Source organism: Demequina maris (genome assembly GCF_000971155.1).
Classification (GTDB): Bacteria; Actinomycetota; Actinomycetes; order Actinomycetales; family Demequinaceae; genus Demequina; species Demequina maris.
In genome coordinates this window covers 55866-111479 of record NZ_BBLX01000006.1, presented here as the reverse complement: position 1 = coordinate 111479, position 55614 = coordinate 55866, and the positions used below count along the sequence as shown (strand labels likewise).

The following is a 55614-nucleotide window of genomic DNA, read 5'->3' as shown; positions in this document are numbered from 1 at the left end:
GCGATGACGCGGCAGGTCTGCGGGGAGCGTCGCCACGTGTGGCGAACTTCGCGAGAGATAACGATAACGGACGTATCCGACATCTCCGAATCCGGATCCCATGCGCCGCCGTCCGCCACATCGCGCACGGCTCACGCGCCTGCGCCGTCCCGCACCGCCGCGACATGACGTGGCGCCGTGAAGCCCGGACGTAGACCCCAGGCCTCGTCCTCGCCCGCGTCGAGCATCCACACGTACTCGTTCTTGAGCTTCGCGCCGTCGTTCGCGAACGGCCCCGTGCGGTACGGGTAGATCGCGATGGTGGGCAGGGTGCCCTCCGGCGACGTGCGGATCGCGTTCGAGAAGTCGCCGTTGGCGCGGCGCATCGCCGCGAAGAGCAGCGCCCCCACCGCGGCCTCGTCGAGCTGCGGCCCGCGCTCGATCCGCTGCAGCGCGATGTGCAGCTGGCGGTCGCCGCGCGCGTCCTCGTAGCTCACCAGGCGATGGTTCTCGATCGCGTCCGCCAGCCCGGGCGCGTCGTAGATCGCGTCGCGGACCGTGTCGGGCGCCACGACGGCCCCGTTGAAGTCGACCGACATGTCGGAGCGGCCGTAGAGGAACAGCAGCGGCAGGTCGGTGATGCGCGAGCGCTTCACCTCTGACAGCCCGAGCTCCTCGAGGACCGGGTCGAGGTCGCGCAGCCGCAGCGTGTGCCCTCGGTCGTGGATGTTGTACCGGATGCGTGGGTTGATGTTGCTGCCGCGCGTGATCGTGACGAGCAGCTCGCCCGCCTCGTTCGACTCCATGAGGTAGTCGAAGGGGTTGAACTGGAACACCATGGGCAGCACGCCGTACTCGTCGCGCTTCGTGATGCGCGCCGCGAGCTCCGGCGACGCCGCGATCGCCTGCCGCAGCTGCACCGAGAAGTCCGTCTCGATCGCGATGTTGATCTCGAGGTCGGAGGCGCCGTACGAGCCGAACACCGCAGCGGCGTTCTTGCCGATGATCGCGCGCATCCGCTCGCTGATGCCCTCGCCGCCGAACGCGGTGACGATGTCGTACGCGGTCCAGTCGAGACGGTCGTCCTCGAACAGTGCCTTGAGGAAGGGCGGGTACCCGAGGATCACGTACGTGAAGCCCGGGCCGAACTCGCGCATCGTCTGGACCACCTTGTCGCGGTCGGGCCCGATGGACTTCATCATCGTGATCTCGGTGAGCGAGGCGGAGATGTTCATGCCCGTCGCCCACGCGCCCAGCGAGAAGCAGTTGAGCACGAACGGCTGCTTCGTGAGCGTGCGGGACGTCCGCGAGTAGCCCATCTGCAGCAGCTGGCGGGTCGCCATGCGCTCGTCCGGTCCCCGCACCCAGCTGGTGGGCACGCCCGAGGAGCCGGAGGACTCGTCGACCACCACCCCGCGTCGCGGCAGGCGGCCGTCGAGGCTCCGGTCCATCACGGACCAGCGGGCGATGTAGCCCGCCTTGTCCATCTCGGGGAGCCGCGCGAGCGCCTCCGCGAGCGAGCCGTCCTTCCCCAGGTCCGGACCGTGGCCCGCCTCCTCGAGGAACGCGCGGTACGCGGGGACGCGCCGCGACGCCACGTGGAACGTGCGCCACGCCCTCCCCCGCCCGAGCCACCAGCGCAGCGGCTCGATGCCCGGCCCCAGCAGGAGGCGATGCGTCGTGGGCTTGCGCGCGAGCACGCGGATGACCGCGTCGAGCACCTCGATGCCGGCGAACGCGGGGTACCTCAGCAGGCCTCTCATGCGACGAGCATCTCCTCGAGCGGGCGCCGGTGGGCGACGGGTGGGGTCTTGGCGTAGCCGAGCCGGACGAGCATCCAGGCCATCCGGCCGTCGGACTCGTCCGCGCCCGCGATGTCGACGAACCGCGCATGCGACCGTGGGTTCGTGATCACCGTCCCGAACGGATGAAGCGAGACGCCCCGCGCCGTCAGCTCGAGCCAGCAGCGCATGAAGACGCGCCCGGCCTCGACGTAGTCGCGCGGGCAGGCGAAGGGCCCCTCGAACCAGGCGAGCTGCCGCACGCCACGCATCGTCCTGAGGTACATGCCGCGGATCGCGGCGCCGATCACCGGCGCCTGCCACAGCCCGCGGTGGCCCATCGCGAAGCGCAGCAGCGGCCCCGGCATCAGCATGGCCGCGGCGCTGAGCCCGTCGCCGCGCTCGGCGGCGTCGTGCTCGCTGAAGCGCAGCCACTCCATGATCTCGGCGTAGACGGCGTCGTTGCGGAGGTCGTCGAACAGGGTCTCCTGGTTGATGCGGATGATCGGCGCCACGACCCGCGCGTCGCCCGACCACGAGAAGCGCTGCCCGTGGCCGGCGGCGAGCTCCTGGACCTCCTCCAGGTCCACGCGGGGCACGACGCGGTCGTCGTACGGGCGGCGGTTGGTGCGGCGCACGCGGAACGCATCTGCGGCCCGCGGGTCCTCCGCGCCCGGCGCCTGCGGCTCCAGCGTCACCGCGCCGAGCCGGTGCAGTCGGTCCGTCGCGTCGAAGTCCATCTCCTCGAGCTCGAGCGCCTCGTCGACGCGGTACCCGGCCGCCGCGGCGACCACGCGCAGCGACTCGAGGAACACCCCCGCGCACACGTGGCCGAACGGGATGCCGAAGTTCTCCGCCGGCAGCCCCCGGTCGAGGTCGTAGAACACCTCGGCACGCGCCGCGTCGATCACCCGCACCCGGATAGGCTGCGAGTTGTGCGGGGACGGGTACCGGCGGACGTTCTCGAGGAGCGGGAGCCATGGCCCCGACGATGCGGTCATGGCCGCGAGCGTAGGCGCCGCCGCGCGCGAGGGGTAGCCCCCATGTGGGGGCTTCACAGGCGACGTCTCGCCTGGTAAGAGCGGGCGCTACTCGACCGGCACGCCCACCGCGAGCACGTGCTGCTCGGCGATCGACCCGTCCTTGCGCGCCCGCACCTGCAGGATCGACGTCGAGGCCGGCGAGGGCCAGATCGAGCCCCAGTGCGAGGCGGGCATCCCGAGCGCGACGCCCACGATCGACTTGATCGCGACCGCGTGCGACACGAGCGCGACGCCGCGGGGCAGGTCCCGGCCGGACATGCAATGGTGCGCGTGCTCGCGCGCGAGCTCCTCGATGACGGCGTAGCCGCGCGCACCCACCTCGGCGATGGACTCGCCGCCGGGCGCGGACGTCTCGGCCCGCCGCCAGGCGTGGATGGCGTCGCCGTCGCGCTCGATGATCTCGGCGACCGTGAGGCCCTCCCACGCGCCGAAGTCGACCTCCTTGATGCGCGCCTCGGTCTCGACGTGCGCGCCGATGCGGCGGCCCACCGAGGCCGCCGTCTCCTGCGTGCGCACCATCGGCGAGGCGAGGATCCGCGTCACGTGGGGCAGGTGCATCCAGGTGCGCCGGCCCATGCCGTAGACGAGGTCCGCGGCCTTCGCGGCCTGCACGCGTCCCTGTCCGCTGAGGGCCGGCCCGGGCACGCCGGAGCCGGACATGCGTCGCGACGTCGTCATCTCGGTGACGCCGTGGCGCACGAGGACGAGCGTGAGCGGCGCGACGAGGTCCTCCTCGTCGGGCGAGAAGGGCGACTGCACGCGCGGCGCGGGGGACGATGCGGCGGGCACGTCGGACGCCGCCTCGCCGCCGAGGTCGGTGCCGTCGTCGAAGCGGTGCGCGTGGTGCGGGACCGCGGGCTCGACCTGGGTCTCCTCGGCCGGGTCGGGCATCGTCCCGTCGCTCACTTCTTGGCGCCGCGCACGAGGATGCGGCTGCACTCCTCGCAGCGAACGATCGTGTCCGCGGCCTTGGCCTCGATGTCGCGCAGGTCGCCCGGGTTGAGGACCGTGCGGCAGCCCAGGCACTGGCCCTGGGCGAGCGCGGCCGCGCCGATGCCGCCGTGGCTGGCGCGCAGCTTCTCGTACAGCGCGACGAGGCCGGCGTCGAGGCCGACCGCCGCGGCGGTGCGCTCCGACGCGAGCGTCTCGAGCTCGGCGTCGAGGTCGCGCCACGCGGCGTCGCGCTCGGCGGTGAGCTCGGCGAGCTGCGCCTCGATGGCCTCGACCTGCTCCTTGGCGGACGCGTGCTCCTTCTCGGCGGCGTCGAGCGCCTCCATGGCCTCGAGCTCGACCTCCTCGAGCGCCTCCTGGCGGCGTGCGAGCACCGCGAGCTCGGCCTGCAGCGCCTGGAGGTCCTTGGGCGTGCCCTGACCGGCCTCGAGGCGCGCGTTGTCGCGCGCCGCGCGATCGCGGACCACCTGGACGTCATCCTCGGCCTTCTGCACGGCGCGTCGCAGGTCGGAGGCCTTGGTGGCGGTCGCGACGCGGGCCTCGTCGAGGTCCGTCACGCGCGCGGTGAGCTCGTTGATCTGCTCGAGCACGGGCAGGTGGTCGCGGCGGTGACGGGCCTGCTGGGCGCGCAGGTCGATGTCCTGCACGTCGAGGAGGCGGATCTGGTCGGCTGCGGGGGCGGTGGGCACGGGTGGTTCTCCTTCGCGCTAGAAGCGCGCGGTCCAGGGGTCGGTGGTGAGGGTCGAGACGAGGGTGTCGATGCCGGTGGCGTCGCCGAGGTACTCGGCAGCCGCCTCCAGCCACGTCCACTCGGACGCGTAGTGGGCGACGTCGACGAGGTACGGGCGGCCGTCGCCGAGCAGCGCGGCCTCGCGGGCGTCGGACGCGGGGTGGTGGCGCAGGTCCGCGGTGAGGTAGACGTCCGCGCCCGCCTCGCTCGCGGCGGCGAGGAACGAGTCCCCCGAGCCGCCCACGACGGCGATGGTCTGCACGGTGCCGTCGAGGTCGCCCGCGACGCGCACGCCGTGCGACGTCTCGGGCAGCACGGTGGCGGCGCGCTGGGCGAACTCGCGCAGGCTGATGGGCGCGTCGAGCCGGCCGATGCGGCCGGTCCCCTGCTCCGCATCGTCCTTGAGCGGGACGAGCGGGAGCGCGCCGGAGACGCCGAGGACCTCCGCGAGCGCCTCGGCGACGCCGGTGCCGGCGTGGTCGGCGTTGGTGTGGGCGTTGTACAGCGCGATGCCGTTCTCGATGAGCGCGTGGATGACCGCGCCCTTCGGGGTGCCGGCGTGCACGGTGGTGACGCCGCGCAGGAGCAGCGGGTGGTGGGTGACGATGAGGTCGCAGCCGGCCTCGACGGCCTCCTGCACGACCGCCATGGTCGGGTCGACCGCGAACAGCGCGCGCGTGACCTCAGCGCCGGGCCGGCCGACGCAGAGCCCGTTGACGTCCCAGTCCTCCGCGAGATCGAGGGGGAAGCGCTTCTCGAGTGCGTCCATCACATCGGCCACGGAGGTCATGGGGCAAGGCTACTCGGCGCCGGTCCCGGCCGCGCCGCCCGGGCCGTGGATAGGCTGGCCGGGTGCCCGCGCCCGCCGACCGCCCCGCGTCCGGCCGCGCGCGTGTGTGGCGCCGGGTTGTCACCCTCGTCGTCGTCGCGGCGGTCCTGTGGGCGCTGTTCTCCCTCGGATCCCAGGTCGACTGGCCGGCCGTCGGCGACGCCCTCGGCACCCTCCCGTGGTGGAGCCCGCCGATCCTCGTCGCCCTCCTGCTGCTCCGTCAGCTCCTCAGCTCGGCGCCGCTGGCCCGCGTGGTCGAGGGCCTGGGATGGAAGCGCGCGCTGCACAACGAGATGGCCGCCAACCTGGTCGCGACCCTCGCGCCGCCGCCGTCGGACCTCGTGCTGCGCGTCGGGATGTTCCGCTCGTGGGGCATCGACCCGGTCGAGGGCATGGCGGGCGTCACCCTCACCACCGTCGTGTTCTGGGGCGTGCGCTTCCTCGCGCCGGTGCTCGGGCTCGGCGTCGTCGCGATCCGCGGCGTGGAGCGGCACGAGTGGTGGTTCGCCGTCGGCTCGCTCGCCATCGCGGCGGCCATCCTGGTCGCGCTCACGGTGGTGGTGCGGTCCGAGCGCTGGGCCCATACGCTCGGCCACCTGGGCGCGCGCATCGTCACCCGGTTCGGGCGCCCGGCGGACGGCGCCGTGTGGGCCGCGGCGGTCGGCGACTTCCGGTCGCGGGTCTCGGAGTCCTACCGACGCCACCTCATGCCCTCGATCGCGCTCGGCCTGGGCGGCGTGGTCGCGGAGGCGCTGATCCTGTTGGCGAGCCTGCGCCTCGTCGGCGTCGGCGCGAGCCTGTCCGCGGTCGAGATCGTGGGCGTGTTCCTGCTGCTCTACCCCCTCACGATTCTGCCGTTCCTGGGCTTCGGCGTGCTCGATGCGGCGCTCATCGCCGCGTGGCTCACCGACACTCCCGCGGTGCCGGAGGCGACGCTCGTCGCGGGCACGCTGGTGTGGCGCGCCGTGTCGCTGGGCGGCACCCTCGTCATCGGCGCGCTGTCGCTCGCGTGGTGGCGGTGGTCGACCCGTCGCACGGAGGCCGGGCCCCGCGGGTGAGCGGCTAGCTCGAGCGCGGGTCCGCGTCCGTGGGCGGCTTCGGGGTGAGGTGCGGCAACCCGGACGCACCGGGGCCGCCCCGGCTCGCGATCTCATCGAGCTTGGTCTCGAGATCGTTGATGCGCGAGAGGAGCTGCTGGCGGGTGACCTCCTCGCGCGCCTCCTCGCGCGCGTTGTCGCGCTCCTCCTCCGCCCCCTGGGTGAGGCTGACGAACCACGCGGCCACGGAGGCGGTGACGATACCGATGAGGGCGATGCCGATGAGCATGAGGATGGTCGCGACGACGCGACCCTCGATCGTCACCGGCGCATAGTCGCCGTACCCCACGGTGGTGACCGTCACCAGCGCCCACCACACCGCGTCGCCGATGTTGACGATCTGCGCGCCCTGGTGCCCGCGCTCGGCGTCGAGCATCGCGACCGACGCGATCCACAGGAGCAGCAGCACGGCGATGAGGATGGCCTGGGTCGACTTCACGACGCCCTTGCGGCTGGCGAGCATCGTCCCGGAGGTGAAGACCGACAGGATCTTGAGCGGGCGTGCGGCGGGGATCAGGACCGCGATGACGTCGAGCGGGTGCGTGAGCAGGAAGCGCCAGCGCCGCTCGTGCAGCGCGACGCGGATCACCAGGTCGACGATGAAGATCAGCCACACGAGGCTCTGGATCGTGAGCAGCGTCGCGCGCACGCTGCTCGGCAGCTCGTCGCGGAAGGCGATGCGCGCCGACCACACCACCAGGAAGACGAGGGCGAGCGCCGCCATCGTCCCGTCGGCGCGCTTGGCGAAGGCCTCGTACTTCGCGCCCTTCTTCAGCCCGCCCTCGTCCTCGTGGAGCTCGAACGACACGACCGCCTCCTCCTGGATCTGCCTGCGTGGTTCGAGGCTAGCGCGGCAGGCGCATCGTCCCGCCGTACGTCGCCGCGAGGCGGCCAGAACCGTTGTCGGGACCTCCGTCCCGCGCGCGACCCGCTGAGATAGGTAACGTGTTGCCTATCGACGCCGCACGGCGCCCGCCCCGAGGAGGGCAGCATCATGGCCACGATCCCCCGCACCCCGCTCGCGATGTCCGTCCCGCTGGCGATCCTCGCCGCGGTCGCCGCCGGCGCGGGCGCCCTCGACCCCGACCTCTACTCGCGGGACCTCGAGCACTTCGGCGTCCAGGCGGCCGCGCAGGACTGGGTCACGCTGCTGGTCGCGGTGCCGGCGCTGCTGGCCCTCGGCTTCACCGCCTGGCGCGGCTCGCGCGCCGCCTGGCTGCTGTGGCACGGTGCGGTCCTGTACCTCGCATACACGTACGCGATCGCATCGTTCATGGTGCAGTTCAACGGCCTCTTCCTCGTCTACACCACCACGTTCGGCCTCGCGTTCCTCACGCTCGCCGCGAGCCTCGCGACCGCGATCCGCAACACCCCGGCCGAGGCGTTCGGACCGCGCTGGCCCCGCCGCACCGTCGCGGGCACGCTGTGGGCGATCGTCGCGATGTTCGCGTTCCTGTGGCTGTCCGACATCGTCCCGGCGCTCCTGGACGGCACGGCTCCCGGATCGCTCGCCGAGTCCGGCACCCCCACCAACGGCATCGAGGTGCTCGACCTCGCGATCCTGCTGCCGACGCTCGCGCTCACCGGAGCCTGGATGCTGCGTCGCCTGGTCCGCGGCTACGTGCTGGCGATGGCGGCGCTCGCCTTCGCGGCGCTGCTCGCGCTGGCGCTCGTCGCGATGGTGGCCGGGCTGGTGGCCGCCGGCCTCGCGGAGAGCGCCGCACCGGCCGCGGTCTTCGCGCTGCTCGCGGCGGGTGCAGGCGTGCTCGCGGTCCTCGCCGCGCGGGCGACAGCGAGCGAGCCGGCGCGCGAGCGGACGGAGGCGATCGCCGCATGACCGGCCGGGACGATGCGGCGCGCACCCTGTTCGCGACGGTGTTCCTGCTGAGCCAGTCGTGGAAGAACCTGCTGGACGACATGCTCGCACCGGCGGGGCTGTCGGCCAAGCAGTGGATGCTTCTCGTGGCGATCGAGACTTTCGGCGACGAGGCGCCCACGCTCGGCGAGGCCGCCGACCGCTACGGGACCTCCCGGCAGGCGGCGAAGCAGCTCGCGCTGCGGCTCGAGCGCGCGGGGTTCCTGCGGATCGCGTCCGATCCGTCCGACGCGCGCACACTGCGCCTGCACCTCACCGCGCGGCACCGCGAGTTCTGGGACCGGCACGCCGCCGCGCACCTCGAGGGTCTAGCAGCGTTGTTCGCCGGGGTGGACGATGCGCCGCTGGTCACGGCGGCCGATGTTGCCACGGCGCTGCTCGCGACCGCGCGTGCGGCCGAGGGGCGGGGCGACGCGCGGTAGTGGGCCCTGCCGGACTCGAACCGACGACACCTGCGGTGTAAACGCAGTGCTCTAACCAACTGAGCTAAGGGCCCGCGGACCATTGTGGCAGGCCGACCGGGGCGCGCAGGACCCCTCAGGGACGCAGCACGGCGATCAGCAGCGCCGCAGCCCCGGCGAGAGCCCAGCTCACCAACGAGCCCACGAGGAACTCCTCCGCGGTCGACCCGCGCCCGCGGTCGCCCGAGATCTCCGGGAACCGGCCGATGCCCTTGGCCGCCATCAGCCCGACCACCACGCCCTCCGCACCCACCAGCGCCAACGCGGCGATGAGCCACCGCTCGAGCGGGCCGATGAAGCGCCCGCCCCGGAGGTGAGGCCTGGGCTCGGGCGCGGAAGGCGGCCCGTCGTCCGGCGCGGTGCGGGCGCGCGCGATCACGTCCCGACAGACGTCGTTCGAGGTGTGCGCGAGCAGGACCACGGCACCGATGCCGGCGATGACGGCGGCGACGCGGTCCGGCTCCCCGTCGATGACGAGCAGCAGCCCGCCGCCGATGATGAGCGCCGCCATCGCGAGATCCGCCGCGAACCGCCACCGCAGCACCAGCCAGGCGGCCGACCCGAGACCGAGCGCGGCCGCGCCCCACGCCCCGACGGCACCCGTGAGACCCGCCGCGACGATCGCGCCCACCAGCCACGCCGCGGACGCGATCAGGCGCGCGCGGTCCGGGCGCACCCAGCGCAGCAGCTCCGTGCCCGCGACCATCGCGACCAGGATCGCGGCGGTCATCGCGGCGCCCCGCCGACCGCCTCGAGCGCCTCGCGCAGCGCGATCGCGCCCGACCGGTGCGCCGCCTGCGACACCGCCGCCTGGCTGATCGACTCGACAGCCGCGAGCTGCGCCTGGGTCCGCCCCTCGATGAGCCCGGCGGCGATGCGCCGCTCGCGCGACTTCATGCGGCTGAGGACGTGATCGCGAAGGAGCAGGACTGCGGAGGCCATGATCGCATCGTCCCCCGAGGCTCCGACACACCAGGCGCGCACCGCCGCCTGACCCGCATCCTCGCGACGGTGCGCCTCGTCGATCGCCTCCCGCGCGCGCCACCACGCGCTGCCGTCGGAGATGTCGCCGTCGACGTCGACCACCTCGCCGAGGCCGATGCCGGCGCGGACCTCGATGCCGTCGGGCAGGATGAGAGCGGCGAGCGTGGTGACGCGGAGCGCGGCCGCGAGGTCGACGTAGACACCCTGGAACTCATCGCCCACGGTCGCGCCGAGGGGCCGCAGCGGCGCGGCGTCGCGCTCCGCACGCACGAACGCCTCGAGCACCGCCGCCTGCGCGCCGGCCCTGTCGTGGAGCTCGCGTGAGCGCACGATGTCGACGATGACTGCGGCAACCCTGTCCATGCAGGCCACAGTAACACTTATATATCCAAAATATAAGTGATTTAGCGGTCGCGTACACAGGGGCCCGGGACGGTCCGCCCTAGCCTGTGCGCATGACCGACCCCTCGCCCGTGCGCCGCCGCCGTGCGGACGTCACCACGACCGAGCTCGTCGGCGGCGTGGAACGCCGCACGATCGCGATCGCCGATCCCGACGCGGCGTGGTCGGCGACCTTCGCCGAGCATCGTGACCGCGTCGCGGCGGCGCTCGGACCGGTCGCGCGGTCGATCGAGCACATCGGCTCGACGTCGGTCCCCGGGCTGGCGGCCAAGCCGATCATCGACGTGCTCGTCACGGTCGAGGACATCACCGCCGAGGAGGACTACCTCCCTCCCCTGCTCGACGCGGGATACGTCCTGCGGGTGCGCGAGCCCGGGCATCGGCTGGTGCGGACGTCCCGGCTCGACGTGCACGTCCACCTCCTCGAGGTCGGGGCGCAGGCGGCCGACGACTACCTCGTCCTCCGCGACCGGCTGCGCCGGAGTCCCGAGGACCGGGAGTTGTACGAGGGCGTGAAGCGTGCGCTCGCGGCGCGTGACTGGCCCGACATAAACGCCTACGCGGACGCCAAGACGGCGGTGATCGAGGAGATCAAGTCGCGCGGACGCGGCACCTGACGGGCGCCGATGCGTCCGCAAGGACACTTATACACGCGCGATATCAGCAGATTCGCGGTGCCGGCGCGAGCCTCAGCCGAGCAGCGTCTCCACGGCCCCGCGGTACTCGGCGACGTCGCGCGCCTCGCCCTCGGGGTTGACGATCGCCCACCGCACCGTGCCTGCGGCGTCGACCAGGAACGAGCCGCGCGTCGCGAGGCCCTTGCGCGGGTTGAAGACGCCGTACTGGCGCGAGACCTCGCCGTGGGGCCAGAAGTCGGACAGCAGGTCCGCCTTGTACGAGTGCGTGTCCGCCCACGCCTTGAGCGTGTAGACCGAGTCGCAGCTCACCACGATCACCTTGAGCCCGTCGCGCGTGAGGAGGTCGTCCGCGGCGCGCAGGTCGATGAGCTCGTTGGTGCACGTGTCCGAGAACGCGAACGGCACGAAGACGAGCAGGTACGCGGTCCCGCTGAGGTCCTCGGACGTCACCGTGCGGCCGTGGGTGTCCGTCATGCGGAACTCGGGGGCCGGGTGGCCCACCAGGGGGTGGGTCACTTGGAGCGGCCCTTCTCGACCAGGTAGGTCGCGGTCCACCGGTTCCCGAGGACGAACGTGGAGGTGGCGTGCAGGCCGGCGACCGAGGCGGCCTCCTGCACGTCACGGGGCTGCACGTGGCCGGGCAGGCCCGCCTTGGGCGTGCACACGCACACCGCGGCGCCGTCGTCGAGCAACGTCTGGGCGTCCATGAGGAGGTCGGCGAGGTCGTCGTCCCCGTCTCGGAACCACACGAGCGAGCCGTCGGTCACGTCGCCGAAGTCCTCGTCGACGAGGTCCTCGCCCGTGACGGCCTCGATCGAGGAACGGAAGTCGGGATCCGTGTCCTCGTCGTAGCCGAACTCCTGGATGATCTGGCCGGCCTTCAATCCGAGCCTCGCGACCACGGCGTCGACCGCCGCCTGCGCGTCCTCCTGCGTCGCCACGGTGGCGGGACCCCCTTCGTCGGTGACTCACGTGCCTGAACACGTGCCTGGCGTCCACAGTAGAGGTACCGCGCTTCCCGGTGCAATCAGCCCGTGCGCGGCAGTCCCCGCGTGACGTTAACCTGTTCTGTGGCAAGCAATGTGGGGAACGCGGGCGAAACACGCCGCGCGAGCGCCCCAGATCATCCGGCGCGCCACCGCGCGCCCGACAGGAAGGTCACCTGTGGCACATCACGGCGAGGTCGACAAGGACCCGAGCGAGACCGATGAGTGGCTCGAGTCCCTCGATGGGCTGATCGAGTCCGGCGGCGAGAGCCGCGCCGAGTACATCGTGGACCAGCTGGTCGACCACGCGGCGAAGAAGCAGCTGAGCGTGCCGCTCAGCCTCAACACGCCGTACGTCAACACGATCCACGCCGACGACGAGCCCGAGTTCCCCGGCGACGAGGAGATCGAGCGCCGCTACCGCGGTTGGATCCGCTGGAACGCGGCCGTCATGGTGACCCGCGCGCAGGCGGCGGGCAAGGGCGTCGGCGGTCACATCTCGTCGTACGCGTCCGTCGCGACGCTGTACGAGGTGGGCATGAACCACTTCTTCCGCGGCAAGGACCACCCGGGCGGCGGCGACCAGGTCTACTTCCAGGGCCATGCGGCCCCCGGCGTGTACGCGCGCGGCTTCGTCGAGGGGCGCTTCGGCGCCGAGGACCTCGACTCCTTCCGCCAGGAGAAGTCCGGCCCCGGCCGCGGCCTCTCGTCGTACCCGCACCCGCGCCTCATGCCCGACACGTGGGAGTTCCCCACCGTGTCGATGGGCCTGGGCCCCGCCTCGGCGATCTACCAGGCGTGGACCAACCGCTACCTGCACATGCGCGGCATCAAGGACACGTCCGAGCAGCACGTGTGGGCGTTCCTCGGCGACGGCGAGATGGACGAGCCGGAGAGCCGCGGCATGCTGCAGCTCGCCGCGACCCAGAACCTCGACAACCTCACGTTCGTGGTCAACGCGAACCTGCAGCGCCTCGACGGCCCGGTGCGAGGCAACGGCAAGATCATCCAGGAGCTCGAGGCGTACTTCCGCGGCGCGGGCTGGAACGTCATCAAGGTCGTCTGGGGCCGTGGCTGGGATCCGCTGCTCAAGCGCGACAGCGACGGCGCCCTCGTCAACCTGATGAACACCGTCCCGGACGGCGACTTCCAGACGTTCCGTGCCGAGTCTGGCGCGTTCATCCGCGACCAGTTCTTCGGCGGCGACCCGCGCGCCAAGGAGCTCGTCAAGGACATGACGGACGACGAGATCTGGGCCCTCAAGCGCGGCGGTCACGACTACCGCAAGCTGTTCGCCGCCTACCAGCGCGCGACCACCATGAAGAACGGCAAGCCCACGGTCATCATCGCGAAGACCATCAAGGGCTACGGCCTGGGCTCGAACTTCGCGGCCCGCAACGCCACGCACCAGATGAAGAAGCTCGCCTCCGCGGACCTCAAGGTCCTGCGCGACACCTTCGACATCCCGTTCACGGACGAGCAGCTCGACGCCGACCCGTACAACCCGCCGTACTACCACCCCGGCTTCGAAGACCCGGCGGTGCAGTACATGCTGGAGCGCCGCCGCGCGCTCGGCGGCTTCGTGCCCGAGCGTCGCGACCCCCACAAGGAGATCGCGCTGCCGAACGAGAAGGCCTACGACCTCCTCGCGAAGGGCTCCGGCAAGCAGGAGGTCGCCACCACGATGGCGTTCGTCCGCCTGTTCAAGGACCTGGTCCGCGACAAGGAGTTCGGCCACCGCGTCGTGCCGATCATCCCGGACGAGGCCCGCACGTTCGGCCTCGACTCGATCTTCCCCAGCGCGAAGATCTTCAACACCAACGGCCAGAACTACCTGCCTGTGGACCGCGAGCTCATGCTCTCCTACAAGGAGTCCGAGCAGGGCCAGATCATGCACACGGGTATCAACGAGGCCGGCTCCGCCGCCGCGTTCCAGGCCGTGGGCACGTCCTACGCCACGCACGGCGAGGCGCTCGTGCCGTTCTACATCTTCTACTCGATGTTCGGCTTCCAGCGCACCGGCGACCAGTTCTGGGCCGCGGGCGACCAGCTCACGCGCGGCTTCATCATCGGCGCCACCGCGGGCCGCACCACCCTCACGGGTGAGGGCCTGCAGCACGCCGACGGCCACTCGCCGCTGATCGCGGGCACCAACACGGCGGTCATCCACTACGACCCCGCGTACGGCTACGAGATCCGTCACATCGTCAAGGACGGCCTCCAGCGCATGTACGGCAACGACGGTCGCGACCCGAACGTCATGTACTACCTCACGGTGTACAACGAGCCGTATCAGCAGCCGGCCGAGCCGGAGAACGTCGACGTCGAGGGCATCCTCAAGGGCATCCACAAGGTGTCCGACGCCCCCGAGGGCCACGGCCCGGAGGCGCAGATCCTCGCCTCCGGCGTGGGTGTGCCGTGGGCGTACGAGGCGCAGGAGATGCTGCTCCGCGACTACGGCGTCCGTGCCGCGATCTGGTCGGTGACCTCGTGGAACGAGCTGCGCCGTGAGGCCCTCGCGTGCGAGGAGGCGAACTTCCTCCACCCCGAGGAGGGCATGCGCACCCCGTACCTCACGCAGAAGCTGCAGGGCGCCGCCGGTCCGTTCATCGCGACCTCGGACTACGACCACCTCGTGGTCGACCAGATCCGCGCGTGGGTCCCCGGCGACTACGCGACGCTCGGTGCGGACGGCTTCGGCTTCTCCGACACCCGCGCTGCCGCCCGCCGCTTCTTCCACATCGACGGCGCCTCGACGGCGGTGCGCGTGCTGCAGCAGCTCGAGCGCCGCGGCGAGCTCGAGCCCGGCACCTACGCGGAGGCCATCCGCCGCTACGAGCTGCACGACGTCCGCAAGGGCACGTCGGGCAACGCCGGCGGCGAGGCCTGATCGCCTAGCGGCTCACGACCTGGGGCCGGAGCCCTCGTCCTCGGACGGGGCCTCCGGCCCTTCGTCTTGCCCCGGGGTCTCCGCCGGCTCGTCGACCGCGACGGGCTCGTCGTCCTCGGGGACGATGCGCTCCTCGCCGTCGTCCTCCGGCTCGCCCTCGTCGCCCGCGGGCTCGTCCTCGGCGACCTCGTCGCCCGGCTCCGCCGCCACATCGTCCTCCGCGGCGACCTCGTCGAGCTCCTCGCCGGGCTCCTCCTCCAGAAGCATGTCGTCGTCGGCGCCCTCGAGCGCGGGCTCGTCCGCGGCCCACGGGGCCGACGAGGCCCCGGCGCCGGGACCAGCGGCATCCGCCGCATCGTCCCCCTGTGACGCGAACGCGGACCGGCGTCGCACGGCCTCCTCGGCGGGTGGCGTGGCGATCTCGTCGGCCGGCGCGGCCGAGCGCTGCTCGGGCGGGGTCCACGCGGGCACGGGATCGATGTGGTCCACTGGCCTGCCGTCACCGGCGGACGCCTGCGCGCCCTCGCCCGCCGCGAAGCCGGCGGCCGCGGCCTCCAGGGCCCGCGCATCGTCGTCCGCGGCGCGCGCGAAGGAGCTCCGCACCGCGAAGGCCGCCCACGCGATCAGCAGGAGCAGGACCCCGAGCGAGATCCACAGCACCTTGAGCGTGTTCGTCGCGAAGACGCCCGCGGGCGCGACCTTGACGTAGCCGTCGAGCTCGCACCGGACGGATCCCCCGGACATGCTGCCGTACGCGTGGTACACGCCGGTGGGCTCGAGCCAGGAGCGGTCCGTGATCCACGTGATCGCGTCCGCGACCACCACCTCGCCCGACATCTCCTGCCCCTCCGGGGCGCCCTCGGACGTCACCGTGCGGATCGGGATCGCGAAGCCGCCGATCATCACGCCGGCGACACGGTCCGTCACGGAGACGGGCGTCTCCGACGCCGCGGTCCACGTCACGACGCCGTCGGCCGGGACGTCGAGCGGGGTGAGCGCGGCGGTGCCATCCGGCGCGACCGTGGTGTCCCCCACCGTCGCCTCCACGGTGCAGCCGTCGGAGAGGGAGCCCGGGCGCACCAGCTCCCCGATCCCGGTGAGCGCGACGCCGCCGAGCACGCCGGCGATCGCGACCACCGCCGTGTAGCGCCCGCGGGCGCGCGAGGGGTCCCGCGTCAGCAGCCCGGCGACGAGGATCATGGCGAGCGCCACGACGCCGAACAGCACCGTCCGGCCGGGATCGATCACCCCGAGCTGCCACAGCAGCCCCACCGTCACCAGGCCGAGCAGCAAGCCCAGCACCATCCCCAGCAACGGACGCGGTCGTGGCGACATCTCTTCTCCTGCTCTCGAGCCTGCTGCCGACGCTACCGGCGACAAACCCGACAGCAGCGGCGACTCTCGGCAAAGCCCTCAATCCGGACAACGCGAACGGATCTCGGCGCGACACGCCGGGCGCCGGCGCCGTCTCCCGCGCCCGCCACGGCGTGTCGCGGCGCACTCCGTTCGCAGTGTCGGAGGGGAGGGTTGTGGAGAGCCACAGCGGGGGGACGATGCGGCGGCCCACCTCCCGCACGTCGCGCCACCCGCGCGTCCCGCCGCGTTGTGCCGATCCCACAAGCGCCCGCTACGCTGGCCCGCATGGTCACCCCGGACATGCGCGCCGAGACGCTGCGCCGCCTGCGCGCCGGGACGGGTCGCCTCGCGACGATCGCGCTCAAGAAGCTCGACGCCGACTACCCGTGGTTCCGGGAGCTGCCCGCGCAGGAGCGCTCGTGGGTCGGCTCCGTCGCGCAGGCCGGCATCGCATCGTTCGTGGCGTATTTCGCGGACCCGCACGCGGGCCACCGCGGCACGCTCGAGATGTTCGCCTCCGCCCCGCCGGAGCTGACGCGGACCATCTCGCTGCAGCACACCCTGACGATCGTGCGCACGTTCGTGTCGGTGGTCGAGGACCACTCCGACGAGTTCGCGGCCGCTGGCGCGGAGGCGCACCTGCGCGAGGCGATCCTCCGCTACTCGCGCGAGATCGCCTTCTCCGCCGCCGAGGTCTACGCGCGCGCCGCCGAGTCGCGCGGCGCGTGGGACGCGCGGCTCGAGGCCCTCGTCGTCGACGCGCTCGTGCGCGGCGAGGTGGACGACGACCTGCCGTCGCGCGCGGCCGCTCTTGGCTGGAAGCCCGGCGCCACGGTCGTGATGGTGGGCCGCACCGACGGCCCGCTCGGCGAGGTCCAGTCGGCCGAGCTGCGCCGCACCATCCGCCGGGCCGCGCACGGCGCGCTGGTCGGCATCCACGGTGAGGACCTCGTGGTCATCGCGCGCCTCGACGGCGACCTCGACGAGCTCCACGCCACGCTGCTGCCGTGCTTCGGCCCCGGACCCGTCGTGGTCGGCCCGCCCGCGGTCACGCTCGTCGAGGTGGCGCGCTCGACGCGCGCGGCGATCCACGGCGCCACCGCGGCACCCGCGTGGGCGCTCGCGCCGCGGCCGGTCAACGCCGACGACTTGCTGCCCGAGCGGGTGCTCGTGGGCGACGCCGCCGCCGCGGACCGCCTCATCGCCGTCGCGTACGACCCGATCGCCTCCGCGGGCGGCTCGCTCAAGGAGACGGTCGCGACCTTCCTCGACTGCGGCCGCTCGCTCGAGCTGGCGAGCCGGACCATGTTCGTGCACGCCAACACGGTCCGCTACCGGCTGCGCAAGGTGGCCGAGCTGACCGGCTGGGACGTGCTGTCGACCCGCGACGCGCACGTGCTGCAGATCGCGTTCGCGCTGGGCCGACTCCGCGACGCCAACACCCCGCCTTTGTAGGTTTCCGACAAGAACTCGCGCCCGAATCGGTACCCTGACGCCGCGGAGGGCCCTCGCATGTGAGGCAGGCTATAACCCGTGATCGCCATTCTCTGTCCCGGCCAGGGTGCCCAGACGCCCGGGATGCTCGCCCCGTGGCTCGAGCTGCCCGAGGTCGCCGCGTCCCTCGCCTCGCTCTCGGAGGCCGCCGGCGTCGACATCGTCCGCCACGGCACGGAGTCCGACGCGGACACCATCCGCGACACCGCCATCGCCCAGCCGCTGCTGGTCGCGACCGCGATCGCCACGGGCCGCGCACTGCTCGGCGGCACCGCTCCCGCGCTCGCCGCGGGCCACTCGGTCGGCGAGCTCGGCGCGGCCGCGCTGGCGGGCGTGCTCACCGACGCCGACGCGATGCGTCTCGTCGCGGTGCGCGGCGCCGCGATGGCCCGCGCCGCCGCATCGTCCGAGGCGACGTCCATGGCCGCGGTGCTCGGCGGTGACGCCGCCGAGGTGGCGGCCGCCCTCGCGACCCACGGCCTCACCCCCGCGAACGTCAACGGCGGCGGCCAGGTGGTCGCCGCGGGCGCCAAGGCGGCGATCGACGCGCTGCTCGCGGAGCCCCCGGTCCGCGCCCGCGTCATCGAGCTGCAGGTCGCCGGCGCGTTCCACACCACGTACATGATCCCCGCGGTCGCGGACCTGGACGCCGCCGCCGCCGAGGTCTCCCCCGGCGAGCCGGCCGGCGTGCTGCTGTCCAACGCGGACGGCGCCCAGGTGGCCGACGGCGCCGACGCCCTCGCGCGCATCGTCCGCCAGGTCGCCAACCCGGTCCGCTGGGACCTGTGCATGGAGACGATGCTGTCGCTGGGCGTCACCGGCATCGTCGAGGTCGCCCCGGGCGGCGTCCTCACCGGCCTCGCCAAGCGCGCGATGAAGGGCGTCCCGTCCGTCGCGCTCAAGACCCCCGACGACCTTGCCGCCGCCCGCGAGCTTCTGGAGACCGCCGCATGACCACCCTCAACGTCCGCCGCGGACCCGAGTTCACCCGCATCCTCGGCCTCGGCGTCGCCCGCGGCGAGAACGCCGTCCCGAACGACGACCTCATCGAGCCGATCAACTCGTCCGACGAGTGGATCCGCAAGATGACGGGCATCGTCACGCGCGTCCGCGCGAACGAGGACACCTCGGTGATCGACCTGTCGGAGCGGGCCGCCCGCGACGCGATCGCGCAGGCCGGCATCGAGCCTGACGAGATCGACGCGGTCATCCTGTCGACCATCTCGTACCCGCGCATCACGCCCGGCGGCGCGCCCGTGCTGGCGGACCGCATCGGCGCGACGCCCGCCGCGGCCTTCGACATCTCCGCCGCGTGCGCCGGCTACTGCTACGGCATCGGCCAGGCCGATGCGCTGGTGCGGTCGGGCGCGGCCCGCTACGTCCTCGTCGTGGGCGCGGAGAAGCTGAGCGACTTCGTCGACCCGGCCGACCGGTCGATCTCGTACCTGCTCGGCGACGCCGCGGGCGCGGTCGTCATCGGCGGCTCGGACGCGGCCGGCATCGGCCCCACGGTGTGGGGCTCGGACGGCTCCGCCTCGGAGCTCATCAAGCAGGACCACACGTGGCTCGAGATCCGCGAGGACCGCGACCTGCCGTTCCCGACCCTGCGCCAGGAGGGCCCCAGCGTCTTCAAGTGGGCGTCGTTCAAGATGGCCCCCGTCGCCCTGCAGGCGATCGAGGCCGCGGGCCTCACGCCCGATGACATCGACGTGTTCATCCCGCACCAGGCGAACCTGCGCATCATCGACCAGATGGTCAAGCAGATCGGCCTGCCCGAGAGCGTGGTCGTGGCGAAGGACATCGTCGACTCCGGCAACACGTCCGCGGCGTCGATCCCGCTCGCGACGGAGCGCGTGCTGCGCGACGGCGTCGCGAAGAGCGGCGACGTCGCCCTGCAGATCGGCTTCGGCGCGGGCCTGGTCTACGCCGCCCAGGTGGTCGTCCTCCCCTGACGGAGGGCGCCACGGTAAGTTCACACACGTTCGCAACGAACATGGCGCCCCGGCGCCACGACACGAAGGAGCAGCAATGGCACTGTCCAAGGATGAGGTCCTCGCCGGTCTGGCCGAGATCGTCTCGGAGGAGACGGACATCGACACCGCCGAGGTGACCCTCGAGAAGTCGTTCACCGACGACCTCGACATCGACTCGCTGTCGATGATGACCATCGTGACCCTCGCGGAGGAGAAGTTCGACGTCCGCATCCCCGACGAGAAGGTCAAGGACCTCGTCACCGTCGGCGACGCCGTCGACTTCATCGCCGCGGCCTAAGCACCGCAGCACCCCCGTCCCTCACCACCCCACCCTCTCGGAGGACCGCCCATGAACGTCGTCGTCACCGGACTCGGCACCACCTCGCCGCTCGGCGGGGACGTCGCCAGCACCTGGGAGGCCGCGCTCGCCGGCCGCTCCGGCGTCCGCACGCTGGAGAACGACTGGGCGGAGCAGTACGGCGTGCCGGTGACCTTCGCCGGTCAGCTCGTCGTGCCGCCGTCCGAGGTGCTCTCGCGTCCCGAGACCAAGCGCATGGACCCGTCCGCCCAGATGGCGATCGTGGCCGCGCGCGAGGCCTGGGCGGACGCCGGGCTCGCCGAGGCCGAGGTGGACCCCGAGCGCCTCGGGAGCATCGTCTCCTCGGGCATCGGTGGCGTGTGGACGCTGCTGACGGCATGGGACACGGTGAAGGAGCGGGGCGCCTCGCGCGTCCTGCCCCTCACCGTGCCCATGCTCATGCCGAACTCCCCCACGGCGTACGTGTCGCTGGAGTTCAAGGCCCGTGCGGGCGCGCACGCCCCGGTCTCCGCCTGCGCGTCGGGCGCCGAGGCCATCGGCATGGGCTTCGAGATGATCCAGTCCGGCCGCGCCGACATCGTGATCTGCGGCGGCACCGAGGCCGCGATCCACCCGCTTCCCATCTCCGCCTTCGCGGCGATGCAGGCGCTGTCCAAGCGCAACGACGACCCGCAGGGCGCGTCCCGTCCGTACGACGTGAGCCGCGACGGCTTCGTGCTCGGCGAGGGCGCCGGCGTGGTGGTCCTCGAGTCCGAGGAGCACGCCAAGGCCCGCGGCGCGCGCGTCTACGCGAGCCTCCTCGGCCTCGGCATGACCGCCGACGCCCACCACATCGCCGCGCCGGAGCCCAACGGCGCCGGCCAGACCCGCGCCATGGAGCTCGCGCTCGAGCGCGCGGGCCTCACCACCGCGGACGTCGCGCACGTCAACGCGCACGCGACCTCCACCCCCGTCGGCGACATGATCGAGGCACGCGGCATCCGCTCGCTGCTCGGCTCCCACGCGGACCAGGTGCTGCTGTCCGCGACCAAGTCGATGACCGGCCACCTCCTCGGCGGCGCCGGCGCGCTCGAGTCCGTCTTCACGGTGAAGGCGCTCGAGACCCGCACCGCTCCCCCGACGATCAACGTCACCGAGCCCGACCCCGAGCTCCAGGTGGACCTGGTCCGCGACACGCCGCGCGCGCTGCCCGAGGGCCAGATCGCGGCGATCAACAACTCGTTCGGCTTCGGCGGCCACAACGTCGCCCTGGTCTTCGGCGTCTGACCTGGGTTAACGTCGGGGCGTGAGGCGCCCGATACGCGCGGTCCTGTCCCTCGTGGGAGTTCTCGCCGTCGCGGGCTGCCTCGGCGGCGGGGCGACGTCGTCGCCCAGCAACGCCCCTCCGGTGTCGCAGGAGCCGACCTCCTTCGACAGGACGCTCGGCCGCTACGCGCTCGAGTACGAGGTGGTCGACGAGGCCCTCGCGGGCCGCGCCGCCACCGCCGCCGCCGACGCCTCGATCTACCTCGCCGCGCCCCTGCTCACCACGGGCACCCAGGCGGTGCTCGAGCTGCGCGGCGACCTCTCGCCGGTCGAGGTGATGGACGTCTCCGGCTCGAGCCTCGCGGCGCTGTCCACCACCGACGACGCGCTGTTCGGGCTCAGCCGCGCGTGCCTGTCGGACAGCGGCGGCTACGCCTTCTGCGCCCGCATCACGACGTTCGACGCCGGCATCGCGATCGACGAGTCGACCGAGGCGTTCGACCTCGACCACCACGCCATCGTCCTCGACGAGGACCGGGACGGCTTCTGGGCCGACCGCTACGTGCCGGTGCCCTGCGACGATGACGTCTACCCGTGCGGCCTGAGCGACGAGCCGCTCGAGCGCGTGTACGACTGCGAGGTGGTGCACGTGCGCGCCGGCCGGGCGGTCTGGGAGTGGTCCGCGCTGGAGCACTTCACCGACGCGATGCTCGACACCGCCTCCGGCACCGCCGTGTACGCGCCCGTCGACCCGTTCCACTGCAACTCCGTCCAGCCGTCCGACGACGGCGCGACCGTGTACGTGTCGATGCGCCACCCGAGCACCGTCATGGCGATCGACGTCGCCTCGGGCGACATCCTGTGGACCTTCGGCCAGGACGACAGCCCGCTCGCGCTCGCCGTGGACGACCCCGACGGCCTGCTGGGCGACCGCGCGGTGCTGAGCGGCCAGCACGATTTCCGCTGGCTGGGCGGCGACCGCTTCTCCGTGTTCGACAACAGCTCCGGTGGCGCGGGCGTCGCCCGCGTCGTCGTGTTCCAGGTCGCGGACGGCACCGCGACCATCGAGAACGTCATCGGGGACCCCTCGGGCCGCGAGTCACGATGCACGGGCTCGGCCCGTCCCCTCGACGAGGACGAGACCTTCTGGGCGGTGTCCTGGGGCTGCAGCGAGTCCGGGGTGTCCGTCGTCACCGCCGACGGCCGCGAGGCCGCGCGCATCACGGTGGATCTCGAGGCGGGCGTCGAGAAGGAGATCCTCACGGACGTCGCGATCGAGCAGCCGGAGCTGGGCTATACCGTCAGCTACCAGGCCGTGGTGGGGCCGCCGGGACTGCTCGGCTGACGCATCGTCCCCCGGCGCGATCGCCCCGGGGCGCGGCGCTCAGGCGATGCCGCGCTCGAGGCTCGCGAGGGCGCGGTCGATGACCTCGACGATGGGCTCGTCCGAGTGGCTCGCCCACCACACCGCGGACGCGACGATGCAGCCCGTGATCGCCTGGCCGGCGGTGCGCGCCTCGAGGCTGTCCTCGTCGAGGTGCTCGGCCTTGGCGACCTGCCGGGACAGGCCCTCGGTCATATCGCCCAGTCCGCCGATGCCGGCCGCGAAGACCTCGGAGGAGGCACCGATGATGCGTAGCCGCACGCGCGTGATCTCCTCCTCCTCGCCGGGCACCTCGAGCGTGTCGCGCATCGCGGCGCGCAGGCCCGCCATCCCGGGCGGAGTCGCGGGGTCCGCGAGCAGCTCCGCGAGGCGCCGGTACGTGGCGAAGAAGTCGCGCCACACCAGGTCGGCCTTGTTCTCGAAGTGCCGGAACAGCGTGCGGCGGGACACGCCCGACCGCTCCGCGATGTCGTCCATCGAGACGGCGGCGTAGCCGCGCTCCGCGAAGAGGGTCGCGGCGATGCGCGCGATCTGGTCGGGATCGGCGATCTGGGGACGGCCGGGACGGCGGTGCTCGCTCACCTGATCACCCTAACCCGCCTGGTCCGCGCCCACACGGTCAGCCCACGCGGTGGAGCCACCGGACCGGCGCGCCGTGACCCGCGTAGCGGAACGGCTCGAGCTCCTGATCCCACGCGGTGCCCAGCGCGAGGTCCATCGCGCGCTGGAAGTCGCCCATGGTCTCGCCGTTGTCGAGCGCGGCGCGGATGCGGTCCTCCGGGACCACGGTGTTGCCGTGCACGTCGATGACGGCGTGGAAGATGCCGAGCGACGGGGTGTGGGACCAGCGGCCGCCGTCGGCGCCGAACGACGGCTCCTCGGTGACCTCGTAGCGCACGTGCTCCCAGCCGCGCAGCGCGGACGCGAGGCTCGCGCCCGTGCCCTGCTGGCCCTGCCACGCCACCTCGGCGCGCAGCAGCCCCGAGCCGGCGGGCTGGTCCGTCCAGTCGAACGAGGCGCGCGAACCCAGCACTCCCTGCGCCGCCCACTCGATGTGCGGAGTCATCGCGCGGGTCGCGGAGTGCACGAAAAGGACACCACGGGTGATTGCTGCCATGACCCTTTCCTTCCTTTGAGGTGCGTCTTCCCCTACGACCTCGAAAGAAACAGCCGGTGGCACCGGGTGTGCCACGATTCTGCCTCACCCGCGCCGGATGCGCCAGCGCCGCGCCCCGCATGTCGGAGGCTCGTGCGAGGCTGGACCCCATGGCGACCAGCGAGAACATCGTCACCGTCGACGAGATCCGGGCCGCGGAGGCCCGCACCATGCGGGACGTGCCGGAGGACGTGCTGATGGACCGGGCGGCGGCCGCGGTGGCCGATGCGGCGGCCGGGCTGGCCGCCGAGCGCGGGCTCCCCCCCGAGGGCCTGCGCGTGTGCGTGGTCGCGGGCCCGGGCAACAACGGCGGCGACGCGCTCCTCGCGGGCGCGCTGCTCGCCCGGCGCGGCGCGAGGGTGGTCGCGGTCGCCGCCTCCGAACGCGCCCACGCGCGCGGGGTGCGGATGCTCGAGGAGGCCGCGGGCGCCGGCGCGGTGTCGGGGGTCGCGTTCCCGCTCGGGCGCGAACGGGTGCTCGACGCGCAGCTGGTGATCGACGGCTTCTCCGGCATCGGCGGGCGACCGGGGCTGCCCGACGCCGCGTGGTCGCTGCTCGGTCGGGCCGTCGCGGCCGGGCTGCCCATCGTGGCGGTGGACGTGCCCTCGGGGCTCGCCGCGGACTCCGCCGAGCTGCCGGCGCCCGCGCCGGACGCGGACCCGGACGCGCCGCCGCGCCACGTCGTCGCGGACGTCACGGTGACGTTCACGGCGCTCAAGCGGTGCCTGGTCGAGCGGCCCGCGGCGGACGCCGCGGGGCGGGTCGTCGTCGCCGACGTGGGGATCGACCTGGCGGGCTGATCAACCCTTCTGCTCGAGCGACTCCCGCAGCTCGCGCATCGCCTTCTTGCGCACGTCGCGGCGCAGGCGGTCGAGGTACAGCTTGCCGTCGAGGTGGTCGCACTCGTGGCTGATGAGGCGGGCCCAGATCTCCTCGCCCTCGATCTCGACCTTGTCGCCGTTGAGATCGGTGCCGACGGCACGCGCGTACGCGGGCCGCTCGCACGGGTACCAGAGGCCGGGGACCGAGAGGCAGCCCTCCTCGCCCAGTTCCTGGAACTCCTCGCTGACCTCGACGATCTCGGGGTTGAGGATGTAGCCGATGTCGCCGTCGATGTTCCACGAGAACGCCCGCAGCGACACGCCGATCTGGTTCGCGGCGAGGCCCGCGCGACCCTCGTGGTCGACGGTCTCCACGAGGTCCTCCACCAGCTGCCTCACGCGGTCGTCGATCACGGTGATCGGCTCGCAGGGGGTACGGAGGACGGGGTCGCCGATCACTCGGATGTCACGCATTGCCATGGCGGTATCCTCCCATGCCCCGGGCGTGGGCGTATCGTCGGGATATGACCGTCGAGACCGCGAGACTCCTGCTACGGCCGTTCACCGCCGACGACGCCGCAGACGTCCACGTGTACGCCTCGGATCCCGCGGTGTGCCGCTTCACCGAGTGGGGACCCAACAGCGAGGACGACACGCGGAGGTGGGTGGAGCAGGCCGCGGAGGCCGGCCTGCCCGCGCAGTGGGCCATCACCTTGCGGGACGATGCGGTGGGCGCCGCCGGGCGCATCCCCGCCGGGACCGTGGTCGGCGGCGTCGGCGTGTACGGCGAGGGCCGGGGCCCGCTCGACTCGACGCCGGAGATCCGCGAGCTCGGCTGGGTGGTGCGCCGCGACCTGTGGGGTCGCGGCATCGCGACCGAGGCCGTGCGTGCCGTGATCGACGCGCTCCTCGAGGAGGACGGGCTCGAGCAGCTGCACGCGCGCTGCCGCCCCGAGCACAAGGCGTCGGCGAAGGTCATGGCGCACCTGGGGCTGTCGCTGGTCCGTCGGATCGAGAACGACATCGAGCGCGACGGCCAGTGGATGCACTCCGACCTGTACATGCTGTCCCTGCCCCGGTGACGCCCGTGCGGCGGTGGGAGCGCGCGGACGTCTCGGCGTCGTGGCCCGTGCCCGGCGCCGCCGACGACAAGTACTCGCGCGGCGTCCTGGGGGTCGTCGCCGGCTCCGAGGCGTACCCCGGCGCCGCCGCCCTCGTCGTGTCCGGCGCCGTCCGCGCCGGCGCAGGCATGGTGCGCTACGTGGGACCCGAGCGCGCGCAGGACCTGGTGCTCGCGCATCGCCCCGAGGCGGTCATCCACCACCCGGTCGACGTCGCCGAGCGGCTCCCCCGCGCCCAGGCGTGGGTGGTGGGACCCGGCGTCTCCGACTACCCCGAGCAGGACGCCGCGATCGGCGCCGTGGTCGCGGAGTCCGCCCCCATGGTGGTCGACGCCGGCGCGCTCGAGACGGTCGCGCGGGCACGTGCGGCCGGCGTGCGTGCCGTGGGCGCCGAGCGCGTGCTGCTCACCCCGCACGCGGGCGAGCTGGTCCGCACCCTCGCCGCGCTGCGCCACGACGTCACGCCCGCGGACGTCGAGCGCGACCGGGTCGGGCACGCGCGGCTGCTCGCCGAGACCGCGCGCGCGACCGTGCTCCTCAAGGGCGCGGTGACGCTCGTGGTCTCCCCCGGCGGCGCGACGATCGAGCTCCCGGAGGCACCGGCGTGGCTGGCGACCGCGGGCGCCGGCGACGTGCTCGCGGGCGTGGCGGGCGCCCTGCTCGCCGCGGGGCTCACGGCGGACGCGGCGGGCGCGAGCGCCGCCTGGGTGCATGCGCGCGCGGCGGAACGGGCCTCGGGCGGCGGACCCGTGGCGGCGCTCGATGTGGCAGGCGCGCTGCCCGCGGTGGTCGCCGAGCTGCTGCGCGGCTGAGCGTCCTAGACGCTGAAGCCGAGCAGCACGATGGCCGACCAGAAGAGCACGGCGAGCACGCCCGCGCCGCCGACCGCGGCGGCCGTCCCGCGGCGGATCGGGGTCGCCGCGAACCACGGCAGGAGGGCGCGGGTCAGGCCCGCCGTCACGCCGCACGGGACCCCGACCGCGATCGCCGCGTAGAGCCCGCCCACGCCGTGCAGCGGCTGGGCGAAGGCCACGAAGATCACGAGCGGCACGGCGAGCACGGCGCCCATGACCGCGAAGCCCCGCGACGCCGCGCGGTCCGACGCCCGCGCGGTCCTCGCGAACACCAGGCGACCGACGGTGTGCGCCGCGAGCGGCACGCCCACGAGCGCGACGGCGACGTTCGTCACCGCGACGCCGAGGAACATGCCGAGGTCCTCGACGGTGTTGCGGTCCGGGGCGAGCGCGCGGGCCAGCGGCGCCGCCGCGGTGGCGAGCGCGAGCGCGACGACGGCGTACAGGGGGATGCCGATCGCGGTGGCGAGCCAGGCGGCGAGGGTGGCACCGAGCGGACGCTCGGCCGCCTTGACGGGGGTCTCGGTGGCGGACATGCGGATCCCTCCGATCGGGCGCCGACGCTGGCGCCTCGAGCACCAGTGTGCGCCCGGGGAGGCGGATCAGCCGCGCGCCGTGCCGAGGGGCCACGTGGCCCACGTCGCCGCGAGCAGCGTCACCGCGATGAGGGTGCAGACCACCGCGAGCACCGCGACGACGACGATCGCTGCCTCCGAGGACGCCACGGCGGGCACGACGGCGCGCGCGATCGCGGCGACGACCGCGCATGGCAGCACGAGCCCGAGGACCACGAAGACCGCGGCGGCGGGGTCGCCGCTGCCGACGACGATCGCGAGCGCGGGTGCCAGCGCCAGCACGCCTCCCAGGGTCGCGAAGGAGCCGACCGCGACCGAGGCGGGCTCGTCGGCGGTGCGCGCGTGGAGCCACCGCCCGGCGGTGTGCGCGGTGACGGCGATGCCGACGGCGATGATCAGCACCGTGGCGAGGAAGACCGCGACCTCCGTCTGGTCGAGCCGCAGGCGCATGGCGTCACCGCCGCCCGTCAGCTCCTCCCACGCCATCGCACCCGCGTACGCGCACGCGGTGCCGATCACCGTGTAGAGCGGGATGGTGACCGCCGCGGCGACCCAGGCCGCCGCCTGCGGGCTCTCGAGAGCCGGGGCGGGGACGGGATCGATCGCGTGCGCCATCACCCCAGGTTCGCACGCACGACGTCAGGTCAGGGGCGTGAGCGCGACGCGCGGCGTGTCGCCGGGCGCGAGGGACTCCGCCGTGAGCACCGCCCGCTTGACGGGCAGCACGAACGTGCGCCGCTCCTTCGAGGGGAAGATGCTCGTCCGCCAGGTGGTGGCGCCGATCGCGACCTCCACCTTGACGGCGCCGAAGCCGCGGCGCGGGCCGTGCTGCGCGTCCTCGATCTCGTCGGCGACGTCGAAGGGCACGTCCGCGAAGATCCACGTGTCCGTGCGCGCGTCCCACGCGTACAGCGTCGCCTCGAAGTCGTAGCGGGTCACCCCAGCGACGCTAGCGCCGATCCGGCGGTCTCCGCCACGTACCCGACCGCTCGGCCGCCCGACGGCTGTCGGGCGGCCGAGCGGTCGGCGCGGTCCGCGGGTCCCGGGTTCAGGCCACCGGCGCGACGGTGATGCCGAACACGTGAGGCGTGTCCTCGGACGAGGTCCCGACGTGCACCGTGTACGTGCCGGCCGGGGTGGCCCATCCGCCGGTCGCGTCGTCCCACACCGAGAACGGGTGGTGGGTCGCCGCGGGGTCGACGACGATCTCCACGGACGCCGACTCGCCGGGCGCGAGCGCGACCTTCGCGAAGCCGACCAGGCGCTTGGGCGGCTGACCGCCGACCGGGATCCCCAGGTAGACCTGGACGACCTCGGCTCCCGCGCGGTCGCCGGTGTTCGTCACCGTCGCGGTCACCGTGACGGGCGAGCCCTCGAACGATGCCGACGAGACCGCCACATCGGTCAGCGCGAAGGACGTGTAGCCGAGCCCGTAGCCGAACGGGAACAGCGGCGCGATCCCCTCCGCCTGGAACCAGCGGTACCCCACCCGGAGGCCCTCGGTGTAGCGCATCGTCGGGAAGCCGTCGCCCTCGTCCGTGCCCGGGTAGCGGACCGGGTCGTCGTGGTGCATGAGGTCCTCGAGGCGCGCGGCGTACGTGGTCGGCAGCTTGCCCGACGGCGACGTGACGCCCCAGAGCAGGTCGGCGACGGTGTGCCCGTCCTCGGCGCCCTGGTTCCACACCTCGATGACCGTGGAGGCCTGATCGATCCACGGAAGCATCGCCGGGGAGCTGTTCTTCAGCACCACGACCGCGCTCGGGTTCGCGCCGAGCAGCGCGGAGACCATGGCGTCCTGGCCGAAGGGCATCTCGGGGGTCGGGGCGTCCGCGCCCTCGGTGGCGATCGAACCGGCCATGATCAGCACGGTGTCGGCGGCCGCGGCGGCGGCGATCGCCTCGTCCAGGTTCGACAGGTCACGCTCGACGACGCACAGCTCGACGGTCGAGGTCGATCCCAGCGCGGCGAGCACGTCCCGCGTGCCGGGCAGGGGGTCCACCGTGTACAGCGGGATGACGCGCGACGAGCCGCCGCCGCCCTGGCAGGCCTTCGCGGCGAACTTGTCCATGCCGACGATCAGCACCTTGCCCGCCTCGACCGGCAGTGGCAGCACCTGGGCGTCGTTCTTGAGCAGCACGGCCATGTCGGCACCGATCCGGCGGCTCACCGCGCCGTGCGCGTCGGCCGGGATCTCCGTGGGCGCGTACGGCTTCCCGAACTGGTCGAAGCGGAACATCTGTGTGAAGCGGCGCACCAGCGCGCGTTCCACGGTCGCCATCTCGAGCGTGAAGTCCGCGAGGGCGGCCTTGAGGTTGGCCTCGTTGAACCACTTGCTGTCCGGCATCTCGAGGTCCAGGCCCGCGCTCAGCGACGGCACGGCCGAGTGCGCGGCCCAGAAGTCCGACTGGACGTAGCCGTCCCAGCCCCAGTCCTCGCGCAGGACGGTGTGGAGCAGGTAGCGGTTCTCGGACGCGTAGGTGCCGCGCACACGGTTGTACGCGCTCATGATCGAGGCGACCTCGCCGTCCTTGCACGCCATCTCGAACGGCAGCAGGTACATCTCCCGCAGCACGTGCTCGTCGACCTCGATGTTCGCGCGCATGCGCTCGATCTCCTGGTCGTTGACCACGTAGTGCTTGGCCATGGCGATCACGTCGTTGGACTGGATCGCCTTGATGACCTGCGTGCCCATCACGCCGGTGAGGTACGGGTCCTCCGAGAAGTACTCGAAGTTGCGGCCGCCGTTGGGGAGCCGGTGCAGGCACAGCCCGGGCCCCTCGAGCACGTGCTGGCCCAGGTGGGCGGACTCCTTGCCGATGAGGTCGCCGTAGCGCGTCGCGACCTCCGGGTCGAACGAGGCCGCAACGCCGATCGTCATCGGCAGCGCGGTCGCGGGCGGGCTGGGGGTGCCGTCGCCCATGCCGACGCCCACCGGCCCGTTGGTGACCCGCAGGCGCGGGATGCCGAGGTCGTCGTCGCCCTTGACGTGACGGTCGATGCGCAGCTGTGCGGCCAGCGCCTCCATGTCCTCCTCGGTCATCTGCGAGAGGTCGGGCATCTCGCCCGCCATGGCGAACAGGTCGATCGTCGCCATCGCGCCGTGCAGCTGCGCGATCTTCTGCTCGGTGGACATCGCTCCGACGAGCGCGAGCGCACGCTCGCGCGGCGTCAGGTCCTCGTTCATCCAGGGGTGGACCGCGGTGTCGTGCACGGTGTCGGTCATGGGGTTCTCCTCATCCTGCTGCGTTGAAGGGTGGTGCGAAGGAAGGCGCGGCGGCGCCCAGATGCCGGTGGCGGACGCGACGTGCTAGGCGCCCGCGCCCAGCGCGTCGACCGCGGCGGCGACGATGCGCGTCACGGGTAGCGTCGCGTCGACCCTGGTCCCGCGCTCGTCCGCGGTCAGGACCTCGAGGGTCCCGAACTGCGACGTGACCAGGGACGCGGGCATGAAGTGGTCGACGCGCGAGGAGGACCGGCGGGTCGCCTCCTCGGGCGTGAGGACCAGCTCGAGGAACGATGCGCCGGGCGCCGCCGCCCGGATGCGGTCCCGGTACGCCCGCTTGAGGGCGCTGCAGGCGACCACGGCGCCTCCCCCGGACCGCGCATCGTCCAGCTTCGCGCCGACGCGGTCGAGCCACGGCCACCGGTCGTCGTCGTCGAGCGGCACGCCCGCGGCCATCTTCGCGACATTGGTCTCCGGGTGGAGCGCATCGCCGTCGACGAACGGCACACCGAGCGTGGCCGCGAGGGCCTCCCCGACCGTGGACTTGCCGCAGGCGGTCGGGCCCATCACGACGATCAGCGGCGTCTCACCAGTCATGCATGGTCCCGTCGTGGAGGCGGTTGTAGGGCAGGTACGCCTGAGCGTAGGGGTACTTGCCGGCCTCGTCGACGTCGAGGGTCACGCCCAGACCCGGCTCGTCGCCGGGGTGCAGCATGCCGTCCGCCCACGTGAAGGACTGCTGGAACACCTCGTTCGTGCGGGTGCCGTGCTGCATGTACTCCTGGATGCCGAAGTTGTGGATCGCCAGCCCGAGGTGCATCGCGGCCGCCATGCCCACCGGCGAGATGTCCGTGGGGCCGTGCATGCCGGACTTGATCTGGTACATCGCGGCGTAGTCGAGCGTCTTCTTGAGGGGCGTGATGCCGCCCATGTGCGTGACGGCGCCGCGCACGTAGTCGATGAGCTGCTCGCGGATGATGTCCTTGAAGTCCCACACCGTGTTGAAGATCTCGCCGATCGCGAGCGGCGTGGTGGTGTGCTGGCGCACCAGGCGCAGCGCCTCCTGGTTCTCCGCCGGCGTGCAGTCCTCGAGCCAGAACAGGTCGTACGGCTCCAGGTCCTTGCCGAGCTTCGCGGCCTGGATGGGCGTCATGCGGTGGTGGCCGTCGTGCAGCAGCGGCAGCTCGGGGCCGAACTCGTTGCGGACGGCCTCGAACACGCCCGGCAGGTGGCGGAGGTAGGCGCGGGTGTCCCAGTCCTCCTCCATCGGCAGCGCGCCGCGGCGCGCCGGCTCGTGGTCGTACCGCACGTCAGCGTCGCCCGCGTCGGCGCCCTGCGAGGCGATGCCGTAGATCGCCTTGAGGCCGGGCACGCCGGTCTGGATGCGGATGGCGCGGTAGCCCTGCTCGAGGTGCGAGCGCACCGAGTCGAACAGCTCGTCGGTGGTCTTGCCCGAGGCGTGCCCGTACGCGAGCAGCCCGCGGCGGGACGCCCCGCCGAGCAGCTGGTAGACCGGCATGCCCGCGGCCTTGCCCTTGATGTCCCACAGGGCCATGTCGACCGCCGCGATCGCGGCCATCGTCACGGGCCCGCGACGCCAGTACGCGCCCCGGTAGAGGTACTGCCAGGTGTCCTCGATGGCGGCCGGGTCGCGGCCCAGGAGGAGCGGGACCACGTGCTCCTTGAGGTACGCGACCACGGCCAGCTCGCGACCGTTGAGCGTCGCGTCGCCGAGGCCCACGTGGCCCTCGTCGGTGGTGAGACGCAACGTCACGAAGTTGCGATCAGGGCTCGTGACGATGACCTCGGCCTTGTCGATCCTCATGGTGGTGGTGCTCCTCCTGGGCTCGCGCCCGGTTACTTGGTGTCGGTGCCGGCGAACGGCGGCTGGGGGTCCTCGGTCGCGAGCGCGGCCGTGGACGTGTGCGGGTCGTGGGCGGCGGTGTCGCCCGCGGCGGCGCGACGGTCCTTGATCTCCGCGACGATGCGCGCGTGGAGGTCGTCGGTGAGCGGGTACGCGAGCATCACGAGCGCCGCGCCGAGCGTCAGCAGGGCCGGGATGAGGCCGGCCGCGGCGCGGATGCCCCACTCGGCGGCGGTGGACTGGACCTCGGCGCCGGCGACGTAGCCGCCGACCGCGAGGGCGTACGCGCCGAGCGCGCCACCCAGGGCCTGACCGGCCTTGCGGGTGAACGAGAAGATCGCGTACGTGGTGCCCTCGGTGCGGACGCCGGTCTTCCACTCGCCGTACTCGACGGTGTCGGCCTCGAGCGCCCAGATGACGATCGACACGAACAGGATGCCGAACATGCCGAGGATGTTGCCCGCGAGCGCGATCCACACGGAGGGGGCGAGGAACGCGATGGTCGAGCCCGTCGCGCCGATGACGCCGCCCGCGATGTAGGCGGAGCGCTTGCCGAAGCGGCGCACCACCTTGGGCACGAACGGCGCGACCACGAGCATCAGCACGAGCTGCGAGCCGGCGACCACCGGGTAGAGGTGCAGCGACTGGAACACGTCGCGCAGGAAGTAGATCGACGCGGTCGAGCTGGTGATCATGCCGGTGAGCAGCAGCAGGGTGCTGACGCAGAGCATGAGCAGCGGCTTGTTGCCCTTGAGGTTGGCGAGCGACTGGCGCATCGAGACGTGCTCGACGTCGCGGTCGACGCGCTCCTTGGCGGTCATGAAGGTGAAGAAGTACAGCGCGCAGCCGACCACCACGAACAGCAGGGTGACGTTGGTGAACACCTGCTGGAGGTCGCGGTCCGCGGTGAGCATCGGCGCGACGAAGATGCCGAGGAAGCCGCCGGTCACCGCGGCGCCGATGGTGCGCGCGGAGGCGAGCTTGGCGCGCTCGGCCGGCACCTGCGTCATCGCGGCGGCGAGCGAGCCGTAGGGGATGTTGACGAACGTGTACGCGAGGCCCAGGGCGATGTACGTCACGTACGCGTAGAGCAGCATGCCCGACTCGCCGATCTGCGGCACGTGGAACGTCGCGAACGTGAGCGCGAGCAGCGGGAAGGCGCCGAACAGGATGAACGGGCGGAACTTGCCCCAGCGGCGCGTGTACGTCTTGTCGACCACGCGGCCGGCCCAGACGTCCGTGAACGCGTCGAAGATGCGGGCGACGAGGAACAGGGTTCCCGCCGCGGCGGCGGAGATGCCGGCCACGTCCGTGTAGTAGACGAGGAGGAACATCGTCGCGGTGGTGAACGCCAGGTTGTTCGCCATGTCGCCGGCCGCGTAGCCGAAGTAGCTGATCCGGGGCAGCTTCCCCGGTCCGGGTGCAGCGCCGGCGGCGGCCGGCTGCTGCGGGGTCGTCGTCGTGGTCATCGTGGCTCCTTTGCCATCGAATCGGGTGGGGAGGGTCCCGTCCGCCCCCTCGGCGGACGGGCTGTGCCCGGCGGCGCTGCCGCCCGGCGGGTCCGGTGCCGGCCCCGAGGGCCGGCACCGGAGGCTCAGTCCGCGTCGCGCATCGTGGTCCAGCGCTTGCGGAGGGAGTGCGCGACGGCCTTGGGGCGACGGTCGCGGGTGAACACGCCCTTCTTGTTGCCGTCGACACGGAAGATGCCGACCGAGGTCTGGAAGTCGGCGAAGTTCCACACCTGCTCGCCGATCATCGAGTCCACGCGGTCGAAGACGCGGTGGTACATGTCGAGCAGGTTGGCCTGGAACTCCTCGGTCCACGGCTGGTCCCACACGGAGTGGAGGCCCGGGACGGTGTCGGCGCCGTACTCGGTCATGATCATGGGCTTGCCGTACATCTGCTCCCAGCCGCGCAGCTCGGCCTCGAGGTGCACCTCGGCGGTCGCGAGGTCGCCGGTGTCGACGTACCAGCCGTAGTAGCGGTTGAGGCACAGCACGTCCGCGAACTTCGACACGCGGCACACGTTCGGCGGCGCCATCATCACGTTGACGAACGTGACCGGGCGGGTCGGGTCGAGCTCGCGCGCGTAGTCGAACAGCGGCTCGAAGTACTCGTCGGTGCCCTCGGCCATGGTGTCGGGCTCGTTCGCGATGGACCACATCACCACCGACGGGTGGTTCTTGTCGCGCGCGATGAGCTCGCGGATCTCGCGGCGGTGCGCCTCGGCCATCTTGGGGCCGAAGCCCTTCTCGCCGGTGGCGCCGCCCATGGCCGACATGAGGTCGGCGATGCCGCCCGAGATGCGGCTGTTGAGGCCCACGGCCGCGGTCTCGTCGATCACGACGATGCCGTGGCGGTCGGCGTAGTCCATGACCTCCTCGGCGTACGGGTAGTGCGAGGTGCGGAACGAGTTCGCGCCGATCCAGTCGATGAGCTGGAAGTCGTGGTGGAGGTACGCGTCGTCGTGGCCCTTGCCCTTGACGGCGATGTCCTCGTGCTTGCCGAAGCCGGTGAAGTAGAACGGCTCGCCGTTGATGAGGAACTGGTTGCCCTTGACCTCGACGGTGCGGACGCCCACGGGGAGCGGGTACTCGTCGACCACGACGTCGCCCTCGAGGAGCTCGACGGTGAGGCCGTAGAGGTACGCGGCGCCCGGCTGCCACAGGCGGACGTCCTCGACGCGGAGGGTGCCCTCGGCGCCGGTGCCGGTGGCGACCACGGCGCCCGCCTCGTCCTTGAGGGTGAGGCGGATCTCCGCGTCTCCGGTGGCCTCGACCGCGTAAGCGACGAGACCCGCGGCGCCGTCCACGTCCGTCACGACGGTGACGTCGGCGACGCGGGTCGCGGGCGCGCTGTACAGCCACACGGAGCGGTGCAGACCCGCGTAGTTGTAGAAGTCGTGCATGTAGCCCTGGCTCTTGCGGCCGTCCGGCAGCTCCTTGACCAGGCCCGGCGGGATGGTGTCGGGCGTGAGCACGTTGTTGACGCCGATCGTGAGGCGGAACTCCTGCCCGGCCGTCACGTGGTCGGTGATGTCCGCCTCGAACGGGAGGTAGCCGCCCTCGTGGCGGACGACCTCGGTCTCGTCGACGTAGACGACGCCCTCGTGGGTCGCCGCGTCGAGGCGGATGTGGATGCGCTCGCCGTCCCAGCCGCGCGGCACGCGGACCGTGCGCTGGTACCAGACCCAGCCGACGTGGTCACGGATCGCGGAGTCGGTGAACAGGTCGTTGTACGACGCGGGCACGGGGCAGTCGAGATCGGTCTCGAGCGGTCCCGCCCACGGCGTGCCGAGGTCCTCCCCGGCGACGGCGAAGCTCCACATGCCGTCGAGGTTGAGGAGCTCGCGGGTGGCGGTGTGACGCGGCTTGAGCATCGGTGGCCTTTCTCAGGTGGGGTGTCGCTACGGCGCGACGGTGGTCGGGACGTCGGCGAGGGCGGCCGCACGGATGCGGACCTCCGCCACGAACTGGGGGTGGGAGGCGAGGTCGGGGTCGACGACGCCCACGAGGGCACGGACGGGGTCGGTGGACAGCAGCGCGTCGCCGAGCTGACGCTCGCGTGCGTCCGGCACCGGCGCGCAGCGGCGGACCGCGCCGATCCACGCGCCGAGGGCGGCCGCGGCGGGCAGCGCGTCTCCGCCGGCGGCGAGCTCGAGGCGGGCGACGGGGGCGATGCGGGCCGCGAGCTTCACGGAGGAGTCCGCGGCGATCTGGTCGAGGCGGTGGACGATGCGCGGGTTGGCGAAGCGCTCGACGAGCGCCACCCGGTACGCGGCCGCGTCGACGTCCGCGGGCAGGTGCCGCGCGGCGGCGTCCCACACGTCCTCGACGAGCTCGCGGCACACGGCGTCGGCGATCGCGTCGGCGACCGTCGCGTGGCCGCGCAGGCGCCCGAGCGAGGCGAGCACCGAGTGCGCGCCGTTGAGCATCCACAGCTTGCGGTGCTCGAAGGGCTCGATGTCGTCGACGACGCGCGCGCCGGCGGTCTCCCACGCGGGCCGCCCGGCGGGGAACTCGCCGCTGAGGATCCAGTCGGCGAAGGGCTCGGTGACGATCGGCGAGCCGTCGATCCATCCCGCCCCTCGCGCCAGCAGCTCGTCGCCGGCCGCGCGCCGCGGGGTGATGCGGTCGACGGAGGTCGACACGAAGGAGACGTGGTCCTCGACCCAGCCGGCCAGCGCATCGTCCGCCGCCGCGGCGAGCGCCAGGACGCCGGTGCGGACCCACGGTCCGTTGCCGGGGACGTTGTCGCACGGCACCACGGCGATCGGCCCGGCGCCGGCACGGCGGCGCGCGTCCAGCGCGACGACGAGCCGTCCGAGCGGCGTGACGGGCTCCCCCAGCCGTGCGCGCAGCACGGCGAGGTCCGCGGCCATGGCGGCGTCGTCGAGGTCCGGGGCGCCGTCGGGGAGCAGCCGGTAGCCCGCCTCCGTGACGGTGAGGGTGACGACGGCGACCTCGGGCCGCGCGACGAGGTCGCGAAGCGTGCCCAGGTCTGCGCCGTCGTGCGCCTCGACGATGCTGCCGATCACCTCGACCTCGTCGCCGTCGGCTCCGCGCGCGGCGACCGTGTAGAGGCACTCCTGCGCGGTCAGCGCCTCGGCCTCGCGGGGCGAGCGGCCGGTGAAGGCGGCGATCCCCCACCCCACCGCATCGTCCGCCTGCGCGGTGTACCAGGCCTGATGGGCACGGTGGAACGCGCCGAGGCCCAGGTGGACGATGCGCGGCGGCGGCGTCCCCAGGCCCGCGGCGACGCGGGACAGCGGCTGGGCGGTCACAGCTTGAACGCCTCTCGCGGGATGGCGTCGACGGTGTCGGCCATGATGCGGTGCGCGAGGCCCTCGCGGACGCGCCCCTCGGCGACGAGGCGCGCGAGGTAGGCGGCGTCGGCGCGACGCGCGGCGGCGTGGCGGCTGGGGATCGACAGGTACGCGCGGGTGTCGTCGATGAAGCCCGAGGTCCGGTAGAAGCCGGCGGTCTCCGTGACGGCGCCGCGGAAGCGCGCGATCGCGTCGGGGGCGTCGAGGAACCACCACGGCGCGCCCACGCGGACCGCCGGGTAGAAGCCGGCGAGGGGGGCGAGCTCACGGCTGAAGGTGGTCTCGTCGACCGTGAAGAGGATGAGGTGGAAGCCGGGCTCGGTGCCGAAGCTCTCGAGCAGCGGCCGCAGGTTCTCGACCCACTCGGTGCGCACCGGGATGTCGTGGCCCGTGTCTGGGCCGAAGGCGCGGAAGGTCGCGGTGTGGTGGTTGCGCCGCACGCCCGCGTGGATCGTCATGACGAGGCCGTCCTCGACGCTCATGCGTGCCATCTGCCACAGCATGTGCCCGCGGAACAGGCGGATGCCGGCGGCGTCGAGGTCGCCCGCGAGGGCGGACGCGAACAGGCCCTCGGCCTCGGCGGGCGCGAGCTCGCACGTGAAGGGCTCGTAGACGCCGTGGTCGGCGGAGAAGGCACCGTGGGCGCGGAAGTGCGCGCGCCGGTCCTCGAGCGCCGCCAGGTAGCCGGCGAAGGTGGCAGGCCGGCCGGTGGCTGCCAGCAGCGACTCCACGAGCACCGCGAAGCCCTCGGCCTCGGGATCGAGGTACCGGTCGGGGCGGAAGGTGGGCGCCACGCGGCCGGTGAAGCCGGGGTCCGCGGCGAGGAGCGCGTGCTCGGCGAGGTCGGACAGCGGGTCGTCGGTGGTGGCGAGCGTGTCGATGCGGAAGCGGTCGAACAGCGCGCGGGGGCGCAGCTCGGGCTGGGTGAGGCGGGCGGCGATCGCGTCGTAGGTGGCGTCCGCCGTCTCCGCCGAGAGGTCGTCGTCGATCCCGAACACCGACTGCAGGGTGTCGGAGAGCCAGAAGGCCGAGGCGGTGCCGGCGAACGCGTGCCAATGACGGCACAGCTCGCGCCACGCCTCGCGCGGGTCGGCGGACGAGCCGAGGCGGTCGAGCGGCACGCCGCGAGCGTGCAGGAGGCGCGTGACGTAGTGGTCGTGGACCACGAGCAGGTCGGCCGGGTCGGAGAAGGGCAGGTCGCGCGAGAGCCACTCGACGGGCACGTGACCGTGGGGCGAGAGGATCGGCGCGTCGGCGACCGTGGCCAGCAGGTCCGCGGCGAGGGTGCGCACGGCGGGATCGGCCGGCAGGAGCCGGGTGTCGCGAAGGTGTGACGTCGTCGTCATGGGTGCCATGGAACACGATTCCGGCGCCGTTGTCAACCGGTTGCCAAACTCGTGGCCACGGAGGCGCACTCGGGCGTCCTCAAGCGTGAGACGAGCGTTGGCGAGCGGTTGCCGAACTGCCTGGTCAGCGCGTGGGCGCGGGTCCCGTGGAGTCGCGCACGACGAGCTCGGTGGCGAGCTCGTCGCAGTCCGCCGGGGCGGCGCCCTCGCCCATGAGCGCGAGGAGGTGCGTGACCGCGTGCTCCCCCGCCAGCTCGAGGTCCGCGCGCACCGTGGTGAGAGCGGGGGTGATGAGGGCGGCGCCGAAGATGTCGTCGAAGCCCACGATGCTGAGGTCCTCGGGCACGCGCCGCCCGGCGGCCCGCGCGGCCTGGATGAGCCCCATCGCCATGAGGTCGTTGTAGGCCACGACGGCGGTCGCCCCCGACGCCTCGCAGCGCTCGTAGGCGTCGCCGCCGCCCTCGACCGTGGGCGCGTTGGGGCCGATCTCGACGATGTGGAGGCCGGCCCGGCGCGCCGCCGCGAAGAGGGCGTCCCAGCGCCGGGTGCTCGTCCAGGAGTTCGCGGGACCGGCGAGGAACGCGAGCGTGCGGTGGCCCAGCGACTCGAGGTGCGCCACGAGCGCCGCGATCCCCGGCTCGACGTCCGGCGACACGTTCGCCGAGGCCGAGCCGCCGCGGTTGACGGTGACCACGGGCTTGCGCGCGGCGATCGCGCCGATCTCGTCGTCGGCGAGGCGCGAGGTCGCGAGCACGATGCCGTCGACGGCGGGCGCGACGCGCTCCACGGTCGCGGCCTCGACCGCGCCCGATTCCTGGGACTCGGCGATGACCAGCGTGTAGCCCGCCGCGGCGGCGGCCCGCTCGGCGCCGCGGATGAGGCCGAAGACCACCGGGTTCGTCACGTCGGCGAGCACGAGCGCGAGGGTGCGCGTGCGCCCGGTGGGCAGCGCGCGGGCCATGGGGTTGGCGTGGAAGTCGAGCTCGTCGGCGGCCTGCCGGATGCGCGCCTCGGTCGCCGCGCTCACCCGCCCGGGATGGTTGAGGGCGCGGGAGACGGTGGACGGGTTCACGCCCGCGCGCTCCGCGATGTCGTAGATCGTCGCAGCTCCCGCGCGGCCGGAGCGTCGCTGCCCGGGCTCGGTCATGCGGGCCACAATAACACCGGTTGCCAAGCCCTCCGGACAGCCGCGATCATGGGCGCGCGCCGCGTTTCGCGCGTGTAAATTCTTCGCATTCCGTACATTCCGGACAGCGTTTCCGGTCTAGCCTGCGCTGTGGGGGCCGGCGCTGCCCTCGCGTCGCCACGCGGGTCGCCGGCCAGGGGGAACGATGGCCGCACCGGCACGGAGGGCTCTGCTGCGCGAGAGGGCGCTGCGCGCGGTGCTGCTCGCCGTCGTGACGGCAGGCCTCGCGCTCGTGCTCCTGACCGCGACCGCCGCGAGCGCGTCGACCACGGGCGCTGGCGAGCGAGGTCCCGGCAACTACGTCGCCCCCTCCCCCGCCCCGCAGGCGCCGGAACCGGCGCCGCCGCGCGCGACGCCCGCCCCGGACGCGCCGGCGTGGACGGCGGCACCGGCGCTCTGGTGGGCGCCGGCCGAGGTCCCCGCCGAGAAGAAGGCGAGGAAGCGCAAGCGCGCCGCTCCCGAGGTGGCACCGGCGCCCGTGATCGAGGCGGCCGCGCCCGTCGCCGCGACCCTCGTGTGGAGCTTCGAGCTTGCGGGCGAGGACGGGATGGCGCTCGACGGTCGGGTGCTCCGCCCCGGCGACCGGATCCGCATCGCGGCGGACGGCCTGCCGCCGGGAGGGCGCATCACGGTCGAGCTGCACTCGTCGCCGCTGCTCATGGGCGAGGGCGACGTCGACGCGGACGGTGCGCTCGAGATGACGGTGGAGGTGCCGGGTGCGGCGGAGGCAGGCGACCACCACGTCGTCGCCACCCTCACCGCCGCGGGCTACGCCCCGTCCACGGCGAAGGCGGCGGTCACCGTCGAGGGCGGCTACCAGTGGCTCTCGCCCACGGTGCCGACCCTCGGAGACCTTCACTTCACCCCGCTCAAGGTCGCGGCGACGGCCACGCTCGCGTCGGCGTTCCTGCTGCTCGCCGCCATCCCGGCCGAGCTCCTCCAGTCGACCCTGACGGAGAACTACGGTCGCGCGTTCGGCTGGAGCGCCCGCCGCGCACGCCGCTCGCGCCCGCACCTGCTGCCGCGGGCGCTGCGGAAGCCGTGGCTGCTGAGCGGCCTCACCGTCGTCGCCGCGACGCTCATCCTCGGCTTCGGGCAGACCGGCTGGCACCTCGGCGCCGAGGCGGCGATCAGCTTCCTCAGCCTGTTCCTCTCGCTCACGGCGCTGAACCTGGGGCTGAACGCGGGCCGGCTCCTCGCGGCACGGCGGAGGCTGCGCACGCCGGGACGTCTCCTGCCGATGCCGGGCGCCCTCGCGGTCGTCGCAGTGTCGGTGGTGATCTCCGAGGTGCTCCACATCCAGCCCGCGCTGCTGTTCGGCGCGGTGGTGACCGTGCAGTACGGACGCGCGATGTCCAAGCGCAACGAGGGGCGCCTCGCGCTGCTCGGCGTCGCCACCGCGTTCGCGCTGGGACTCGTCTCGTGGCTGCTGCTCGGCCTGCTCGAGGCGTTCTTCGCCGGCGAGCCCGGCGCCGCCGTGATCCTCCTGGAGCAGACCCTGGCGGGCATCGTCCTCGAGACCCTCGCCGCGCTGGTGGTGGGCCTGCTGCCCTTCACTTACCTCGACGGCAAGGCGATCCACGACTGGCACCGCCGGGTGTGGGGCGCGGCGTACTTCGTCGCCGCCGCCGCGTTCGTCATCATCGCCGTGCCCACCGGCGACGACTGGCAGGAGTCGCGCACCCCGCTGCTCACCTGGCTGCTCATCGTGGGCGGCTTCGGGGTCATCGCGCTGACCGCGTGGGCGGTGTTCCGGCTCATCCCCGAGCATGCGAGGCTCGCGGAGGCGCAGCAGGCGCCGCCGCCCGCGGACGCCGAGCGCGAGCCCGCCGGCGTCTGAGATCGGTCCGGGACCTCGGTCCCAACCGCCACACCCCCACCGGCATACCGTGAAGGAGTGGCCCGTCACCGGCGCCGGGCCACGACGCGGTGCCGGGCGGAGGCGTTCTCATGAGGCAGGTCAGGGTCCATGGCCGAGGCGGCCAAGGAGTGGTGACGGCGGCCGAGATGCTCGCCCGGGCGGGCTTCCTCGCGGGGCATGAGGCGCAGGCGATCCCGTCCTTCGGGTCGGAGCGCACAGGCGCACCCGTCGTCTCGTACTGCCGCTTCGCGGACGTGCCGCTGCGCACCCGCGAGCCCGTGCTCGCGCCGGACGTCGTGCTCGTCCAGGACCCGACGCTGCTGCTCTCCGACCGCCCGTTCGCGGGCCTCGCCCCGGGCGGCCTCGTCATCGTCAACACCACCGCCGATGCCACCGCGGTGCGCGCCGAGGCGGGCGCCGAGGAGGCCGACGCGACGGTGCTCACCGTCCCCGCCATGCAGATCACGATGACGCACCTGGGCAAGCCGAAGCCCGCCGCCGCGATGCTCGCGGCGTACGCCGCCGCGTCCGACGACATCACCCTCGACGCGGTCCAGCAGGTGTTCCGCGAACGCTTCCCGGGCGCGGTGGGCGAGGCGAACGCCGCCGCGGCCGCCGAGGCCTTCGCCTACGTGAGGGACGAGCTCGCCGAGGTGGCCGCGGCCGCCGGATCGGAGGCATGACATGCGCGAGGTGCTCGAGGGCTCCCAGGCGGTCGCCCGGACCGTGGCCCGCTGCCGGCCAGGCGTGGTGTGCGCGTACCCGATCTCCCCGCAGACGCACATCGTCGAGGCGCTGTCCGTGATGGCCCGCACGGGCGAGCTCGCACAATGCGAGTACGTCAACGTGGAGTCCGAGTTCTCGGCGATGTCGGTGTCGATCGGCGCCTCCGCCGGCGGCTCGCGCGCCTACACCGCGACCGCGTCGCAGGGCCTGCTCTACATGGCCGAGGCGGTCTACAACGCCGCCGGCATGGGCCTGCCGATCGTCATGACGGTCGCCAACCGCGCGGTGGGCGCGCCCATCAACATCTGGAACGACCACTCCGACGCCATGGCGATGCGCGACTCGGGATGGCTGCAGCTCTTCGCCGCCGACAACCAGGAGGCCGCCGACCTCCACGTCATCGCGTTCGCCGCCGCGGAGGAGCTCGGCATGCCCGCGATGGTGTGCATGGACGGCTTCGTGCTCACCCACGCGTCCGACGTGGTCGAGCTCCCCACCGCGGAGCAGATCGACGCGTTCCTCCCGCCGTACCGGCCCACGCAGGCGCTCGACATCCAGAACCCGACGACCATCGGCACGATGGCCGGGCCCGAGTCCTTCACGGAGACCAAGTACCTCCAGCACCTGCGCTTCCTCGACGCGACCGGCGTGATCGCGTCGTGGTCGGACCGCTTCCGCGAGGCCTTCGGGCGCGAGGCGGGCGGGCTCGTCGCCCGCTACGACCCGGACACGCTGGACCGCGACCGGATGGCGCCGCCCGCATCGTCCGACGACCTGGTCGTGGTGGCGATGGGCTCGGTGATCGGCACCCTCCAGGCCGCGCTCGAGCCGATGCGCGCGGCGGGGATCCCCGTGCGGCTGGTCGGCATCTCGTCGTTCCGGCCGTTCCCGGGCGACGCGCTGCGCGAGGCTATCGGCGACTCGCGGCACGTCATGGTGATCGACCGGGCCCTCGAGCTGGGCTCGGGCGGCGTGCTCACCGGCTGCGTGGGGCGCGCGCTCGCCGGCACCCGCTCGCGGCTGCACTCGGTGGTCGCCGGGCTGGGCGGTCGGCCCATCCTCGAGGCGTCGCTGCAGGAGGCGGTGCGCATGGCGCTCGACGGCGAGCTGGGGAGGCTCGAGTTCCTCGACCTCAAGGAGGGTGGCGTACCCACGCCGGCCGCCGGTGCGACGGAGGTGGCGCGATGACCACGGTGCACATCCCGTTCCTGCAGACCGGCACGCTCGCGGTCGGCGGGCGGCTGCTGGACGATGCGGAGCGCTCGGTCCAGTCGCACGCGGACCGGCCGTCGTCCCTCACCAAGGGGCACCGCGCATGCCAGGGCTGCGCCGAGGCGCTCGCCGCGCGGTGGGTCATGGACACCGCGGTCGAGGCGGCCGACGGCAAGCTGGTGGTCGCGAACGCGACCGGCTGCCTCGAGGTGTTCTCGACGCTGTACCCCGAGAGCGCGTGGAAGCCGCCGTGGATCCACTCGCTGTTCGCCAACGCCGCCGCCGTGGCGACCGGGATCGCGGCGTCGCTGCACGCGCAGGGTCGCGACGACGTGCGCGTCCTCGCCCAGGGCGGCGACGGCGGGACCGTGGACATCGGCCTCGCGGCGGTCTCGGGCATGTTCGAGCGCAACGATGACGTGCTCTACGTCTGCTACGACAACCAGGGCTACATGAACACCGGCGTGCAGCGGTCGTCGGCGACCCCCGCATCGGCCCGCACCGCGACCACCCCGGCGGTCGGGCGCAGCCCCGGTCAGGCCTTCGGGCAGGGCAAGTCGATGGTGAAGATCGCGATGGCGCACGAGATCCCGTACGTCGCCTCGGCGACGGTGGCGGACCTGCGCGACCTCGAGCACAAGGTGCGCACTGCGATGTCCATCCGGGGCGCGCGCTACCTGCACGTGCTGGTGCCGTGCCCGGTCGGGTGGGGCTCGTCCTCGTCGCAGTCGATCGCGCTGTCGCGGGCCGCCGTCCAGTCGGGGATCTTCCCCGTGGTCGAGGCGCGCGCGGGCGAGCTCACCGACGTGCAGCGCATCCGCGAGCGCGCCGACGTCGAGGAGTACCTGCGTCCGCAGGCGCGCTTCGCGCACCTGTTCAAGCCCGGCGGCGAGGACGCGCTGGCGCGGTGGCGCGCGCTCGCCGACGCCAACATCCGCCGCTACGACCTCCTGGGAGAGCGCTCATGACCAGCCACGACGCCCCTCCGACGCTCGGCCTGTCGACCGGTCCGGCCACGTCGCTCGCGTACCACACGGGCACGTGGCGCACCGAGCGGCCCGTCTACGTCGAGCTCGCTCCCCCGTGCTCGCTCGGGTGCCCGTCGGGCGAGGACATCCGCGGCTGGCTCGGCTCCACGCAGGAGGGCGAGGCGGGCTTCGAGACGGCGTGGCGCCGGCTCGTCGCCGCGAACCCGTTCCCCGCGGTCATGGGACGCATCTGCTATCACCCCTGCCAGACGGCCTGCAACCGCACGGACGTGGACGAGGAGGTGGGCATCAACGCGGTCGAGCGCTTCCTGGGCGACACCGCGCTCGAGCGCGGCTGGCCGCTGCCGGCGCCCGCCGCATCGTCCGGCCGTCGCGTGCTGGTGGTGGGCTCGGGGCCGGCGGGGCTATCCGCCGCCTACCACGTGCGCCAGCTCGGTCACGAGGTGGTGGTCCGGGAGGCCGCCGCCGAACCCGGCGGCATGATGCGCTACGGCATCCCCGCGTACCGGCTGCCGCGCGACGTGCTCGCGGCGGAGATCCGCCGCATCGAGGACACGGGCGTGCGGATCGAGTGCTCCACGCCGGTGACCTCGCTGGACGATGCGCAGGCGGAGTTCGACGCCGTCGTGCTGACGGTGGGCGCCGGCGTGGCGCACCACGTCGACATCCCCGCGGGGGCGGCGTCGAAGATCGTCGACGCGATCGACGTGCTGAGGGACGTCGCCTCGGGGCACGCGCCGCTGCTCGGGCGCCGCGTCGCGGTCTACGGCGGCGGCAACACCGCGATGGACGCGGCCCGCACCGCGCGACGGCTCGGTGCCTCCGAGGCGGTAGTCGTCTACCGGCGCACGCGCGAGCAGATGCCGGCCCACCCGACGGAGCTCGAGGACGCGGTCGGCGAGGGCGTGCGCGTGCAGTGGCTGTCGACCATCTCCCAGGTCGAGGGGCAGACGATCACGATCGAGCGGATGGAGCTCGACGAGGACGGGCGGCCGCACGGGACCGGGGTGTTCGAGGAGCTCGACGCGGACACCGTGATGCTCGCGGTCGGGCAGGATGCCGACCTCACGTTGCTCGGCGACGTGCCCGAGGTGGTCGTGGCGGACGGCGTGGTCCAGGTGGATCCCACCACGCTCATGACCGGCCGCGACGGGGTGTTCGCGGCGGGCGACGTCTCGCCCGGCTCGCGCACGGCGACGTACGCGATCGGGCGCGGGGCCCGCGCGGCGAAGGCGGTGGACGCGTGGCTCGCGGCGCGGGTGCTGCCGGCCGAGCCGGTGCAGCGTGAGGCCACCGCCGAGCGGCTGCAGCCCTGGTACTACTCCGACGCTCCCAAGCAGCACCGCGCCGAGCTCGAGGCGGCGCGCCGTGTGACGGGCTTCGAGGAGGTGCTGGCCGGGCTCGACGCCGAACACGCGGTGTTCGAGGCGCGGCGCTGCATGTCGTGCGGCTCGTGCTTCGAGTGCGACAACTGCTTCGGCATGTGCCCCGACGACGCGATCAAGAAGTTGGGCCCGGGGATGCGCTACGAGATCGACTACGACTACTGCAAGGGCTGCGGCATCTGCGCCGAGGAGTGCCCGTGCGGCGCGATCGACATGATCCCGGAGGTCAGGTAGGCGGTTCGTGGGGCGGGGGGCGGTCCGCGCCCCGCGCCCCGCGCCGCGAGCGCCCGCCCCGCGAGCGCCCGCGCCGCAGGCGCCCCGCTGACACATGAGCACACGTTTCGGCTCGAAAACGTGCACCTATGTGTCAGTGGGGCGCATCGGGGGCCGGACGGGAGCCCGGAGACGGCGAAGGCCCGCCCCGGCGAGCCCAGTGGGCTGCCGAGACGGGCCTTGCGAGTCTGCCGAGGGTTACAGCGGACGGATGTTCGCGGCCTGCATGCCCTTGGGGCCACGCTCGGCGTCGAACTCGACACGCTGGTTCTCCTCGAGGGTGCGGAAACCCTGGGTGTTGATCGCGCTGAAGTGCGCGAAGACGTCGGCCGAGCCGTCGTCCGGGGCGATGAAGCCGAAGCCCTTGTCCGGGTTGAACCACTTGACGGTACCGGTAGCCATATTGCTGTCCTTCGTATTGCTGACCGCGGGGCGGTCGGTGTTGCTGCGCCGGCGACGCCGACGTGCGTGGATGACCGGCGGCGGATGCCGACGGACGATGATGTGGTGGACCACGATGCGGTGCTCGCCCTGGTCGGGCGGCGGGGCCGGATGCGCGGTCCTGGCGGAGATATACACGCCTTGGCGCTGATGAGGCTCGGAATCCGGGTCCGCCGGGCTCGACGAGCACGCGAGCGGCTGCTCGCACGGACCAGTGTACGGCATCGGTCGCGCCGCCAGCCGGGCCCTTCAGCCGACGGCGCCGCCGCGAGCGTCCGCCCCCACCGCCGCGGCGTCGGCGGCGCCGAGCTCCGCGAAGGTCTCGGCGACCCAGTCGGCGACGAACGCCGCGGTGTAGGCGAGGTGGTCGATCGAGATGTGCTCGGTGCCGCCCTCGGGCTCGTCGAAGACCTTGAGCTCCCGCTTGGGGCTGTTGACGGCCTGCTCGAAGGACCGATGCGCCATCGCCACCGGTATCTGACGGTCGTTCGCGCCGTGGGTGATGAGGAACGGCACGGAGATGTGCTCGACGACGCCGTCGAGGTGCATGTCCTTGGTGCGCTCGAGGAAGTCGTCCATGCCCGACGCGCCCCACACCCACTGGACGTGCTGCCAGTAGTGCGGGACCGGGTTCTCGCCCTCGCGGTCGAGGCGGCGGCGCTGCACCGCGGCCCAGTCGTGGTTGGCGCCCCACGCGACCACGAGACGCAGGCGCTTCTCGAACGCCGCGGCGCGGGGGGCGTAGTAGCCGCCGAGCGACCAGCCCACGATGCCCGCGCGCGACGCGTCCACATCGTCCCTGGTCTCGAGGAAGTCGATGCACGCGGCGGCCCAGACCTCGGTGTCGTGCCGCGCGGTGAGGCCGCGCATGCGCAGCGCCTCGCCCGATCCGGGGGTGTCGACCATGAGGGTCGAGATGCCGCGACGCGCGAGCATCTGCGGGAACTGCGAGTAGTACATCATCTCCTTGGTGGAGTCGAGCCCGTTCCACTGCACCATGACGGGCGGCAGCGAACCCTCCGGCACGGCCGCCGGGTCCGCGTGATAGAGGTAGCCCGGCAGGCTCGCGTCGCCGTACGGGATCTCGACGGTCTCGAACGGCGCGCCGGACAGCTCGACGTGCCGCAGGAGCAGGTCGATCGACTTCTGATAGGCCGCCTTGCGCCCCTCCCAGCCGGGCGACTGGAGCCGCTCCGCCTGCGACGTGTACAGCGAGGCGCGGTAGTACTTGTCGCCGGCGCCGATGAGCCGGCCCCGGGCGACATCCTCCTCGGCCGAGGCGATGAGCCGGTCCGCCACGGCCGCCCACGAGTCGTAGAGCAGCTCGGTGCCGACGTCGTCGCCGTTGCGGGAGGCCTCGAGGACCGGCTTGCAGGCGCGGTCCACCTCGTCGATGAGGCCGCCGTTGTTGAGCGCGGCGACCGCGGCCATGCTCCACACGTAGTTGGTCGGGAAGTACATGAACATGGGGGCTCCACACCTCGCTCGCGCCGTTGCGTCGAGCCCACCCTAGGAGAGGCCCACCCATCCGCACAGTCGAATTTGGCGATGCCGGATATGCGCGCGAGTGATGACACGCACCCCGCACGCCTATCCATGCCAGTGATGGAGGGCATACCCAGATCGGCGTTCCCTGATAACCCGCGCCCTGGCGATAGTGGGACCCGAGCCGGCAACGACGCCGGGCGTACCGAAAGGATCGACGATGATCTCACTCCTGTCGCACCTGTCCTACGTGGCGATCACGTCACCCGATGTCGAGGCGTCGGTGAAGTTCTACGAGGAGCAGGTCGGGCTCACCGTCGTCGACCGCATCGACGGCGACGTCTACCTCCGCTGCTGGGGCGACTACTACCGCTACAGCGTGGTGGTGAAGCCCGGCCCGGAGCCGTCGCTCGCGACCATGGCGTGGCGCACCACGAGCCCCGAGGCGCTCGAGGAGGCCGCACGCCGCGTCCAGGAGGCGGGCATCGCTGGCGCCTGGGTCGAGGGCAACGCGATCGGCCGCGCGTTCGAGTTCGTGGGCCCGTGGGGCCACGCGATGACGCTGCACTGGGACGCCGAGCACCACCACGCGGAGGGCGAGGCCGCCTCGATCTACCCCGACCGCCCGTCGCGCCGCAGCCGCTTCGCCGGCGCGCCCCGCCAGCTCGACCACGTCACGATCGCCACCAGCGACGTCGACGGCTTCGTGCGCTGGTACGTCGACGTGCTCGGCTTCCGCTTCATGGCCCGCACGGTGCTCGACGAGGCCCCGATCTCGGTCTTCTCCGTGCTCACCACCAACGAGAAGTCCCACGACCTGGGCGTGGTCCTCGACGGCTCGTCCCGCGCCGGCCGCGTCAACCACTACGCCTTCTGGGTCGACACGCGCGAGGAGCTGCTCATCGCCGCCGACACCCTCATGGAGAACGGCACGGACATCGAGTATGGGCCGTCGATCCACGGCATCGGCGAGCAGAACTTCCTCTACTACCGCGAGCCGTCGACCCTGCGCATCGAGCTCAACACCGGCGGGTACCGCAACTACGTCCCCGACTGGGACGCGCCGACCTGGAAGCCGTCGCTCGGCTCCAACAACTTCTACCGCAACAGCCGGATGCCGATGTCGATGACCGAGTCCTTCCCGCCCGCGGACGGCCCCTCGGCCACCGAGGAGGGCGTGCCGGACGAGATCAAGGACGCTTTGCTCAACCCCTACGCGGCCCACGGCCGGGGCTGACCACCAGACGACCCGGCGGTGGCGGCCGAGGCCTGCTCCTCCGCGCTCAGCCGCCGTCGCCGGGCATCACCGCGAAGGTCGTCGCGACCTCCGCGAGCACGGACCGGAGCCACTGGTGGCCCGGGTCCGAGTCGTAGATCCCGTTCCACCAGAAGGCGTCCTTGATGGGCGGCACCGGGACGGGGAAGTCGAGGATCCGCAGCCCATGCAGGGACTGCACCGCGAGCGCGAGGCGCTCCTGGAGCAGACCCAGTCGCTGGGTCCCCGCCACGAGCGCGGGCAGCGTCGCGAAGCTCGGGGTGACCACCTCCACCCGCGGCTCGATGCCGAGGGTCTGCATCTGCCGTACCGCGGGCGTGAACTGCGTGGCGCGGTTCATCGCGAGCACCCAGGGCAGCCGCGCGAGGTCCTGCTCCGTGAGCGCCTCCCCCAGCTCCTCGTTGTGCTCCCACGCCACCACCACCCAGCGGTCCTCCAGCACGTCGAGGTACCGGTCCGAGCCGACGAAGCCGTGCGGCAGGATCATGCCGTCACAGTCGCGCAGCGACTCCGGCGCCGCCTCGAGCGTCTCCCATGTGAGCGTCTCGAACGTGAGCCGTGCATGGGGCGCGGCCGCGGACACCGCGAGCGAGATCTCTCGGCCGGCGATGCGGAACGCGTAGTCCGCGCCCAGGATGCGGAAGTCGCGGTCGCTCGTGGCCGGGTCGAACTCCGCCTGGGCGGAGAACAGCCGGTCCATCGTCTGCACGGCCGCCCACGTGCGCTCGCGCAGCGACACCGCGAGAGGGCTGAGCTCGTAGGCGTTGCCGTGGCGCACCAGCAGCTCGTCGCCGAACAGGCGCCTCAGCTTCGCGAGCGACGCCGACAGCGCCGGCTGGCTCAGGCTGAGCCGCTGAGCGGCGCGGGAGACGCTGCGCTCCTCCAGGAGCGCATGCAGCGGGAGGAGCAGATTCATGTCGAGGCTGCGCAGATCCATGACGCGACCCTAGCGGCCTATCGACGACACGAATAGCGCTCATTGCGGAATTCGTCTTGGCTGATGCCTCCGTCACCGGTTGACTGGCCCTGGGCGCGACGATGCGCCCGAGGGAGCGACATGGGCGTCACATCCGCAGGCTTCGATCCTCGCGATCCGGAGGCCGCCGTCAGCGCGATGGCGCGCGCCGTCAGCAACTGGGGACGCTGGGGCGAGGACGATGCGGTGGGCACGCTCAACCTCATCGACGACGCCGCGCGGGCCCGGGCCGCGGCGCTGGTCCGCACGGGTGTCTCGCTCTCGCTGTCGCTGCCGTTCGACATGAACGGCCCCCAACGAGGCTGGCGGCGGCGCACCAACCCGGTCCACACGATGCTCGACACCGGCACCGACGCCGAGCGCGGCAGCCAGGGCTTCCCGCACGGCATCGGCGGCGCGGACGACGTCATCGCGATGCCCCTCCAGTGCTCGACCCAGTGGGACGGGCTGGGCCACATCTTCGACCACGGCCTGGCGTGGAACGGTCGCCGCGCGGGCGACGTCGTGACGTCCGACGGCGACCTGGTCACGGGAATCGAGCACGCGGCCTCCCTGGTCACCGGCCGCGGCGTGCTGCTCGACCTGGGCCGCCACCTGCGCCCCGACACCGGGGAGCTCGAGGACGGCTACGCGATCACCGCCGCGGACCTCGATGCCTGCATCGCGGCGCAGGGCCCCACGAGCGCGGTCGGGACGGGCGACATCGTGCTCGTGCGCACCGGCCAGCTCGCGCGCGCCAAGCGCGACGGCTGGGGCGAGTACGCGGGCGGACCCGCGCCCGGCCTGTCCTTCACCACGGCCACGTGGATGCGCGAGCGCGACATCGCCGCGATCGCGACCGACACCTGGGGCTTCGAGGTGCGCCCCAACGAGTTCGAGAACGCGTTCCAGCCGCTCCACCAGGTGGTGATCCCCCACATGGGCCTCACCATCGGGGAGATGTGGGACCTGGACGCGCTCGCCGAGGCCTGCGCCGCATCGTCCCGCTACGAGTTCCTGCTCACCGCCGCGCCGCTGCCCATCACCGGCGCGGTCGGCTCCCCCGTCAACCCCATCGCCCTGCTCTGACCCGGAAGGAAGGGATCACCCATGACCGCAACGACGCGTGTCGCCATCGCCGGAGGCGGCGTCGCCGCCTGCGCGCTCGCCATCCAGCTCGCCCGGGAGGGCCTCGAGGTCGACATGTTCGACAAGGCCGATCGCGTGAGCGCGCTCGGCTCCGGGATCACCCTCCAGGGCAACGCCTTGCGCGCGTTCGGACACCTGGGCGTGTGGGAGGAGGTCCAGGCCGCCGGCTACGCCTTCAACGGACTCAGCCTGCGCGCCCCGGGCCCGGGCGCGCCCGTCGTCGCCGACATGCCGGAGATGAGCATGGGCGGGCCGGGCTTCCCCGCGGGCATGGGCATGTACCGACCCGACCTGGCCCGGATCCTCACGGACGGCGCCATCGCGGCTGGCGCGCGCCTGCACCACTCCTCCGAGGTGACCGGCTGCACCACCCGCGAGGACTCGGTCGACGTCGAGGTCAACGGCGAGATCGTCGGCACGTACGACCTGCTGGTCGGCGCGGACGGGCTCCACTCGCGGGTCCGCGAGGCGATCGGCATCGATCTCCACCCGCGCCGCACGGGCATGGGCATCTGGCGCGCGTTCGTGTCCCGGCCCGCCGAGGTCACCCACACCGAGCTCTACTACGGCGGCCCGATGTACATCGCGGGCTACACGCCCACCGGCGAGGACACCATGTACGCGTTCCTCGTCGAGGACGCGCAGGAGCACGTCGACGTGTCCGACGAGGAGGCCGTCGAGATCATGCGCGCCCAGTCGATGGCGTACGACGGCCCGTGGAACCACATCCGCGCGGACCTGTCGACGGCCTCGCACGTCAACTACACGTGGTTCACCGAGCACGTGATCGAGGGCGCGTGGAACCGCGGCCGCACGGTGGTCATCGGCGACGCCGCCCACTCGTGCCCGCCCACCATCGCGCAGGGCGCCGCCCAGGCGCTCGAGGACGCCGAGGTACTCGGCGAGCTCATCCTGCGCGGCGACCCGATCGACCAGGCGTTCTGGGACGAGTTCCACGAGCGCCGCGTGGACCGCGCGACGATGGTGGTGCGCTCGTCGGTGCAGCTGGGCGACTGGCTGCTCGAGGGCCGCCGCGACGCCGACGTGCCCGGCCTGGTCGCGTCGGTCGCGCAGCGCGTGAGCGTGCCGGCGTGAGGATCGGCCGCTGGAGCCTGGAAGGCGTCGTCCACGACGGCGTCGTTCGGGACGATGCGGCGGTCCCCTTCGCGGGCGGTCGCACGGTGGCCGACGCGCTGGCGGCGGGGCTCGCGAGGCTCGACGAGATCGCGGGCTGGGCCGACGAGGCCGCCGCGGTCCCGCTCGGGGACGTCGCGCTGCTCGTACCGCTGGAGGCCGCGACCGTGCGCGACTTCGTGGCCTTCGAGGAGCATGTCGAGGGCGTGACCGCGGCGGTCGACGGCGCCAGCCACGTCGCGCCCGAGTGGTACGAGCTGCCCACGTTCTACTTCACCAACCCGCACACCCTGCTGCCCGACGGGGCCACGGTGCGACCGCCGGTGTCCTCGCGCCTGGACTTCGAGCTGGAGGTCGCCGCCGTCATCGGAGGCGCGGACGGCTCCGACGGCCGGGACCTGTCCCCCGCCGCGGCCGAGGCCCACCTGTTCGGCTACACGATCATGAACGACTGGTCCGCCCGGGACGTCCAGGGGCGCGAGATGCGCGTGCGCCTCGGTCCATGCAAGGGCAAGGACTTCGGCATGAGCCTCGGGCCGTGGATCGTCACGGCGGACGAGCTCGCGCCGTACCGCGACGGCGAGGGCTTCCTGTGGATCGAGGCGGAGGCCACCGTCAACGGCACGCGGGTCGGGCACGACCTCCTGTCCAACATGGGGTGGCCTTTCGCGGAGCTCGCCGCCTACGCGTCGCGGGACTCGCGCATCGTCCCGGGCGACGTCCTCGGATCGGGCACCGTCGGCAACGGCGGTTGCCTCGCCGAGCTGTGGGGCCGCTCCGGCGGGCTCACACCCCCGTCGCTCGCCGCCGGGGACGAGGTCGTCCTCGATGTTCAGGGGATCGGCACGCTCCGCGGCACGGTCGGCATCGCCGCCGCGCCCGCGGCCATCCCGCCCGCACGGGCGCGCAGCCGCGCACGCAGCAGGGCATAGCGCTCGGGCACCGAGGCGCGGTCAACCGCGCGAAGGCCCGCAGCGCGCCGAGGCGTCACCCGCGATCGGAGTACGCGATGCTGCGCAGCAGTGCCCGGAGCGCCTCGACCTCGGCCGCCTCGTACGGCGCCCACAGGTCGCGCTGCGCGTCCTCGATCCGTGTCCGCGCCTGCTCGAACAACGCTGCCCCGGCCGGGGTCGCGGCGACGATGCGCGCCCGGCGGTCGGACGGGTCCTGGCGGCGCTCGAGAAGGCCCCGCGCCTCGAGCTCGTCGACCAGCGCGACGATCTGGCTCGGGTCGAGCCGGAGCCGCTCGGCCAGCTCGCGCTGCGACGGCTCGACCTCGACCGCCAGCGCGAGCACGGAGTACGTGCGCACCTTGAGCCCGAGATCCGCGACCGCGCGGTTGCCCACCGCCGACGCCATCGCGCTGGCGCGCGCGAGCAGGAAGCTCGTGTCGGCGTCGAGCGTCGGCGAGCTGTGCACGCGCGCACCCCGGTCGGTGTCCATGCCCTCATCCTGCCACGCTTCGTGATGAAGTCAATCATTGACATTCTCAACGACTTCTGATGTGCTGACGTCTAGAACAAGGGAGTTCTCGCATGTCACCAGACCACACCTCGCTCGCCGGCAAGGTCGCGATCGTCACCGGATCCGGGCGCGGCCTCGGCCTCGCCTACGCCCTCGAGCTCGCACGGAACGGCGCCGCGGTCGTCGTCAACGACGTCGACGAGGAGGCCGCGAGCGCGGCCATCGAGCAGATCGCCCGGGCGGGCGGGAACGCCGTCGCCGTCGTCGCACCCGTCGGCCCCACCGCCACCGCCGACGCCCTCGTCGCCGCTGCGCTCGAGAGCTTCGGGAGGCTCGACATCCTCGTCACCAACGCGGGCGTGCTGCGCGACACCGTCCTGTGGAAGATGACCGACGACGACTTCGACACCGTGATCGGCGTGCACCTGCGCGGCACCTTCACGTGCGTGCGGGCGGCCGCCACCCACTTCCGCGAGAACGGCGTCCCGGGCCGGATCATCTGCATCGGCTCCCCCACCGGCCAGCGCGGCAACTTCGGCCAGACCAACTACGCGGCGGCGAAGGCCGGCATCGTCGGCATGGTGCGCACGTGGGCGCTCGAGCTCAAGCGCGCCGGTATCACGGTGAACGCCGTGATCCCCGTGGCCGCGACCGCGATGACCGCGACCGTGCCGTACTTCGCGGCCGCCGTCGAGGCGGACGCCGCGGGTGAGCCGATGCCCGACTTCTTCCGCCACGACCTCGGGTTCGGCACCGCCGACGACGTCGCGGGGCTGATCGCGTACCTCGCCTCCGACGCGCCGGAGATCTCCGGGCAGGCGATCGGCATCGGCGGCGATCGCGTGCAGCTGTGGTCGCACCCGGAGCCCGTCGTCACGGGCTATCGCGAGGGCGGCTGGTCGTACGAGGCCCTCGCCGACGAGCTGCCGACGTTGCTGGAGGGCGGCCTCCAATCGGTGGGCGAGTCGTTCCCGCCGTTGCCCGAGGCGCTCCAGCGCCCCCGTCCGAGCGCCTGAGCGGCACCGCCATGGCCCGCTACGAGCCGGCGATCGACCTCGCGGCGATCGAAGCCATCGACGTGCACGTGCACATCGAGGTGGACGATCATGGGCACGCGTCCCTGCCGCCCGACCTCGTCGAGGCCGCCTCGCGCTACTTCCGGACGGACGGCCCGCGGCCCGAGCTCGCGGCGATCGCCTCGCACTACCGCGAGCGCCGCATGGCCGCGGTGGTGTTCACCGTCGACGCGGAGACCCAGCTCGGTCATCCCACCCTCGACAGCGCCGAGATCGCGTCGCAGGCGGCCGACCACGCCGACGTCCTCATCCCGTTCGGGTCGGTCGACCCGCATCGTCCCGACGCGGTCGAGCGCATCGCGCGCCTCGTCGAGGACCACGGCGTGCGCGGCTTCAAGCTGCATCCGACGGTGCAGGGCTTCGATCCTTCGGACGAGCGCTGGTACCCCATGTACGCGGCGATCCAGGACGCCGGCGTGCCGGCGCTGTTCCACACCGGCCAGACCGGGATCGGCGCCGGGCTGCCGGGCGGACGCGGCCTGCGGCTCGGGCTGTCCAACCCCATGCTGCTGGACGGCGTCGCGGCCGACTTCCCCGAGCTGGACATCGTCATGGCCCATCCGAGCGTGCCATGGCAGGACGAGGCGCTCGCGGTGGCCACGCACAAGCACCGCACCTGGATCGACCTCTCCGGCTGGGGCCCCCGGTACTTCCCCGAGCAGCTGGTCCGCGCCGCGAACTCGTACCTCAAGGACCGCGTGCTGTTCGGCACCGACTTCCCCCTGCTCACCCCCGACCGCTGGCTCGAGGACATCGGCCAGACCGCGCTCAAGCCGGAGAGGCTGCCCGCGATCCTCAA

Annotated in this window: 54 protein-coding genes and 1 tRNA gene (1 of these 55 cut by a window edge); 25 read left to right on the top strand and 30 right to left on the bottom strand. The window is 72.8% G+C overall.

The window, feature by feature from the left end; all coding sequences use genetic code 11:
* Window positions 1–131: 131 nt before the first annotated feature.
* From AOM02_RS08780 to AOM02_RS08760, 5 genes are all read right to left on the bottom strand, one after another.
* Entirely contained in the window at window positions 132–1742 is a 1611-nt protein-coding gene (locus AOM02_RS08780; protein WP_062298781.1) for a phenylacetate--CoA ligase family protein, read from the bottom strand.
* A complete protein-coding gene (locus AOM02_RS08775) occupies window positions 1739–2761 on the bottom strand; it encodes a nitroreductase family protein (protein ID WP_062298780.1) in 1023 nt (340 codons plus the stop codon). The genes AOM02_RS08780 and AOM02_RS08775 overlap by 4 nt, the downstream gene beginning before the upstream one ends.
* A gap of 87 nt (window positions 2762–2848) precedes the next feature.
* Window positions 2849–3709, bottom strand: coding sequence for a histidine phosphatase family protein (locus tag AOM02_RS08770; protein ID WP_062298779.1), 861 nt, complete (start codon window positions 3707–3709; stop codon window positions 2849–2851).
* Window positions 3706–4443: a zinc ribbon domain-containing protein gene (locus tag AOM02_RS08765; RefSeq protein WP_062298778.1), complete on the bottom strand. Its 738-nt coding sequence runs from the start codon at window positions 4441–4443 to the stop codon at window positions 3706–3708. Before AOM02_RS08765 ends, AOM02_RS08770 begins: the two co-directional genes overlap by 4 nt.
* Before the next feature lie 18 nt (window positions 4444–4461).
* On the bottom strand, window positions 4462–5274 hold the full coding sequence (locus AOM02_RS08760; protein WP_062298777.1) for a Nif3-like dinuclear metal center hexameric protein: 813 nt from the start codon (window positions 5272–5274) through the stop codon (window positions 4462–4464).
* Window positions 5275–5336: 62 nt separating this feature from the next.
* Between AOM02_RS08760 and AOM02_RS08755 the strand changes: the two genes are divergently transcribed.
* The gene (locus AOM02_RS08755) at window positions 5337–6371 is read left to right on the top strand and encodes a lysylphosphatidylglycerol synthase domain-containing protein (protein ID WP_062298776.1); all 1035 of its coding nucleotides are present in this window, start codon (window positions 5337–5339) and stop codon (window positions 6369–6371) included.
* Window positions 6372–6375: 4 nt separating this feature from the next.
* Here the strand turns inward: AOM02_RS08755 and AOM02_RS08750 are convergent, their stop codons facing one another.
* Window positions 6376–7218, bottom strand: coding sequence for a potassium channel family protein (locus AOM02_RS08750; protein WP_062298775.1), 843 nt, complete (start codon window positions 7216–7218; stop codon window positions 6376–6378).
* A 186-nt stretch (window positions 7219–7404) separates the two neighbouring features.
* On the opposite strand from AOM02_RS08750, the gene AOM02_RS08745 reads away from it, so the two are divergent.
* Together AOM02_RS08745 and AOM02_RS14320 are read left to right on the top strand one after the other, a co-directional pair.
* Window positions 7405–8247, top strand: a complete 843-nt coding sequence (locus AOM02_RS08745; RefSeq protein WP_062298774.1) for a hypothetical protein — start codon at window positions 7405–7407, stop codon at window positions 8245–8247.
* Window positions 8244–8708 carry a MarR family transcriptional regulator gene (locus AOM02_RS14320; RefSeq protein ID WP_062298773.1) on the top strand — a complete coding sequence of 155 codons (465 nt, stop codon included), beginning with the start codon at window positions 8244–8246 and terminating at the stop codon, window positions 8706–8708. The genes AOM02_RS08745 and AOM02_RS14320 overlap by 4 nt, the downstream gene beginning before the upstream one ends.
* Here AOM02_RS14320 and AOM02_RS08735 read toward each other — a convergent pair.
* The 3 genes from AOM02_RS08735 to AOM02_RS08725 all read right to left on the bottom strand — a co-directional run bounded on the left by AOM02_RS08735 (window position 8709) and on the right by AOM02_RS08725 (window position 10094).
* Window positions 8709–8782: transfer RNA gene (locus AOM02_RS08735), tRNA-Val, on the bottom strand.
* A 41-nt stretch (window positions 8783–8823) separates the two neighbouring features.
* Window positions 8824–9477, bottom strand: a complete 654-nt coding sequence (locus AOM02_RS08730) for a hypothetical protein (protein ID WP_062298772.1) — start codon at window positions 9475–9477, stop codon at window positions 8824–8826.
* Window positions 9474–10094, bottom strand: a complete 621-nt coding sequence (locus AOM02_RS08725; RefSeq protein WP_062298771.1) for a SatD family protein — start codon at window positions 10092–10094, stop codon at window positions 9474–9476. The genes AOM02_RS08730 and AOM02_RS08725 overlap by 4 nt, the downstream gene beginning before the upstream one ends.
* Before the next feature lie 92 nt (window positions 10095–10186).
* Between AOM02_RS08725 and AOM02_RS08720 the strand changes: the two genes are divergently transcribed.
* Window positions 10187–10750 carry a GrpB family protein gene (locus AOM02_RS08720; RefSeq protein ID WP_062298770.1) on the top strand — a complete coding sequence of 188 codons (564 nt, stop codon included), beginning with the start codon at window positions 10187–10189 and terminating at the stop codon, window positions 10748–10750.
* Between the two features lie 72 nt (window positions 10751–10822).
* Here the strand turns inward: AOM02_RS08720 and AOM02_RS08715 are convergent, their stop codons facing one another.
* Together AOM02_RS08715 and AOM02_RS08710 are read right to left on the bottom strand one after the other, a co-directional pair.
* Window positions 10823–11287 carry a redoxin domain-containing protein gene (locus AOM02_RS08715; RefSeq protein ID WP_082104988.1) on the bottom strand — a complete coding sequence of 155 codons (465 nt, stop codon included), beginning with the start codon at window positions 11285–11287 and terminating at the stop codon, window positions 10823–10825.
* Complete coding sequence (locus tag AOM02_RS08710) at window positions 11284–11712, bottom strand: DUF3052 domain-containing protein (RefSeq protein WP_062298769.1); 429 nt, start codon at window positions 11710–11712, stop codon at window positions 11284–11286. The genes AOM02_RS08715 and AOM02_RS08710 overlap by 4 nt, the downstream gene beginning before the upstream one ends.
* 223 nt (window positions 11713–11935) lie before the next feature.
* Between AOM02_RS08710 and aceE the strand changes: the two genes are divergently transcribed.
* Window positions 11936–14647, top strand: coding sequence for a pyruvate dehydrogenase (acetyl-transferring), homodimeric type (gene aceE, locus AOM02_RS08705; protein WP_062298768.1), 2712 nt, complete (start codon window positions 11936–11938; stop codon window positions 14645–14647).
* Between the two features lie 12 nt (window positions 14648–14659).
* Here aceE and AOM02_RS08700 read toward each other — a convergent pair whose 3' ends face one another.
* Window positions 14660–15982 carry a hypothetical protein gene (locus AOM02_RS08700; protein ID WP_156156157.1) on the bottom strand — a complete coding sequence of 441 codons (1323 nt, stop codon included), beginning with the start codon at window positions 15980–15982 and terminating at the stop codon, window positions 14660–14662.
* Between the two features lie 306 nt (window positions 15983–16288).
* On the opposite strand from AOM02_RS08700, the gene AOM02_RS08695 reads away from it, so the two are divergent.
* The 6 genes from AOM02_RS08695 to AOM02_RS08670 all read left to right on the top strand — a co-directional run bounded on the left by AOM02_RS08695 (window position 16289) and on the right by AOM02_RS08670 (window position 22379).
* Window positions 16289–17458: a PucR family transcriptional regulator gene (locus tag AOM02_RS08695; protein ID WP_082099359.1), complete on the top strand. Its 1170-nt coding sequence runs from the start codon at window positions 16289–16291 to the stop codon at window positions 17456–17458.
* A gap of 78 nt (window positions 17459–17536) precedes the next feature.
* Window positions 17537–18451, top strand: coding sequence for an ACP S-malonyltransferase (locus tag AOM02_RS08690; RefSeq protein WP_062298765.1), 915 nt, complete (start codon window positions 17537–17539; stop codon window positions 18449–18451).
* Complete coding sequence (locus tag AOM02_RS08685; RefSeq protein ID WP_062298764.1) at window positions 18448–19449, top strand: beta-ketoacyl-ACP synthase III; 1002 nt, start codon at window positions 18448–18450, stop codon at window positions 19447–19449. The genes AOM02_RS08690 and AOM02_RS08685 overlap by 4 nt, the downstream gene beginning before the upstream one ends.
* 76 nt (window positions 19450–19525) lie before the next feature.
* Window positions 19526–19768 carry an acyl carrier protein gene (locus tag AOM02_RS08680; protein WP_062289298.1) on the top strand — a complete coding sequence of 81 codons (243 nt, stop codon included), beginning with the start codon at window positions 19526–19528 and terminating at the stop codon, window positions 19766–19768.
* 51 nt (window positions 19769–19819) lie between these two features.
* Entirely contained in the window at window positions 19820–21055 is a 1236-nt protein-coding gene (fabF, locus tag AOM02_RS08675; protein WP_062298763.1) for a beta-ketoacyl-ACP synthase II, read from the top strand.
* A 19-nt stretch (window positions 21056–21074) separates the two neighbouring features.
* On the top strand, window positions 21075–22379 hold the full coding sequence (locus AOM02_RS08670) for an arylsulfotransferase family protein (RefSeq protein WP_156156156.1): 1305 nt from the start codon (window positions 21075–21077) through the stop codon (window positions 22377–22379).
* A 39-nt stretch (window positions 22380–22418) separates the two neighbouring features.
* Here the strand turns inward: AOM02_RS08670 and AOM02_RS08665 are convergent, their stop codons facing one another.
* Both AOM02_RS08665 and AOM02_RS08660 read right to left on the bottom strand, forming a co-directional pair.
* Window positions 22419–23000, bottom strand: coding sequence for a TetR/AcrR family transcriptional regulator (locus AOM02_RS08665; protein WP_062298761.1), 582 nt, complete (start codon window positions 22998–23000; stop codon window positions 22419–22421).
* Between the two features lie 37 nt (window positions 23001–23037).
* Window positions 23038–23535: a DUF3145 domain-containing protein gene (locus AOM02_RS08660; RefSeq protein WP_062298760.1), complete on the bottom strand. Its 498-nt coding sequence runs from the start codon at window positions 23533–23535 to the stop codon at window positions 23038–23040.
* 149 nt (window positions 23536–23684) lie between these two features.
* On the opposite strand from AOM02_RS08660, the gene AOM02_RS08655 reads away from it, so the two are divergent.
* Window positions 23685–24374 (top strand): NAD(P)H-hydrate epimerase, encoded by a 690-nt coding sequence (locus AOM02_RS08655; protein ID WP_062298759.1) that lies wholly within the window; start codon window positions 23685–23687, stop codon window positions 24372–24374.
* On the opposite strand, the gene def is transcribed toward AOM02_RS08655, so the two are convergent.
* Window positions 24375–24875 carry a peptide deformylase gene (gene def / locus AOM02_RS08650; RefSeq protein WP_062298758.1) on the bottom strand — a complete coding sequence of 167 codons (501 nt, stop codon included), beginning with the start codon at window positions 24873–24875 and terminating at the stop codon, window positions 24375–24377. It abuts the gene before it with no gap.
* Window positions 24876–24919: 44 nt separating this feature from the next.
* Here def and AOM02_RS14645 point away from each other — a divergent pair, with 44 nt between their 5' ends.
* Window positions 24920–25477, top strand: a complete 558-nt coding sequence (locus AOM02_RS14645) for a GNAT family N-acetyltransferase (RefSeq protein WP_062298757.1) — start codon at window positions 24920–24922, stop codon at window positions 25475–25477.
* Window positions 25474–26328: an NAD(P)H-hydrate dehydratase gene (locus tag AOM02_RS08640; protein ID WP_062298756.1), complete on the top strand. Its 855-nt coding sequence runs from the start codon at window positions 25474–25476 to the stop codon at window positions 26326–26328. The genes AOM02_RS14645 and AOM02_RS08640 overlap by 4 nt, the downstream gene beginning before the upstream one ends.
* A gap of 5 nt (window positions 26329–26333) precedes the next feature.
* Here AOM02_RS08640 and AOM02_RS08635 read toward each other — a convergent pair whose 3' ends face one another.
* The 11 genes from AOM02_RS08635 to AOM02_RS08585 all read right to left on the bottom strand — a co-directional run bounded on the left by AOM02_RS08635 (window position 26334) and on the right by AOM02_RS08585 (window position 39350).
* A complete protein-coding gene (locus AOM02_RS08635) occupies window positions 26334–26906 on the bottom strand; it encodes a hypothetical protein (protein ID WP_062298755.1) in 573 nt (190 codons plus the stop codon).
* Between the two features lie 66 nt (window positions 26907–26972).
* Window positions 26973–27560, bottom strand: coding sequence for a hypothetical protein (locus AOM02_RS08630; RefSeq protein ID WP_062298754.1), 588 nt, complete (start codon window positions 27558–27560; stop codon window positions 26973–26975).
* A 24-nt stretch (window positions 27561–27584) separates the two neighbouring features.
* Window positions 27585–27884, bottom strand: coding sequence for a DUF1905 domain-containing protein (locus AOM02_RS08625; protein ID WP_062298753.1), 300 nt, complete (start codon window positions 27882–27884; stop codon window positions 27585–27587).
* Between the two features lie 109 nt (window positions 27885–27993).
* Window positions 27994–30168 carry a beta-glucosidase gene (locus tag AOM02_RS08620; RefSeq protein ID WP_062298752.1) on the bottom strand — a complete coding sequence of 725 codons (2175 nt, stop codon included), beginning with the start codon at window positions 30166–30168 and terminating at the stop codon, window positions 27994–27996.
* Window positions 30169–30252: 84 nt separating this feature from the next.
* The gene (locus tag AOM02_RS08615; protein ID WP_062298751.1) at window positions 30253–30765 is read right to left on the bottom strand and encodes a gluconokinase; all 513 of its coding nucleotides are present in this window, start codon (window positions 30763–30765) and stop codon (window positions 30253–30255) included.
* A complete protein-coding gene (gene manD, locus AOM02_RS08610; protein ID WP_062298750.1) occupies window positions 30755–31993 on the bottom strand; it encodes a D-mannonate dehydratase ManD in 1239 nt (412 codons plus the stop codon). Before manD ends, AOM02_RS08615 begins: the two co-directional genes overlap by 11 nt.
* Before the next feature lie 32 nt (window positions 31994–32025).
* Complete coding sequence (gene uidB, locus AOM02_RS08605; RefSeq protein ID WP_082104985.1) at window positions 32026–33501, bottom strand: glucuronide transporter; 1476 nt, start codon at window positions 33499–33501, stop codon at window positions 32026–32028.
* A gap of 125 nt (window positions 33502–33626) precedes the next feature.
* Entirely contained in the window at window positions 33627–35411 is a 1785-nt protein-coding gene (gene uidA, locus AOM02_RS08600) for a beta-glucuronidase (protein WP_062298749.1), read from the bottom strand.
* A 27-nt stretch (window positions 35412–35438) separates the two neighbouring features.
* Window positions 35439–36815 (bottom strand): mannitol dehydrogenase family protein, encoded by a 1377-nt coding sequence (locus tag AOM02_RS08595; protein ID WP_062298748.1) that lies wholly within the window; start codon window positions 36813–36815, stop codon window positions 35439–35441.
* The gene (gene uxaC, locus AOM02_RS08590; RefSeq protein ID WP_062298747.1) at window positions 36812–38203 is read right to left on the bottom strand and encodes a glucuronate isomerase; all 1392 of its coding nucleotides are present in this window, start codon (window positions 38201–38203) and stop codon (window positions 36812–36814) included. Before uxaC ends, AOM02_RS08595 begins: the two co-directional genes overlap by 4 nt.
* Before the next feature lie 124 nt (window positions 38204–38327).
* On the bottom strand, window positions 38328–39350 hold the full coding sequence (locus AOM02_RS08585; protein ID WP_062298746.1) for a LacI family DNA-binding transcriptional regulator: 1023 nt from the start codon (window positions 39348–39350) through the stop codon (window positions 38328–38330).
* A gap of 184 nt (window positions 39351–39534) precedes the next feature.
* Between AOM02_RS08585 and AOM02_RS14550 the strand changes: the two genes are divergently transcribed.
* The 5 genes from AOM02_RS14550 (at window position 39535) to AOM02_RS08560 (ending at window position 45796) form a co-directional block, all read left to right on the top strand.
* Window positions 39535–41229 carry a hypothetical protein gene (locus AOM02_RS14550; RefSeq protein WP_062298745.1) on the top strand — a complete coding sequence of 565 codons (1695 nt, stop codon included), beginning with the start codon at window positions 39535–39537 and terminating at the stop codon, window positions 41227–41229.
* A gap of 110 nt (window positions 41230–41339) precedes the next feature.
* On the top strand, window positions 41340–41933 hold the full coding sequence (locus AOM02_RS08575) for a 2-oxoacid:acceptor oxidoreductase family protein (protein WP_062298744.1): 594 nt from the start codon (window positions 41340–41342) through the stop codon (window positions 41931–41933).
* 1 nt (window position 41934) lies between these two features.
* The gene (locus AOM02_RS08570) at window positions 41935–43164 is read left to right on the top strand and encodes a pyruvate ferredoxin oxidoreductase (RefSeq protein WP_062298743.1); all 1230 of its coding nucleotides are present in this window, start codon (window positions 41935–41937) and stop codon (window positions 43162–43164) included.
* Window positions 43161–44156 (top strand): thiamine pyrophosphate-dependent enzyme, encoded by a 996-nt coding sequence (locus AOM02_RS08565; RefSeq protein ID WP_062298742.1) that lies wholly within the window; start codon window positions 43161–43163, stop codon window positions 44154–44156. Before AOM02_RS08570 ends, AOM02_RS08565 begins: the two co-directional genes overlap by 4 nt.
* Window positions 44153–45796, top strand: a complete 1644-nt coding sequence (locus tag AOM02_RS08560) for an NAD(P)-binding protein (RefSeq protein ID WP_062298741.1) — start codon at window positions 44153–44155, stop codon at window positions 45794–45796. The genes AOM02_RS08565 and AOM02_RS08560 overlap by 4 nt, the downstream gene beginning before the upstream one ends.
* Before the next feature lie 237 nt (window positions 45797–46033).
* Here the strand turns inward: AOM02_RS08560 and AOM02_RS08555 are convergent, their stop codons facing one another.
* Window positions 46034–46237, bottom strand: coding sequence for a cold-shock protein (locus tag AOM02_RS08555; protein WP_062289254.1), 204 nt, complete (start codon window positions 46235–46237; stop codon window positions 46034–46036).
* 288 nt (window positions 46238–46525) lie between these two features.
* Window positions 46526–47743 carry an alpha/beta hydrolase family protein gene (locus tag AOM02_RS08550; RefSeq protein ID WP_062298740.1) on the bottom strand — a complete coding sequence of 406 codons (1218 nt, stop codon included), beginning with the start codon at window positions 47741–47743 and terminating at the stop codon, window positions 46526–46528.
* 238 nt (window positions 47744–47981) lie between these two features.
* On the opposite strand from AOM02_RS08550, the gene AOM02_RS08545 reads away from it, so the two are divergent.
* Window positions 47982–48998, top strand: coding sequence for a VOC family protein (locus AOM02_RS08545; protein ID WP_062298739.1), 1017 nt, complete (start codon window positions 47982–47984; stop codon window positions 48996–48998).
* 46 nt (window positions 48999–49044) lie between these two features.
* Here the strand turns inward: AOM02_RS08545 and AOM02_RS08540 are convergent, their stop codons facing one another.
* Window positions 49045–49974 carry a LysR family transcriptional regulator gene (locus tag AOM02_RS08540; protein WP_062298738.1) on the bottom strand — a complete coding sequence of 310 codons (930 nt, stop codon included), beginning with the start codon at window positions 49972–49974 and terminating at the stop codon, window positions 49045–49047.
* Between the two features lie 120 nt (window positions 49975–50094).
* On the opposite strand from AOM02_RS08540, the gene AOM02_RS08535 reads away from it, so the two are divergent.
* Genes AOM02_RS08535 through AOM02_RS08525 form a run of 3 tightly spaced genes read left to right on the top strand, consistent with a single transcriptional unit; the run spans window position 50095 to window position 53207 of the window.
* Window positions 50095–51081 carry a cyclase family protein gene (locus AOM02_RS08535; RefSeq protein WP_062298737.1) on the top strand — a complete coding sequence of 329 codons (987 nt, stop codon included), beginning with the start codon at window positions 50095–50097 and terminating at the stop codon, window positions 51079–51081.
* 21 nt (window positions 51082–51102) lie between these two features.
* Window positions 51103–52236, top strand: coding sequence for an FAD-dependent monooxygenase (locus tag AOM02_RS08530; RefSeq protein ID WP_062298736.1), 1134 nt, complete (start codon window positions 51103–51105; stop codon window positions 52234–52236).
* Window positions 52233–53207: a fumarylacetoacetate hydrolase family protein gene (locus AOM02_RS08525; RefSeq protein ID WP_062298735.1), complete on the top strand. Its 975-nt coding sequence runs from the start codon at window positions 52233–52235 to the stop codon at window positions 53205–53207. Before AOM02_RS08530 ends, AOM02_RS08525 begins: the two co-directional genes overlap by 4 nt.
* Before the next feature lie 55 nt (window positions 53208–53262).
* On the opposite strand, the gene AOM02_RS08520 is transcribed toward AOM02_RS08525, so the two are convergent.
* Window positions 53263–53718, bottom strand: a complete 456-nt coding sequence (locus tag AOM02_RS08520) for a MarR family winged helix-turn-helix transcriptional regulator (RefSeq protein ID WP_062298734.1) — start codon at window positions 53716–53718, stop codon at window positions 53263–53265.
* A gap of 92 nt (window positions 53719–53810) precedes the next feature.
* Here AOM02_RS08520 and AOM02_RS08515 point away from each other — a divergent pair, with 92 nt between their 5' ends.
* A complete protein-coding gene (locus AOM02_RS08515) occupies window positions 53811–54755 on the top strand; it encodes an SDR family NAD(P)-dependent oxidoreductase (protein ID WP_062298733.1) in 945 nt (314 codons plus the stop codon).
* An 11-nt stretch (window positions 54756–54766) separates the two neighbouring features.
* Window positions 54767–55614 carry the 5' portion of an amidohydrolase family protein gene (locus AOM02_RS08510; protein WP_062298732.1) on the top strand. Its footprint extends 37 nt past the window's final position, so only the first 848 of its 885 coding nucleotides appear in the window; its start codon is at window positions 54767–54769; its stop codon lies beyond the right edge, outside the window.

Bases quoted from the DNA above. Each gene is read 5' to 3' on its own strand.
- AOM02_RS08780 (WP_062298781.1), bottom strand. From the start codon at position 1,742: ATGAGAGGCCTGCTGAGGTACCCCGCGTTCGCCGGCATCGAGGTGCTC.
- AOM02_RS08775 (WP_062298780.1), bottom strand. From the start codon at position 2,761: ATGACCGCATCGTCGGGGCCATGGCTCCCGCTCCTCGAGAACGTCCGC.
- AOM02_RS08760 (WP_062298777.1), bottom strand. From the start codon at position 5,274: ATGACCTCCGTGGCCGATGTGATGGACGCACTCGAGAAGCGCTTCCCC.
- AOM02_RS08745 (WP_062298774.1), top strand. From the start codon at position 7,405: ATGGCCACGATCCCCCGCACCCCGCTCGCGATGTCCGTCCCGCTGGCG.
- AOM02_RS14320 (WP_062298773.1), top strand. From the start codon at position 8,244: ATGACCGGCCGGGACGATGCGGCGCGCACCCTGTTCGCGACGGTGTTC.
- AOM02_RS08730 (WP_062298772.1), bottom strand. From the start codon at position 9,477: ATGACCGCCGCGATCCTGGTCGCGATGGTCGCGGGCACGGAGCTGCTG.
- AOM02_RS08725 (WP_062298771.1), bottom strand. From the start codon at position 10,094: ATGGACAGGGTTGCCGCAGTCATCGTCGACATCGTGCGCTCACGCGAG.
- AOM02_RS08720 (WP_062298770.1), top strand. From the start codon at position 10,187: ATGACCGACCCCTCGCCCGTGCGCCGCCGCCGTGCGGACGTCACCACG.
- AOM02_RS08700 (WP_156156157.1), bottom strand. From the start codon at position 15,982: ATGTCGCCACGACCGCGTCCGTTGCTGGGGATGGTGCTGGGCTTGCTG.
- AOM02_RS08695 (WP_082099359.1), top strand. From the start codon at position 16,289: ATGGTCACCCCGGACATGCGCGCCGAGACGCTGCGCCGCCTGCGCGCC.
- AOM02_RS08685 (WP_062298764.1), top strand. From the start codon at position 18,448: ATGACCACCCTCAACGTCCGCCGCGGACCCGAGTTCACCCGCATCCTC.
- AOM02_RS08680 (WP_062289298.1), top strand. From the start codon at position 19,526: ATGGCACTGTCCAAGGATGAGGTCCTCGCCGGTCTGGCCGAGATCGTC.
- fabF (WP_062298763.1), top strand. From the start codon at position 19,820: ATGAACGTCGTCGTCACCGGACTCGGCACCACCTCGCCGCTCGGCGGG.
- AOM02_RS08660 (WP_062298760.1), bottom strand. From the start codon at position 23,535: ATGGCAGCAATCACCCGTGGTGTCCTTTTCGTGCACTCCGCGACCCGC.
- AOM02_RS08655 (WP_062298759.1), top strand. From the start codon at position 23,685: ATGGCGACCAGCGAGAACATCGTCACCGTCGACGAGATCCGGGCCGCG.
- def (WP_062298758.1), bottom strand. From the start codon at position 24,875: ATGGCAATGCGTGACATCCGAGTGATCGGCGACCCCGTCCTCCGTACC.
- AOM02_RS14645 (WP_062298757.1), top strand. From the start codon at position 24,920: ATGACCGTCGAGACCGCGAGACTCCTGCTACGGCCGTTCACCGCCGAC.
- AOM02_RS08635 (WP_062298755.1), bottom strand. From the start codon at position 26,906: ATGTCCGCCACCGAGACCCCCGTCAAGGCGGCCGAGCGTCCGCTCGGT.
- AOM02_RS08630 (WP_062298754.1), bottom strand. From the start codon at position 27,560: ATGGCGCACGCGATCGATCCCGTCCCCGCCCCGGCTCTCGAGAGCCCG.
- AOM02_RS08620 (WP_062298752.1), bottom strand. From the start codon at position 30,168: ATGACCGACACCGTGCACGACACCGCGGTCCACCCCTGGATGAACGAG.
- AOM02_RS08615 (WP_062298751.1), bottom strand. From the start codon at position 30,765: ATGACTGGTGAGACGCCGCTGATCGTCGTGATGGGCCCGACCGCCTGC.
- manD (WP_062298750.1), bottom strand. From the start codon at position 31,993: ATGAGGATCGACAAGGCCGAGGTCATCGTCACGAGCCCTGATCGCAAC.
- uidB (WP_082104985.1), bottom strand. From the start codon at position 33,501: ATGACCACGACGACGACCCCGCAGCAGCCGGCCGCCGCCGGCGCTGCA.
- uidA (WP_062298749.1), bottom strand. From the start codon at position 35,411: ATGCTCAAGCCGCGTCACACCGCCACCCGCGAGCTCCTCAACCTCGAC.
- uxaC (WP_062298747.1), bottom strand. From the start codon at position 38,203: ATGACGACGACGTCACACCTTCGCGACACCCGGCTCCTGCCGGCCGAT.
- AOM02_RS08585 (WP_062298746.1), bottom strand. From the start codon at position 39,350: ATGACCGAGCCCGGGCAGCGACGCTCCGGCCGCGCGGGAGCTGCGACG.
- AOM02_RS14550 (WP_062298745.1), top strand. From the start codon at position 39,535: ATGGCCGCACCGGCACGGAGGGCTCTGCTGCGCGAGAGGGCGCTGCGC.
- AOM02_RS08575 (WP_062298744.1), top strand. From the start codon at position 41,340: ATGAGGCAGGTCAGGGTCCATGGCCGAGGCGGCCAAGGAGTGGTGACG.
- AOM02_RS08570 (WP_062298743.1), top strand. From the start codon at position 41,935: ATGCGCGAGGTGCTCGAGGGCTCCCAGGCGGTCGCCCGGACCGTGGCC.
- AOM02_RS08565 (WP_062298742.1), top strand. From the start codon at position 43,161: ATGACCACGGTGCACATCCCGTTCCTGCAGACCGGCACGCTCGCGGTC.
- AOM02_RS08560 (WP_062298741.1), top strand. From the start codon at position 44,153: ATGACCAGCCACGACGCCCCTCCGACGCTCGGCCTGTCGACCGGTCCG.
- AOM02_RS08555 (WP_062289254.1), bottom strand. From the start codon at position 46,237: ATGGCTACCGGTACCGTCAAGTGGTTCAACCCGGACAAGGGCTTCGGC.
- AOM02_RS08550 (WP_062298740.1), bottom strand. From the start codon at position 47,743: ATGTTCATGTACTTCCCGACCAACTACGTGTGGAGCATGGCCGCGGTC.
- AOM02_RS08545 (WP_062298739.1), top strand. From the start codon at position 47,982: ATGATCTCACTCCTGTCGCACCTGTCCTACGTGGCGATCACGTCACCC.
- AOM02_RS08540 (WP_062298738.1), bottom strand. From the start codon at position 49,974: ATGGATCTGCGCAGCCTCGACATGAATCTGCTCCTCCCGCTGCATGCG.
- AOM02_RS08535 (WP_062298737.1), top strand. From the start codon at position 50,095: ATGGGCGTCACATCCGCAGGCTTCGATCCTCGCGATCCGGAGGCCGCC.
- AOM02_RS08530 (WP_062298736.1), top strand. From the start codon at position 51,103: ATGACCGCAACGACGCGTGTCGCCATCGCCGGAGGCGGCGTCGCCGCC.
- AOM02_RS08520 (WP_062298734.1), bottom strand. From the start codon at position 53,718: ATGGACACCGACCGGGGTGCGCGCGTGCACAGCTCGCCGACGCTCGAC.
- AOM02_RS08515 (WP_062298733.1), top strand. From the start codon at position 53,811: ATGTCACCAGACCACACCTCGCTCGCCGGCAAGGTCGCGATCGTCACC.